Source organism: Promicromonospora iranensis (assembly GCF_028994805.1).
In the GTDB taxonomy this organism is placed as follows: Bacteria; Actinomycetota; Actinomycetes; order Actinomycetales; family Cellulomonadaceae; genus Promicromonospora; species Promicromonospora iranensis.
This window is the reverse complement of record NZ_JAJQQP010000022.1, coordinates 1-55,235: the sequence shown is the minus strand read 5'-3', so window position 1 is coordinate 55,235 and position 55,235 is coordinate 1. Positions and strand designations below refer to the sequence as shown.

Here is a 55,235-nt window from a genome sequence, read left to right as displayed (position 1 = left end):
GTAGACAACCTGGATCCAACCGAACGCAAGGGCCGTTGCGCTACCTGCCGAAATTTGCCCCTGACCAGCAACGACGCAGGTCAGGACGTGAAGCAGTCATGAGACCCTCGGCGCCGCTGAATAGGGCTCTAAGAGAACGAGTAGACAAAGGCACCGCGACGCGCACCATCACGGCCCGTATTTCTTGCCACTCCGAGCCAGCCGTAGACACGGTAGCCAGAGCGGCACAACGGCACGAAACCGCCATACTCCGCTGCGACGGGAGGGGCTATCCTCGCCGCCGTACGAAATTTGCACAGGTGCACGCGCGAGTGCTCTACCCTCCGGCGCCTTGGCTATGTCCTCAGCCTGCTGATTACCAAATCTCTACCGGAGGCAAGTCAGGACGGACACCCGCACTGACAAGATTTCCAGTGCCTGCCGCCGGTCCCGGGCAAGCCGACTTAGCGCGTCCATTCCTCGGTGAATGGGCTCTGAACGGCTCATCATGGTGGCGGTCTTCGGCGGATTCATCTTCTGGGAGGCCGCCCTGGTCCGTTCCATCGGCTTCGGTCCCGCCTTCGGCGTGCTCCTTGACGCCTTCGTCGTCAGGCTGCTGCTCATGCCCGCGCTCATGCATCTGCTCGGCAAGAGCGTCTGGCGGCTCCCGCGATGGCTCGATCGCATCCTTCCCCACGTCGACATCGAGGGGAGCCGGCTGAACAACCGTCCGCGCGGACGGAGCGCCGTTGACGATACGGCGATGACGGCGCGGGAATCCACCCGGATCCCACCTCGGAGATGAGGTTGCCCCTCGGCCGTGCTCCTTCGAGATTGTCGGCATGCTGATCGGACAGCAGCGCCCCTCCGAGGTCCAGGCGGGGCATGAGGCCGCTGCCGAGCACTTGTTCAGCGTGGCCTCGGCCACGGTGCGGAGCGCCACCGTGGAGTACACGATGATCGGCGCTATCTAGGACTCGTGCGGTCCGCTCGATCCCACCGTCGTCGCGGCCGCGGTTCAGTCACTCGGTCGGTTCTCGGTGCGGTCAGCGCCGCGGCCCAGACCCCTGACCAGGCCGGAGATCGCGCCGGCGGACTTGGACGAGCTGGGTGAGGGGGTCGGAGCGTCCAGGGCCGGACGCGGTGCGCTCTGTGACGGTGACGGTGACGGTGACGGTGACGGTGACGGTGACGGGGTGGCCGAGGGCTGCTGGCTCGGCTGGGAAGGGGGCGGGCTGGGTGCCGGTGGAACCGACGGCTCCGGGCTCGGCTGCGTCGGTGACGGCTTCGGGGTGGGTGTCGGCTTGGGTGCCGGAACGCTGGGTGACGGCTTCGGGCTGGGCTTCGGGGTCGGTTTGGTGGAGGGCTTGTCCGCAGGCTTGGACGGTTTGGTCGGCTTGCTGGTCTCGCCGCCCGACGGCCGACCCTTCGACGGGGCTTCCACCTCGCGTCCGGGACCTGCGGCCTTGTTGCCGCCCTTCTTGCCCTCGCCCTTCGCGCCGTCCTTCGTGCGGTACTGCTTGCCGTCGCTCCTGGTGTCCTTGTTGTTGTCGCTCCTCTCGCTGTCGACCTGCTCGATCGTGCCGGTCGAGGTGGGGTACCAGGTGTCGACGTCAGACGGGTCGATCGCCCGGTCGGGTACCGGGCCGGCGGCGAAGAACTCGAAGTGCCACGGCTCAGGCTTGCTCCCACCCGGACGCGCCCAGGACGGGTTGTCCCACCCGTAACCGGGCCCGTGCACCCGCAACCACACGTACTCGCGTGAGGCGCCACCGGAGATCGGGTCGCTCAGGTCCACCGCCAGGCCCCACCCATGGTTTGATGTGCCCGGCATGGCCGCCAGGTGCGGCTTCGCCGCCGCGACCGCCACCTGCCCCCCGTAGGACCGATAGGAGTCGGTGATCGGGATCGGGTACCCGAACTCGTTCTCGAACGCGGCACTGAGCGCGGTCAGCTGCCGAGCGGCATCACAGCGCAGCAGGTGCCCGGGTGCGAAGTCCAGCGGGCAGAGCACCCCGGTCGGGATCCGCCCGTTGGCATACCCCGCCGTCGAAGCGCCGAACGTGGTCACGACGTCCCGCAGGCTCTGCCGCAACGACGACCCCTGCCCCTGTTCCACGCCGGGCAGTGTCAGGATCTGGCGCGTGGAGGGGTCCTCATGCTGATCGGCGCGCAGCACCTCGACCTCGGTCACCAGTGCGGCGTCGTCGAGCAGCTTCACCAGCCGCACCGCCGCGACCACCACTTCCTCGTACGTAACCCAACCGGTGTGCTCATGCGCCCTGTCATGCTCGGATGCGTCGTGCTCAGACGCGCTGGGCTCCGCGGTGTTCGCTGCCTCGGATCCAGCCGTCGAGGTGGGCTCGTACGAGGCCGACACGACGGACGCGACCCCCTCGGACGGCTCCCCGGACGGCTCCTGATCCGACGGTGCGGGCCGCTCGCCGTCGTCCTGCTCGGTGTGGCGCGCGACCGGAGCGTGCTGGATCCGCAGACCCTGGTCCCGCTCCCGCGCCGCCTGCTGCTGCGCGGTGTAGGTCGTGTACAACATGCCCAGCTCCGCAGCGGCCTGCGCCACCACCGGACTGAAGCCCGCACCCTGTACCCGCGCCTCGCGCTGCGCACGCTCCAGCACCGCAACGATCTGCGCCCGGCTCACCTGCTCCGGGACCGTCTCGACCCGCTCGGTCCGCTCGACCGGCCCATCGGTCTCGACCTGGACCTCGGCCCGGGCCAGGACCGGAAGCTCACGGCCACCCCCCGGAGCACCCGGGACAGGGACGCCCGGCATCGCGGCGAACAACAGGCCTCCCGCCGTCACTGTGGCCAGCACGCCCGGCCACGCCGTACGCAACACTCTGCGCAGGTCCAGGCCGGAGATGGACGTTGCGGGGTTCTGTGCCTGGTCCTTCACGCGTCGCTCCCTCTATCGGTGCGTTGCTTCGGTGGTGCGTAGTACAGGTGGTGCGGGGGTGGAAGCCCTGCCCACGGGCAGGGTGCCCGTGGGCAGGGCTTCCGGTGTCATGGCGTCAGCCGATGGTGCGGCGGTGACGCGAGATGACCATCGCGGCAGCACCGAGCAGGATCAGCAGTGCTGCTCCCCCGGCGATCCACCCGACGTTGGCACCCGTCGTCGCGAGGGGCGGCGGGTCGCTCGGCGTGCCCGGGTTCACCGGGTCGGCCGGGTTCACCGGGTTACCGGGCTCGTCCGGCGTGCCGGGGTCACCGGGCTTGCCGGGCTCCTTCGGGGTGGCGCACACGTCCGCGCTGTCGGTCAGGTCGTTGTGACCGATGCCGGCAGTGTTCGCGAACCCGCCCGGCTTACCAGAACCGGACTCGGGGCACGTGAACGTGGACTCGTTGGCGGCGTCACCGTCAACGGTGGCCTGAACCTTGACCCGGTACGTGTGGGTGGCTCCCGCACGCAGGTTCACGCCGGTGGCGATCACGTTCGCGTCGTCATCCTCGATCCCCTGACCGGTCCACGACTCCGCAGCCGTCACGCCCTTGGGCGTCGCCGTCACGTCCGCGGACGTGACCTCGATGCCCGCACCGAACCGCAGGCGGTCGGTGAGCGTGTACTTACCGTCGGCGGCACCGCTGTTGGTGGCCTTGATCTCGTAGGTGATCGTCCACTCGCCGTCCTTGCCGGCGACGGGGTCGCCGACGACGGACTTGGTGATGTCGATCGACGGGATCGGTGCGCACGCCTGATCGTCCTCGACCTGGCCGGCCGGGTCGGTCATGGCGGACGTGTTGTTGAACGCCGTGTCGGAGTCGTCACCGTCGGGGCCGCACATGGTCGGGTCGTCCGCCGTGCCGGCGCCTGGCACCTGCAGCGGGACGTCGGCGATCACGGTCAGCTCGTACCGGTGCGGCTCGTAGTCGCCGTGGTCGTTACCGAGGAGCGGCACCGCGGAGGCGACGGTGAGGTTCTTCTGGCCGTCCCAGGCCGGTTCGGCCAGCGTCACGCCGTCCGGCGAGGACGTCACCTCGGCCGAGACGATGGTTGCCGCCTCGGCGAAGTGCAGCTCGTCGTCCAGCGTGTACGACGTCGGCGCCGCGGCCGTCGTGTTGGTCACCTCGATGCCGTACACGACCTCCCACTGACCGTCGCCGATCGGCTTGGCCGAGATCAACGTCTTCTCGTGCGCCGGGTCGCCGACGCGAATCAAGATTGACGGGTCGCAGTTGATCGTCGGCGCCACCTCGGAGTCCTCCGGCTGGGCGGCCTCCGCACACGCGGTGTTGACGACGCCCTCGCCGACCGAGGCGCCAGCGGTGATCTCGAACTCGTGGCTCTCGGTAGCACCGGGCTCCAGCGAGTCGATGGTGAAGGAGCCGAGCTCGGGTTGCTTGTCGTCGGAGACGACGACGTCGGTCAGCGTGCCCTGGCCGGTGTTCTCCACCACGATCCGGTATCGGATCGTGTCACCGTCCCGGAAGACCGGGGCGTCCGCGACGTCGTTCGCGTCACGCCACTGCCCGTCGAGGTCCTGCACGTACTTCTTGAGCGACGCGGAGTACATCGTGCCCATGGTCAGCGGCTCCGACGTCCGCATGACCAGCCGGGTGTGCTCCGCACGCGCCTGCGAACGGTTCACCCAGGTGTCACCCGGGTCCGCACCCTCGGTCTCGATGTCGATGCGGAACGCGAGGGTGGCCCCCGGCAGGAGCTCCCCACCGATCACGCGGATGGCCGTCGGGTTCTCCGGCTGGGTGGTGGTCCACCCCACCGTGTTGCCGTCAGGGTCGCCCGCGGCGCCGTTCGACTCGTCCGCCGGGTCGTCCGAGAGCGTCGCCGGGTCAGCTTCGGTGTAGTACACCGTCGCGCCCTCCGGTACCTCCACGTCCGTCACCCGGTAGGTGCCCTCGAAGTCCGTCCCGCGGCCGTCGCCGTTGTACGGGAGGATGTCGATGGTGTCCGTGTAGGCCTGTGGAAGCGGGTCCTGCGACTTGAGCGTCACTGTCCAGGATCCCTCGCCGTCGCCCGAGCCGTCCGGGTTGGCGATGAACCACTGGTCGGTGGTCTTGGCGATCAGCGTGCTACCACTGGTGCTGACCGTGACCTGAGCGGTAGCGGGCCGCGACGACTCACCTGCCAGGGAACTGGTGGCCGTGTTGGTGAGCACCTGCCCCGGCACCACCGAGTTGCCGGCCACCGCCTGGTAGGTGAGCTCCTGCGGCTCGTTCGTCGGCACGCCGTCGATGGACCAGGTCAGGACCTGCTGCCCCTCGCCGTTCGTGGTCACCGTCGGCTCCGGGTCGGCGGACCCGCCGACGTAGGACATGCCCACCGGCAAGGTGTCCACGACCGAGTAGTCGTCGACCGTGTCGGGCAGCGCGCCCGAACCGTTCGCCGAGTACGTCAGCGTGAACGTCGCCGGCTCACCGGGCCGTACCGTCGACCGGTCCGCGCTCTTCTGGATGGCAGGGGTCGCGTAGATGATCCGCAGGATGTCGCGGCGCCCGTTCGTGCCGGGATAGCGCGCGTCAGGAGTAGGCGTGGTCAGCCCTGGCACCTGGCTGGGGCTCTCCCAGACACCGGTGACCGGGTTGTAGACCTGGCCGAACATCCAGACGTCCTGGCCGGTCGCCACGTCGTCCTCGATCGTGGGATACGCCTTGAGCTGCATCGAGTTCCAGCCCTCGTCCGCGGGCAGCGAGCCCGGGTAGAGGATCCGCACGGCACCGACCGTGGTCAGGTCCGCCGGCTCCGTGGTCGTCCAGCTTCCCGGGTCGCTACCACAGCTGAACGTGTTCGGGTCACCGACGTCGCCCACGTAGTACTCGACTGGGGGCGGGTTCTCAAACTCACCGGATCCGCCGGCGTGGTTGAAGCCGATGACCATCGCGGTCTGCCCCTCCGGCACCGGGGCGTAGTCGACATAGGCGGTGTCGAACACCAGGCACTGACCGTGCTGCGCCGAAGGCTCCGTGTTCTGGCGGCTGTAGATGTTGTTGACGTACTGCATGACCGTCGCCCCGGCGAACGTCCGGTAGGTGTCGTCCCACGGGGTACCACCCGCACCCGTGTAGGGCCTGCTCCATGCCGCGTGCCAGCGACCGGGCAGCACGTACGACTTGCCCGTGGAGTTGTTGGCGGCGAGGTCCGTGGTCGTCAGTCCGGTCGTCGACGTGTACGTCGGCGCGTTCGACTGCAGCGCGAGCGATCCGGCCTGGTTCGTCTCGATGTGGAACCACAGGCTGCCGCTGGCGATGTAGTTCCAGTCCGCCGGCAAGGGGTCGCGGCCGATCGTCGAGTCAAACTCCGGCACGTTGGCCAGGTCGTAGTTGATACCGCTCAGCGTCAGGTCGAAGACGCCGGGCTGACCGGCGACCGGCGTCAGCGCGCAGCTGTCCACGAACGACGTCTGCTGGTCGGCGGGATAGCCCGGCAGCTCCGACCACGGAACCCCGCTGGCACGGTTGTTGTTGAACGGCGAGCAGCCAGGAAGATCGCCCGGCGTGCTGGATCCGACGGTAACGGGGGCACCGTTGCTGTCGGTGAGCTGCAGCCGGTAGGTCACGCTGTCGGGACCGGGATCCGAACCCTTGCCCAGCCGCAGTGCCCACTGCAGGTCCAGGTCGAGCGCGGTGTAGTCGTCGTTCCAGTAGTAGTTGCCGGTGTTGCCGCCGAACTGCATGTCCAGCTCGAAGTCGTTCACGATCTCGATCGGGTCCAGGGGCAGCTCCTGGCCGTTGATCTCACCGACCGCGGTGAGCTGCTCACCGGTCGCGCCATCAACCACCACGGGCGTCTGCACCACGACGGCCGTGCCCTGCACGACCGTGCCCAGGTTGCAGGTCAGCGTCCTGCCGTCCTCGGAGATCGCCGAGACCGGGTCGACGTCCGCGGTGAGACAGACGTCGGGGATCTCGTTGAACCGTCCCTTGTCCAGAGTGGCGGTGAAGGTCACGTTCTCCACCGGCTCGTTCGCCGGCGCCTCCTCGTCGTCATTGACGTTGACCCGCCACACGGCGTTGACCACGTCACCGCGGCCCACCGTGGCCGGCGTGCCCTCCTCCCACTCACCCGCGATCTCGTACACGGTCTCGGCGAACGCCGGCGGTGCCGCCGCGACGACGAGCCCGCTGCACGCTGTCGCGGCGGCCATCGCCCCGCCGAGCAAGCGCTTGAACAGACTGCGCCTGGCATGACGAGCCCCCGGCGACCCTTCAGAAGACCGGCCGCTTGCGCGACCGGTGCGACGATCTTGTGACGCACTGCGCATGGCTTTCCTTTCCTGTTCGCACGCGCCGCTCGCGTGCTCATTGCCATCCCATTAGGGCGCCGAGATGCAAGTCGGAAGCAGCCGATCCAGTGAAAATCATCAGTCGCATCATCAGTTCCAGGCCGGAAATCACCCGCTGCCGCGCGAGGTGATCGATGTAAAGGCAAGATCCGAAGCGTGGCCACATCACCTGAACCGGACTCCCTGAGCGACAGCGAAGTCCGCGCCTGCCTGGCGTCCGGGGATCTGGATCGGATCGAGGAGCTGTTCGACACGCTCTGGTACGACCTGGCGGCGAGATTTGCCCCCGAGGTGCTGCGAGCGGTCGAGAAAATCCCGACCGGGGCGTTCGACGCCCGCCCTCGGCTGCTGCACGCGGTGCTGCTGTCTTACCGTTGCTTGACCTACCGGGGTCTGAGCCATCACCGGCTACGCCGGACGCTCCAGTTCTACGTGGCCATGGGGCAGCGCTACGGGAGACGGATGAGCTCGTTCACCCGGTCGGGTGACCTGGTCTCGGCCGGCGCGGCCGCCGTCATCTCCGAGCGGATGCGCGGGGAGTTCGGCGAGGCCGAGCGCATCGGTGCCTGGACCGATGCGCAGGTCACCTTGAAGCGGGAGCCCCCGGCGCCACCGTGGACAGCGGTCCGCCCGGCGGTCCTACCCGGGTGGCTGTCGGCCGAACGCGGGTTCACGGCGATGCTCGCAGGCTCCCCGGACCAGGCGACCCGGCTGTTCAGCCGTGCGTTCGCCGAATCAGGCGAGCCGCCGCACGCACACTACGCAGGGGCGAACGCCGCGGCGAACCTGGCGCTCCTCGCAGCGTATCGAGGCCACCTCGACCTTGCCCGCACCTGGCTCGAGGCACTCGAACATCTGGGACCGCTCCCTGACTGGATCGAGCACCAGACCGCTCTCGGCGCGGAGATCGCCCGGATACTCATCGCCATCGACGAGAGCGACCCCTCGACTGCGGCACTACTCCTGGACAGGATCGGGCCGGCGACGCAATTGACGGAGCTGTGGCCCTTCGTGGCACTTGCCGGTGCCTACTACGAGGCGCACTTCGGCGACCCACACAAAGGGCTCCGCGTGCTCGACACCGCACGCCAGCAGCATGGCGCACTCAGCCCGGACACGACAACCACGACGGGAGAGCTCGTACTGCGCGCCGAGGCGAAGCTCCTCTTGCGCACCGGCGCAGGGACGCGCGTGCTGCACCTCGCCGAACGGCACGCCGAGGTCGAGTCGCTCACGCTGTTCGCCGCCTGGGCACACCTCATGGCCGGCGAGGACAACGACGCGGTGCGGCTGTCCACGGAGATGCTCCAGTACGGGGACCTGCCGGTCAACGACCGAATGGGCCACCACCTTGTCCAAGCCGCCGCGCACCTGCGGGCGCAGCACCGAAATCGCGCACGCGCGTCGTTCCTGGCGGCGACGCGGCTGCGCTCCACCCCGAGACACGTCTCGCCGTTCCTGTCGTTGCGCGACGGCGAGCTCGACGAGCTCGCGAGCTTGGCTCAGGTGCCGAATCCGCTGCACAGCGCCGCAGCCGCGACGCGGCGCAACACTCCGCCGTCGGCCCCCATCGTGCACCTCACCCCGCGCGAGCGCGAGGTGCTCCACGCGCTCAGCGCCAGGCAGACCGCCGAGCAGGCGGCGATGCAGTTCGGTGTCTCGGTGACGACCGTGCGCACCCAGATCCGCAAGATCTACGCCAAGCTGAACGTCTCGCACCGCACCGAGGCGATCGCCAGAGCCCAGGAGCTGGGACTGATCCGCGTGTCACAGGCATCCCCGCACAACCGCGCGGGATGATCGTGCGCTGGCAGGGGAGGCCGCTCTTGAACGGGATCGCCTGGGCCCAGGGCACCGTGACGAACTCTGCGTAGCCGCCGTCGAACTCGCGGCCCATTCCACCCATCATCGTCGCGACCTGGGTGCCGACGGCGAGCCGCCCGCTCGGGTCCTGGTCGACCACGCCTACCGCCTCGATACCGGGGATCCGGGGGAACGAGCCACTGTACGCCAGGCCCTGTCGGAAGTGCAGCTCTGAACGGTTCAGGCCGAACGCCGCGACCTTGATGCGCACCCAGTCCGGCGCGGACAGCGGGACGGGAACACGTCGCACCCGCAGCACCTCGGAGCCTCCCGCGTGGTCGACGACGACCGCTCGCATGGTCGCGCTCATACCGTCACCTCCGGATCCTTCTGCGCGGCGAGCCGCGCACGCAGGATCGCGAGACCGTGCGTCAGTGCCGTGACGTCGACGCCGGAGCCCTCCAGGTGGTCGGCGAGTGCACGGCCGGCGACCTCCTCCGCGAGTCCGAGCGCGGCGGCACCGGCCGGAGTCAGGACCACCAGTGCGGAGCGGCGATCCAGCGGGTTCGGTTCCCGCCTCACGAGGCCTGCGCGCTCTGTGCGGTCCACGAGCTTGCTCGCTGCGCCCACCGTGATCGACAGATCGGCCGATACCTCGTGGACCCGACAGGCACCAGCGTGCCGGTCCACCACCCGGAGCGCTTCGAGCGTCGCCAAGGACACCGCTCCCCCGGCTGCGAGGCGATCATCGACCATCGCCCAGAGGTCGGTCTCGTAGCGAACCAGCACGTCGAAGAAGTTCTGCATACCGGCCACGACAACCTTCCCAGGAACAATATTCCCGGGAATGCACGTGGCTGCGGGTGGCAACCGCGCGACGATCACCAGGGGAGGTCCACACCTTCCCAGGTCGTGAAGGTGCCGGAAGGCTCGTCGGGGCCGAGGCGGGCGACGCGCACTACCTCGCGGGAGGCGGCCTCGATCGATTCCGTTCCCTCGAAGTTGACGAGAGCGGTGTTCGCAAATCCTGGCGAGACGAGGTTGACCTTGACGCTGCTGCCCTCCAGCTCGATCATCATCGACAGCGTCACGGCGTTGAGCGCCGTCTTCGACGCGGCGTAGACCGGTTCGAAGGCGGACCGGTAGGCGAAGGCGGGATCGGCCGTGGTCGTCAGGGAGCCGAGTGCACTCGTGACATTGACGATGCGCGCACCCGATGACCTGCGCAGCAGCGGCAACATGGCCTGATACATCGCCAGGGCACCGAAGACGTTCACCTCCCACACGCCCCGTACCTCATCGAGAGAAACGGTGCTGGCCTTCGACGCCGCACGGAGCTCGGCCAGATCATGGACGTCCGAGCGGGCGGTGGAGATGCCGGCGTTGTTGACGAGGAGATCGAGGCGGCCGAACTCTTCACGGACTCGTTCGGTGGCCGAGGCAATCGAATCCGCGTCGGTCACGTCGAGCTGGAGCGGGATGGCACCCGCGCCGATCTCCGCGGCTGCCGTCCGCCCACGGGCGAGATCGCGCGACCCGACGAACACGGTGACACCATCGGCGACCAGCTCTTTCGCGACCTGGTTGCCCATGCCCTGGTTGGCTCCGGTGACGAGAGCGATGCGATTCGTGGGCACGAGGCCCTCCCTTGTCTGTCGTGACGTGTTGTCTGTCGTGACGCCGTGGACGAGCCACGTGCCGGTCGGCAACGCGCTCTCTCGCAACTGTGCGGGACCTCCAGCCAGCGAAGAAGACCTCCTCGACCCTAGGAGTGGCAGGACCAGCCAATGCATCCCAGGGGGACCTACCATGGACGACGATGGCGGACGAGACCGGCGAAGCCCGCGAGAACAGGCTCGGCGACTACCTGCGCGCTCGGCGGAAGCTGGTGTCCCCGAGGGCTGTGGGAATGCCCGAGGACCGGCGCCGTCGCGTACCAGGGCTACGCCGCGAAGAGCTGGCCACGCTCGCGGGCATCAGCTCGGACTACTACCTGCGCCTGGAGCAGGGGCGCAACCGAAACCCGTCAGTGCAGGTGCTCGAAGCCATCGCACGGGTGCTGCAGCTCGACGAGTCGTCCACCGAGTACGTCCTCGAGCTGAGCTCCGCAAAGCCACGGGGCTCCCGGCGGCGTGAGACGGTCGCGCCCCGGGTCACGGAGCTCGTCCACTCGATCAACCTGCCTGCGTTCGTCACCGGGCGATACCTGGAGGTGCTCGCGAGCAACCCGCTCGCCCGCGCCCTCTCCCCCGCGCTCCGGCCGGGGCAGAATCTGCTCCGATCGCTGTTTCTCGACGCGGACCAGCGCATGCACCTCGACCACCACGAGATGGTCGCGATGTTCCGCAAGCACGTAGGGACCGATCTCGATGACCCACGGGTCGTGCAGCTGGTCGGTGAGCTGTCACTGGCCAGCGAAGCGTTCCGGGAGGTATGGGCCCGGCACGAAGTGCGTCCGGCCCGTGGCGGCCCCGTCCTCATCGATCACCCGCAGGTCGGCCCGATGGAGCTGAACCTCTCCAAGCTCGCCGTGGACGACTCCGGCGACCAGCTGCTCGTCGTCTACCACCCCACCGACAGCCATCCGGAGGGCAGGGACCGACTCATCCGGCTCACGTCCTTGGGCGAGGACTGAGTCCCCGGTACGAGCACCCATCCGCCGTCGGGCACCTGCGGGCCAGCCACGGATCGACGTCATCGCGGCTTGGCGAGTTGACGAGCGACTGCTGGCCCGCGTGCTGCGTCGACGACTATCGGTTCCGGGCTCGACCGGCAATCCTCGCGGGCACCATGGTCGCCGCCGACGTGATGAGTACGACCGCCCCGGACAGCGCCCCGTACACCGGCCATTCGATGGCCGGAGAGAAGCCGCCGAGCATGCCGTACGCAACGCCCACGAGCGCCGGAATCACCGACAGCGTGCCGATCGCCCAGGCCATGACCATGACGAACACCGATTCGACCGAGATCATCGACGCGAGCTGACGGCGGGTGGTACCGATGCGGCGCAGGAGGACGAACTCCGGCCTACGCGCGCTGGTGAGCATGACCAGGGTGTTCGCGGCGGCAACCGCGAGAAAGAAGATGAGTACGAACAGCAGGATCGCCCCTAGTTCCTGCTGGGATGCCGCACCGGCCACCGTCTCGTCGACGTAGTCGTCCACGGAAACCGTCTGCAGCCCGATGGGGGCCAGATCTGCCGACCCCTGCGCGAACAAGACGTCGGCAGCCGCCTCCCGATCGGAGCTGGGCAGCGACGACTCGCCGATGATGTAGCCGCCGAAGCCGAGGCCCCGGTCGTAGACGGCCACGATGGTCGACGATACCTCGGCGCCGCCGTCGAACCGCAGTTCCACGGTGTCACCGACACCCTTGCCGGTGGCGAAAAGGCTCTCGCTGCTGACGGCGATCGTGGAGGGGCCGGTGAGGTCGTCCATGGAGCCGGCGGTCACACCCACGTCGACGAGACCGGACATGCCGCCGGATACGACACGCAGGCCGGTCTGCTCCCAGGAGAGGCCGCCAAGGTCCTCGTCGGAGTCGACCTTGACCTCTGCGGGAACGGTCGAGCTGGCCACGACCGCGTCGATACCTGGAGTGGATGCGACGGCGGCTGCCTGCTCGGTCGTCACACCGTCCGCGGAGGTGATGACGACAGCTGAGCCCAGGCCTGCGCGCAGCTGCATGCCTGCCGCGTCCACCATGCTGCCGTTGACGCCTGTCTGTACGGTCCCGAGGGCAAGGAAGAGGGCGAGCGGGATGATCGCCGTCGTCAGCCGGCGCGAGAAGCCACGGCTGTTGACGAGTGCGAGCATGACGGCCGCGTTGCTCGAGGAGCGTGTGGCGTGCGCTGCCCGCCGGGCGATCATGCCGACGACTGCCGGCCCGGCCAGCGCCGCGGCGCTGATGAGGAGGAAAGCGGAGGTTGCGCCGGCAGCGCTGCCCAGCGTGCCGGGCACGATGAACGGTGTACCGGCCACGAGGAGGCCAGATACGAGCAGTGCGACGGCGGTGGTACGCCGCGCTCCGGACAGGCTGGACGGCTCGACGGAGGCACCCCGAACGGCCGCGGTCGGGCTGGCTTTCGTCACCTCGCGGGCCGCGAGCCGGGCGGCGAGCAGCGCGGTCGGGAACAGCAGGAACAGCGACCCGACCACCGGAAGCGGTGAGATGGCCAGTTCGAACCCGCCGGGCACGATGCCACCGGACTCGAGCACCGGCGTGAGCAGCCTCGCGGCGAACAGCCCGGGGACGGCGCCGAGCGGCGCCGCGAGCGCGAAGACGATGGCGACCTCGGCCGTCACCATCGCGCGCACCTGCGTGGGGGTGGCTCCGACGGCGCGCAGCAGGGCGAACTGCGCGTTCCGCTGTCGCAGCGCCGAGGCGAAGGTGGAGGCGACGACGAGCACGACGACGAGGATCGCCGTACCGGCGAACGAGGCAGCCACGGTAGTGAGCAACGGCGCGTCACCGCGCAGGCCGCTCTCCATGAGTACACCGTTGGCTGAGAGGAGGGCGGCGGCTGACATGACGATGAGAAAGCTGCCGATGAAGCTGGAGCGGTAGGCCCGTACCGCTGAGCGGGCGAACGACCACATGGCGCTACCGTCCCAGCTCGACGAGGCGGGCGGCGATCTGGCTCGTGGTCGGCGCTACGAGCTCGCCGGCCAGTCGTCCGTCCGCCAGGAACTGCACGTCGTCCGCGGTGGCGGCGACCTGCGGGTCGTGGGTGACGAGCACCAGCGTCTGCGTGAAGCGCTTGGCGGTACCGCGCAGCACGTCGAGCACCTGTTCGCCCGTGCGGCGGTCAAGGGCACCGGTGGGCTCGTCGGCGAACACGACGGTGGGCCTCGTGATGAGTGCGCGGGCGATGGCGACGCGCTGCGCCTGACCCCCCGACAGCTCACTCGGCAGACGCTCGGTCATGCCCGTCAGCCCGACCGAGTCGATCAGCGCCTGCTGCCACTGCTCGTCGGGGCGCCGACCGTCGAGCAGCATCGGCAGCTGGATGTTCTCGCTGACGGTCAGGTGGCCGATGAGGTTGTACGACTGGAACACGAAGCCGATCTGACGCCGGCGAAGGCGGGTGACGGCATCCGAGGAGAGCTCGGTGATGTCGGTGTCACCGATGATCACCTGACCGCTGGTGGGCGTGTCAAGGCCTGCGGCGAGGTTCAGGAAGGTCGACTTGCCCGCGCCCGAGGGGCCCATGATCGCGGTGAACGCGCCGGGCTGGATGGCGAGCGATACGCCCTGAAGCGCAGCGACCTGCTCCGGGCCGTTCGGGTAGGTCTTGGTGAGGTGGACGAGGCGCACGGCGGAGTCGAGTCGCGCCGGGCCCGCCATCGTGGACGAGATCATGAGGCGACCTTTCTGTGAGGGAGGGAAGTCCTTCCTCTGTCGAAGGTAGGCACCGGCCTCGATCCGCTCTACGGGCCTTCGGGCCAACTCCTGGCCTTGCGTCTTTCGATGCAGATCTGCGCCTTGCGATGACAGTCACAAAGCTCGATCCTTCGGCTCTCGTTGCGCGCCACGCCAGCTTCTAGCGTCGAGGAGTGGCGGATCCGCGCCACGACCGACTGACGAGAGAAGACATCGTGACCACGACAGACGCTGTGCCGGCCATCGAACGGAGGGGCATCGCGGGGGTCATCAGCCGACACCCGCTCGTCAGCTTCTTCGTGCTCGCGAACGCACTGAGCTGGCTCGCCTGGATCCCGTACGTGCTCTCCGACAACGGACTGGGCGTATGGGACTTCACGTTCCCGAGCGTGCTGGGAACGAGCCAGATCTCCGGGATGCTGCCCGGCGCCTACCTCGGGCCCATCACGTCCGCGCTCCTCGTCACCGCGATCACGGGCGGACTCGCCGGGCTGCGCCAGTGGGGCGCACGTCTGTGGCGCTGGCGCGTGCCCGGGCGCTGGTACGCCATCGCGCTGCTCGGCGTGCCGCTGGCGCTCGTGCTCACCGGGGCCGTGGTCTCCGGTGGTGAGGTGCACGCACCGTCACTGACGGCCCTCATGCTCTACGTGCCCCTGCTGTTTCTCCAGATGATCACGACCGGCCTCGCCGAGGAGCCGGGATGGCGTGACTTCGCTCTGCCCCGACTGCAGGCCAGGCTCGGACCGATGCGCTCGGCCTTCGTCCTCGGACCGCTCTGGGCTCTGTGGCACTTTCCGCTGTTCCTCACCGAGTGGGGCGGCTACCCCGATGCCGACTGGACTCGGCCGGTCTTCTTCACCATCTTCTGCGTCGGCTTCAACGTCGTCATGGCATGGGTCTTCAACAGCACCGGACAGAGCCTGCCCCTGGCGATGCTGGCGCACGTGAGCGTCAACAACTTCGTCTCGGTCATCTGGGGCGAGATGTTCCCGTCCGTCAGCGAGAGCGCCGTGTCGCAGGCACTCGCCGTGAGCGGCGTCATCGCGGCCGTGCTCGTCATCGTGCTCACGCGCGGTCGGCTCGGGTACCGCGGACGAGAGCTAGGTAGCGGCGGGAAGCTCGACGAACCGGTTCTGGTAGGCCCAGACCACCGCTTGCAGCCGTGACTGCACGCCGAGCTTCGGCAGCATGCGGGCGAGGTGTGACTTCACCGTCGACGTCTCGACCACGAGCTCCCGGGCGATCGCCTCGTTGGACATTCCCTGGGCGAGCAGCAACAAGATCTCCTGCTCGCGGCCGGTGAGCACGTCGCTGTCGCGCGATCTGCTCACCGGTTGCAGGGTGCGCCGCCGCACGAACTCACTCATGATGCGGCGGGTCAGCGTCTGGTCGATCGTGCCGTTCCCGGCCGCCACCTGCCGGATCGCCGCCGTGATCGCATCAGGCTCCGCGTCCTTGAGCAGAAAGCCCGAGACGCCTGCCTCCAGCGCACCGAAGACGTAGTCGTCGAGGTCGAACGTGGTGAGCACGAGCACGGGGATCGGGTCTTCGACGTCGGGACCGCAGAGCGCACGCGCGACGGTGATGCCGTCCTGCCCGGGCATGCGGATGTCGAGGCAGGCCACATCCGGACGCAGCTCCCGTGCCATCGCGAGGGCTTGGATACCGTCTGTGGCCTCGCCGACCACCTCGAGGTCGTCCTCCAGGCTCACCAGTGCCGTCAGGCCGGCACGCACCAGAGGCTGGTCGTCGGCAATGAGTACGCGGATCATGTGGGCTCCTCGGCCAGGTCTTCGATCGTCGTGTCCCTCGCGAGCATGAGGTGCACTTCCCAGCCACCGTCCTGGGTGGGTCCATGGTGCAGCTCGGCGGCGACGAGCTCGGCACGCTCGCGCATGCCGATCAGCCCGAAGCCTCCACCAGGCCCCAGGTCGGGCGCATGTGCTCCGTCGTTCTGCACGAGCACGCTCAGGTGTGCCGGGTCACGGTCGTCGATCTCGACGACGCAGTTCGCACCCGGTGCGTGCGCGGCGGCATTCGCCAGGGACTCCTGCACCATGCGGTACGCCACCAGCTGCCCGAGCGGCCCGACACCCGCTCCGAGCTCGTGCTCCGCGGTGAACAACACCAGCTCCACCTCGGTGCCGGCGCTGCGGCGCAGCTCGACGAGCTCGTGTACCGCGGCCAGCGTCTCGACAGACCGACTGCTCTCCGACTCGTCGCGCAGGAGCCCGATCACACGGCGCAGGTCGTCCAGCACTGTCGTGCTCTGCGCACGAACCTGCTGAGCTGCGAGCTTGGCGGCCTCCGGATCGGCATCGACCTGACGGTAGATGGCAGAAGCCAGGAGCGCGATCCCCGACATGTGGTGCGCGGCGATGTCATGCAGCTCCCGCGACATGGCCATGCGCTCCCTGGAGACCGCAGCCTGGATCAGCGCGTCGCCCTCGCGTTTCAGGGCCAGGAGCTCTTTGCCGCGGGCGACCCGCGCGTCCTTCCGAGCGGCGAGGACGAGGCCGATGGCCAGTGGGATGCCCACGACCGCGAGCGCCTGCAGCGACGCGGCAGTGATGGTCGCGATGTCGAGCGCGGCCCCGCTGCGAACGTCGTTGATGGTTTGGGAGCCGGCGACGAGCAGGACGACCACGGGCAGCACAACCCTGAGCCTTCTCAGTGGTTCACGCAGGACGGCCCAGCAGACGCCGAACGAGACAGCGATCGTCGTCAGACTGAAGGTGGCCCCTGGCACTGCGATGGCGTGCACCAGCGGGACCAGCGCGACCGCCACCAGCACCTTCCCGGAGGCGCGCCTGGCCCACAACAGCGCGACCGCCTCGACGAGGATGAGCGCGGCCACGATCCACCAGGCGGCATCGGCGGGCGAGACCGCGACGATGCCCTCGTCGGGTTCGGCTGCGGCGAGGAGCGGCAGAGCGAGCAGTGAGCCGATCGCCAGTGCCCCGCACACGCCCGCGGCGACTATCTCGGCGGTACTCGCAGTCCTGGTGGGCGAAAGCGGCCATGCGCTCATTCGACGAATTGTATGTCGTGCAGGAAGGACGCTCTCGGCGTTGGTCCCCAGGCTCCCCGCCCACTTCCATGAAGTCCAGGAAGCGCTGCCGGGTGTCCGGGGCGCGGTAGGTCACGCCCTTCCGCATCGGCCACGGCGGGACACCGCCGTACGGCAATCTCCGTATCCGGGGCCTGCATCTGCACGACGACCCGGACGCAGGACATCGAGAGGCTGGGGCATCATCCGAATCGAGAAGGTGGAGTGGTCTCCCATGGCAGGCATGCTGAGTCGTCTTGGACGTTTTTCTTATCGCCGCAGGTGGCTGGTCGTGGTGGCGTGGCTGCTGGCGCTCGGCGGGGCGGTGACGTTCGCCGTCACCTCGGAGGGCCCGGTCAACACCCGGGCGACGATCCCCGGGATCGAGTCGCAGCAGGCGTTCGACCTCATCGAGGAGCGCTTCCCCGACGCCGCGACCGACGGCGCGTCGGCGACGATCGTGTTCGTCGCACCCGCCGGTGAGGACCTCGCGTCCGCGGAGAACGCGCAGGTCGTGGACGAGACGCTGGCTTCGTTGGCCGACAACCCGCAGGTCGTGCGGGTGACCCCTCCCTCCGCAGGCGGAAGCATCAGCGCCGACGGCACGACAGGATTCGCATCGGTGTCGTACGAGGTTCCGTCGTCCGAGGTGACGGAGGCATCGCGCACGGCACTGGCCGACGCGGTCGAGGAGGCACGCGACGCCGGGTTCACGGCGGAGATGTCAGGATCGGCGCTCAAGACGGGCACCCAGATGAGCGTCATGGAGCTCGCCGGCGTCGGGATCGCCGCCGTCGTGCTCGTGATGACCTTCGGCTCACTGCTGGCAGCGGGCCTTCCCCTGCTCACGGCGCTCATCGGCGTCGCCATCTCCTTCCTCGGCGTCTGGGCCGTGGCCGGCCCCCTGGGGATGACCATCACGACCGGCATGCTCGCACTCATGCTCGGGCTGGCGGTCGGAATCGACTACGCGATGTTCGTCGTGTCGCGATTCCGGGAGGAACGCCATGGACCTGACGACGGCTTCGAGGCGGCGGGCCGCGCGGTGGGAACGGCGGGCTCGGCCGTGGCCTTCGCCGGGGCGACCGTGGTGATCGCACTGGCCGGACTCACGGTGGTGGGCATCCCGTCGCTGATGAAGATGGGCCTGGCCGCCGCGGGTGCGGTGGTGATCGCGGTCCTGGTGGCGCTGACACTTGTTCCCGCGCTGCTGGCGTTCGCGCCGAACCGGGTACTGTCACGTGCCCAGCGTCGCGGCGACTTCAACCTGCCGTCTCGCCGTCCGGTGGCGCGGTCGTGGATGCGGACCGTGCTGCGTCGCCCGCTGCTGATCACCCTGGCGGGTGTGAGCCTCCTCGCCGCGGTCGCCGTCCCGGCGCTGTCGCTCCAGCTCGGCACCCCCGGAGACGCGTCGTTGCCGGTCACGGAAACCCAGCGCCGCGCGTACGACCTCCGGGCCGAGGCGTTCGGTCCCGGGTTCAACGGACCGCTGACCGTCGTCGTCGACGCGCGGGACGCAGCCGATCCGGAGGCCGCGGTGGCCCAGGTCGCCAGCAGCATCAGCTCGACGGGCGGCATCGTGTCGGTCTCGCAGGCCAGCTTCAACGAACAGGGCGACACGGCGATCCTCAGCGCGGTGCCCTCGACGAGCCCGACCGACGAGCGCACCGAGGATCTCGTCGATGAGCTGCGCGCCGCCCGGCCGGATCTCGAGGCCGCCGAACACGTGACCTATGAGATCACCGGTACCACCGCGCTGGACATCGACATGGCTCAGAAGACGCAGTCCGCGCTCGTGCCCTATGTGGGGATCGTGATCGGCCTCGCCGTGCTGCTCCTGATGATCGTGTTCCGTTCCGTCTGGATTCCCGTCACGGCGGCGCTCGGCTTCCTGCTCTCCCTCTTCGCCTCGCTGGGCGTGATCGTCGCGGTGTTCCAGTGGGGCTGGGCGGCCGACCTCCTCGGCATCGAGCAGACCGGGCCGGTCATGAGCCTGATGCCGATCCTTCTCGTGGGCATCGTGTTCGGGCTGGCGATGGACTACCAGGTGTTCCTGGTCTCGCGGATGCGCGAGGCGCACGTGCACGGCCGGCCCGCGCGGGAGGCGATCGAGACCGGGTTCGAGCGGAGCTCGAAGGTGGTCGTCGCCGCAGCGGTGATCATGATCGCGGTGTTCGGCGGATTCGCCACCGCCCACGAGCCGTTGATCAAGATGGTGGGACTCGGGCTGGCGTGCGCGGTGTTCTTCGACGCCTTCGTCGTACGCCTCACGCTGGTGCCCGCCATCCTGCAGCTGCTCGGCGAGCGGGCCTGGTGGCTGCCCCGATGGCTCGATCGCGTGCTGCCGCGGGTCGACGTCGAGGGCGAGTCGCTGCAGGAGGAGCCGCACGAGCAGCGGGAACTCACCGATGCGGCAGCCACACGGTGACCATCCGGGTAGTGTCCGCGGCATGAACGTGTTGGCGGCGCTGGTGGCGTTCGTCTTCGCTGCCCTCGGTGCGAGCGTGAGCACCGAGGGCATCTTCCGGCCGGACGCCCTGCTCCCTGGGGCGTTGCTGAGCCTGGTGGCGAGCGCGGCTCTGCTCGTGTCCGAACGCTGTCCGAGGGCGGCGGCCGTCGTTGCGATCCTCAGCGGGGCCGCCGCCTGCGCGCTCGGGTACCTCCCGACGCCGTTGCTGCTGGCGCCGCTGATCGGATGCCTGTATCGCCTCACGGTCCATCGCGGCGCCACTGCCGCCGGCTGGTGGACGGGAGTCGCGGTGGTGGCCGTGTCCCTGGCCGCGGTCGTGGCCGACGTGCAGCCGACGGCAGCGGAGATCCTCCTGCGCACGGTCGGCGTAGCCCTGTGGCTGCTGCCGGCGGTCTTCGCCGGCCGGCTCGCCCACGCGCAGCGGGCGTACCTGCAGGTCGTCCAGGCGCGTGCCGAGGACGCCGAACGCAGCCGGGACCAGGAGGTGGGACGCCGGTTGGACGAGGAGCGCCTGCGCATCGCTCGTGACCTCCATGATGTCGTCGCACATCATCTCGCCGTGGCCAACGCACAGGCCGGGACGGCCGCCCACCTGCTGGGGAAGAAGCAGCCCGAGCAGGTGTCCGAGCTCCTGGCAGGGCTCGGCGAGTCCACGTCGGCCGCTCTCCGGGAGCTCAAGGCGACCGTCGGGCTGCTGCGCCGTCCTGGTGACGACTCCTCCGAGGCGGCGCTGCCGGCACCCGGGCTCGACCAGCTGCCCGATCTCATCGAGGCGTGCCGGGTGGCAGGGATGGAGGTCCGCGTCGTCGGGGTCGGGACGCCGCGGCCTCTGCCGGCGCTGGTGGAGCTCACCGCATTCCGTGTCATCCAGGAAGCCCTGACCAACGCGACGAAGCACGGCGACCGTCCCGCGGTCACGGTCACCCTGACCTATGACGACGACACTTTCTCGGCGCACGTGGTCAACCCGTCCACCGGTTCGGCTCGAGCCGAACCGGGCGGGTACGGCCTGATCGGCATGCGTGAACGCGCGCTCGCCGTAGGCGGCTCCGTCGCTGCCGGTCCCCATGACGAGGACCAGTACGCGGTCACGCTCTCGATCCCGCTGACCCGCTGGCAGGAAGGCCCGGTGCCCTGATGATCCGCATTCTCCTCGCCGACGACCAGGCTCTGCTGCGTTCGACCTTCCGCATGCTCATCGACTCCTGCGACGACATGACCGTCGTGGCTGAGGCCGCCAACGGCGAGGAAGCAGCCGAGCTCACCCAGGCGCACCGACCCGACCTGGTCCTGATGGACATCCGGATGCCGGTGGTGGACGGGCTGGTGGCGACGCGGCGCATCTGCGCGACGCCCGAGCTCCCCCACACGCGGGTCCTGATCCTCACGACGTTCGAGACGGACGAGTACGTGGCCCACGCCCTGGAAGCGGGGGCGAGCGGGTTCCTCGGCAAGGACGTCACGGCGGATGCGCTCCTCGCCGGAATCCGCACCGTGGTCGGCGGCGAGGCCCTCCTGTCGCCGGCGGCCACACGCGCGCTGATCGGCCGGTACCTTTCCGGTACCGGCACCACGGGCGCCTCCCCCACCGGATCGCTCGCGAGCCTGACCGACCGGGAACGCGAGCTGACCGCGCTCGCCGCTCACGGGCTGTCGAACCAGGAGATCGCCGAGCGGCTGTTCGTGAGTCCTCTGACGGTTCGAACGCACATCCACCGGGCCATGATGAAGATCGGCGCGCGCGACCGTGCCCAGCTGATCGTCGCCGCCTATCAGCAAGGGCTGGTCCGTGTGCGGTGAGCGGTCCGGTGATCACCGCCCCGTCGCGACGAGCTTCGTGATCGCCAGCAGCTCTCGCACGTGGTCCACGGGGACCTCGAACCACGGTGTGTCCGCGTGCGTGTGGGTGCTGCGGATCCCTGCCTTCTCGGCGATCCTCGCCGCCCGGAGCACGTGGTAGTCGCTCGTGACGAAGGCCGTCGTGTGGTCCGTGCCGAAGCGCGCCTCCAGCAGTCCCTTGGCGTAGGCGAAGTTCTCGGAGGTGCTGGTCGACCTGTCTTCCCGGAGGATCCGGTCCTCCGCGACCCCGTGCGCGACGAGGTACCTCTGCATCACGCGGGCCTCGGTGACGGTCTCCCCGGGCGCCAGACCGCCGGCGACCACGATGACGGCGTCCGGGTTCGCCACGGAGTAGTCGACCGCCACGTCGAGCCGGGAGCGGAGCGCCGGCGTCGCCTCTCCGTCCTTGACAGCGGCCCCGAGGACGACGACGGCGTCCTCTCGCTGCGTGGCGGTGTCCGTCCGGCCGAAGGCCACGAGGGCGGCGGAGAAGAGGAGCATCAGTGCCGTGAGGATCGGGACGAGGAGCCGCGCCCACCGAGGCGGCCGCGGGTAGAGGCCGTGGAGCAGGTAGAGGACACCGAGCACGAACGTCGCGATGACGCCGGTATGGATCCTGACCACGCTCAGCACGAGCAGGGCGTCGAGGACCAGCACCGCTCCGACGACGGTCCAGAGGTGTGCGGCCGTACGGGTGCCGCCGTCCAGGCGGCGAGGATCCGGGACGCGCGCCATGCGCGCCACCGTACTGCCCCGGGTACCGGATGACATGACGCCACTCGCGATCCTGCTGATCAGCGGGGCTGCGGCTGTATCAGCAGCTACCTGGGGCGGCCGTCGCTCTGGGAGATCGCTCGGATCCCCAGCTGGGCCACCCAGTGCGACACGTCGTAGCCGAGGTCCGAGTCCTCCAGCGACCAGAACTCCGGGTGCTCAACCTGGTAGGTCACAAGGTCGGCGTAGTTGTCTCTGTAGCGGGTGTTCCGGGTCGCCTCCCACAGGTGCGCCGGCGACCGGCCCGGCCGTCTCACCGGCGTCGCCATCCTTTGTGACGGCGGGACCAAGGCCGGGTTCGACCTGAAGGGCGCCTCCGCCTCGCTGCCCGCGGGTGGGTCGTGGCCGGGCGACGGCGGCGGATGAAAGCGGCGATGACCAGGGCGAGCAGCGCCGCCGACGCGCCGATCAGCAGGATGATGGTGAACGCGGTCCGGTCTGGGACGACATGCCCGCTGACCGTCGTGGTCATGGTGGCGAGGAGCAGCCCGGTGACCGCGCTGGCGGTGGTGGTGCCCAACGACCGGCAGAGGTTGTTCAGGCTGTTGGCCGCTGCGGTCTGGCTGACGGGGACCGCGCTCATGATGAGCGACGGCATCGCGCCGTAGGCGAGCCCGATGCCGCATCCGACGAGGGCGGAGCAGACGAGCAGCTGCCAGAGTTCGCTGTGCCACAGAGCCGCGAAGACGTAGCTGCACACGACGACCGAGGCACCGACCATGAGCGCCGTCCGCGGTCCGGAGCGCACGGAGATCATGGCCGACACCGGCGACATGGCGATCATGCACGCTCCGCCTGGGGCCTGCAGGAGGCCGGCAACCAGCATCGACTCGCCGAACCCGTACCCCGTCGCCGTGGGCATCTGCAGGAGCTGGGTGAACACCAGCGAGCTGGTCAGCATGGAGAAGCCGAAGACCAGTGAGGCGGTGTTGGTGAGCAGCACCTGCGGCCGACGGCTCACCCGTAGGTCGATCAGCGGCTGCACGGTGCGCAGCTCCCACACGCAGAACAGCACCAGCAGCGTGGCCGCGCCCGCGAACGATCCGAGGGTGGCGACGCCGGTCCACCCCCAGGTTCCGCCCTGGGAGATGGCGAGGAACAGACCGACCAGCGCACCGGATAGCAGTAGCGCCCCCAGCGGGTCGAACCGCCCGCCCGGAGGGCGCGACGTGCGGGGCACGACGAGAAGGACAAGAAGACCTGCGACGGCGGCCAGCCCGCCTGCGGTCCAGAACAGGACCCGCCAGTCGGCGTACTGCGCGAGCAACGCCGACAACGGGATTCCCAGCGAGGCCCCGATGCCGAGCGACGTACTCATCACCGATGTGGCGGAGGCCAGCCGGTGCGAGGGCAGGTGGTCGCGAAGCAGGCTGACGCCCAGCGTCACCACGCCGGCGGCAGTTCCCTGCAGCGCGCGACCGGCGACGAACCAGCCGAGCGAGGCGCTGAGCGCCGTGACCGCGGAACCCACGACCAGCAACGCGAGACAGGACAGCAGGATGCGTCGCTTGCCCCACATGTCGGCGAGCCGACCCGCGATCGGGATCGACACCGCCCCCGCGACCAACGTGGCCGTCAAGGCCCACGAGGCGTTGCCGGGGGTCGTGTGCAGCAGCGTCGGCAGATGGGGCAGCAACGGGATGACGAAGGTCTGTTGCAACGACACCGTGATCCCTGCGAGGGCGAGCACAGCGATGAGTGTCCTCGGCCGCGATGTCACGGGTTCCGGCTGGTTCACGGATTACTCCGCCGGCCTGTGACTGGTGTTCCCGATGGCTTCACCGGTGTCCGCCTTTTTCGGGCCGAGCTGCTTGCTGCTGCGCCGGAAGGCCCACACGATGACCAGCGCCACGAGTGCCGACAGCGGCGTTCCCATCGCGATACGGGCGACACCGAGTGCGCTGGTGTTGTCGGCGACGTACAGCGACAGCTGGACGGCGAACCGGGCGCCGAGCACGCCGGCGGCGGCGAGGGTGGCGATGGCATGGGCACGAAGGACCCTGCGATCGGTCCACCACCTGTACTTGCGGCCATGCACGAAGTTCCAGATGATCCCGGTGGCTGGCCGGCGGACCAGCACTGAGCCAAGGGTGATCACGAAGCCCGCCAGGTAGGCACCGATCCCCACCGCGAAGTAGTTCTTCGCCGACCCGGTCAGTGCCACGATCCCTGCGGCGATCACGACGCCGACCAGGCTGCCGACAGCCGAGGTCCACCGCTCACCGCGCACGAGTCGGAACACCGTCAGCACTGCCCCCGCCAGCAGTGCGACGGTGATCGTCATCGCCAACGAGAGGAAGAGGTTCGCGGTGACGAACACGACGACGGGGACGGCGGAGTAGACGAAGCCCTTTCGCCCGCCCATGTGGCCGACCATCGCATCGGCCCGGGCCGGACCCGTGTCAGCGGGTGACGCCGGGACAGTCATGTGGTCGTCGCCCGTCGGGTCCTGTTGCTGCAGGTTGGTCATGTTCGATCCGTCCTTTCCGGCGGTGTGCCGGCGTTGACAGGGCAGGAGGTCAGCGGGTGGCGGAGCGCGTGGGCGCCACCGTCCGGGCGAACGCGATGGCTTCGTCGAAGCGGGCGTGCTGGGCGATGAGCCGGCGGTACTTCATGACGTGGCGCTGCCCGTTCAGAGTGAGTACCCCGGTCAGCCGGTCACCCTCGCGATACAGGGCGACGAACTCGTCTCCGGCCGGGTCGCCCGAGACGATCTCGTAGCCGTCGTTGGTCGCGATACCGGCGAACTGGATGCGTGAGCCGTACCAGTCCGACCAGAAGTACGGCACCGTCACGTAGGACCGGGCCTCTGCCGGAGATACCGCGTTGCGGGCGGCCCGCGCTCCCTGCTCGGCGGCGGCGGACCAGTGCTCCGCCCGCATCGAGCGGTCGAACAGGAGGTTGTGCCAGCGGGCGACGTCCCCCGCGGCATAGACACCGGGGGCGCCGGCACGGAGGAACTCGTCGCAGACCACGCCGTCGTCGACAGGCAGTTCGCTGCCGGCGAGCCAGTCGGTACGGGGCACCGCCCCCACCCCGACCACGACCAGGTCGGCGTCGATCACGGTGCCGTCGGTGAGGCGGATGCCCTCGACCCGGCCAGTACCCTCGACCGCGACCACGGCCTGTCCGCAGCGCAGTGCGGTGCCGTTACGGGTGTGCAGCAACGCCAGCGCGGTACCGAGGTCGGGCCCGACGGATCGGGCCAGAGGGGTCGGTAGCGCCTCCACGACCGTGGCCGGCAAGCCACGCTCGCGCGCGGCGGAGGCGACCTCGGACCCGATGAACCCGGCGCCCACAACGACGGTGCGAGCGCCTTCGTCCAGGGCGCGGCGAACCGCGCGCGCATCGTCGAGCGTGCGCAGGACGTGCACACCCGCCAAGCCCTCGGTGCCCGGCAGGCCGCGGGCCGCGGCGCCGGTGGCGACGACCAGCGCGTCGTAGGCCACATCTTCACCGCCGACGTGCACGACCCGGGCATCCGGATCGAGTCCGGTGGCCGGGGTGCCGAGCAGGAGCTGCACTCCTAGGTTGTCAACGAGCTCGGCGTGGCTGCGGAAGGTCACCGGGTCGGTCGGCGCTCCAGGGGCCAGCAGATCCTTGGACAGCGGCGGCCGGTCGTAGGGTAGGTGGGGCTCGTCGCCGATCAGGGTGATACGGCCTGAGAATCCGGCCTTGCGGGCGGCTTCGACCGCCCGCAGGCCGGCGAGCGAGGCGCCGACGACGACGAGCGACCTGGGTTCGGTGCGGACCGTCGCTGCGCTCACGACTGCAGCCTCAGGGCCATGGTGGGGCAGCCCTCGACAGCCTCGGTCACTTCGTTCTGGGCTTCTTCGGGTACCTCGGTGGACAGCACGACCAGCTCACCGTTGTCGTCCACCTCGAACACGGTGGGCGCGAGGGCCTCGCAGATTCCGATACCCGTGCACTTGGCCCGGTCCAGGACGATCCTCATCGGACGGCGGCCCCCTCGTTCGCGGAACCCAGGCGGACGTGCATGGTCCGGACGCCCGGCACCATGGTCGAGCGCATCCGCAGCACCTCGCCGGTGAGCTCGATGCGGTCGAAGCGGGCGAGGAGTTCCTCGAAGAACACCCGGGCCTCGAGCCGCGCCAGCGACAGACCCAGGCAGGCGTGCTCGCCGGTACCGAAGGCCAGGTGCGGGTTGGGCCGGCGGGTGATGTCGAACCGCTCGGCGGTGTCGCCGAAGACGTCCTCGTCACGGTTGGCGGCGCCGTAGAGCAGCACGACCGCTTGCCCCTTCTTGATGGTCTCGCCGCGCAGCTCGACGTCCTCGGTGGCCCAGCGGGTCATGTGTGTGACCGGGGAGACGTAGCGCAGCATCTCCTCGACCGCGGCGGGGATCAGGCTCGGGTCGTGAACGAGCATCCGCAGCTGCTCGGGGTGGTTGATCAAGGCAATGGTGCCCAGCGCGATCAGGTTGCGTGTGGTCTCGTTACCGGCGACGAGCAGCAGGTGCAGGAACGACATGAGTTCGTCGTGGGACAGGCTCTCGCCGTCGACCTCGGCGTCCATCAGGATCGAGATGAGGTCGTTGGTGCGGTCCTGCTCGCGCAGGTCGATCAGCTGACGGAAGTAGGTCGTCAGGGCCCCGAACGCCTCCTGCGAGGACAGCTTGACGTCGGGGTCGGCCGAGCCGACGGAGGCGTCGGACCAGGCGCGGAACTGTTCCCAGTCCTCGGCCGGCGCCCCGAGCAGGTCGGCGATGATTCGGACCGGGACCTTGGCGACGTACCCCTCGGCGTACTCCAGCTCGATGCCCGCGGGTGCGGCGTCCAGCACGTCACGCACGATCGCGCGGACGTCGGGCTCCATCGCGTTGATGTGCTTCGGAGTGAAGCCCTTCGAGATCAGCTGGCGCATTGCCTTGTGCCGCGGTGGATCGGTCGTGATCAGCATCGGGCGTGAGTCGACCGTCCGAGGCTTGCCGTCGGGCATCAGCACCCCGTTTGCCGAAGAGAACAGATGCGGCCGAGCGCCGATGAACTTGATGTCCTCGTAGCGCGTGATGCCCCAGAATCCGCCGTTGGCGCTGGTCCAGTGCACCGGGGAGCTATGGCGTAGGTCCCGGTAGGCCGGTGCGGGGTCGCCGATGTAGAAGTCCGGCAGGTGTAACGGGTAGTTCGGCTCCATGTGTGCGCTCCCTGTCGTGGTGGTGTGGGTGGCGATGTGCCCTGGCGCGGCCGTCAAGGGTGCTGCCCACTGACGCAATATGAGGCACGCTACACATAACTTATGATGCCGTCTACACGTATATTCGCTGTGGCGCCGTGCTCGGCTCGAGTCGGAGGAGCGGCGGCACACAGGGCTCCCGTACGCTGCTTAGGAGGCGGTGCACACGTAAATTCGCATCAGAACGGCGGAGCGTGGACCGCATGGCCCTCACTCATCAGCTCGACGATTGGACGTGGTGACGCCACATGGCGCGACAGACATTCGAGAACCGGGTCTTCGACGCGATGTCGTCGCTCACGCGGACGACGGAAGACTTCTTCGAGCGAGTCGCCAGCGACATCTCCCCCGGACTACGCCGCGGCACGGCCGCGGCGCTGTTCGTGCTGCACCGGACCGGACCACTGCGGGTGTCACAGCTCGCCGGTGAGCTCGGCCTGGACCGGACGACGGTGACGCGTCATCTCGACGACCTGGAGTCCCGCGGCCTGGTGGCCCGGCAGCCCGACGAGCAAGACCGGCGCGCCATGGTGGCGACCCTGACCCCCGTCGCCCAGGAATTCCTCGACGACATGCGAGTGCGCAACCGCGCGTTGATCCGACGCGTCTGCGCCGACTGGACACGCGAAGAGCGGGCGATGTTCGGGCTGCTGCTGCCGCGCTTCGCCACCGAGGGAGAGAAGGTGTTCGGCAGCGCGCCGGCGCCGAGAACCCGAGGGGCCTCGTGACCGTTCGCGTGGGACCGGCCGAGCCCGGTTGAATGGAGTGCGACCGGCGGCACCGACCCGGGGAGAGCGAAGCACGCGAAGGTCGTCCTCAACCTCACGTTGGGACCGGCGCACCGGTACGAGGCGATCGAGAAGTTGAGCAAGGCCTTCGGTTCGAGGGCGGTATCTGGACGACCCTGCCCCGAGCTGGAGGCCCCTCGTCATCTCGTGGCAGCCCTCGCCCATGTCCTTGTAGGGCTGGGTTCCTTATAGGGCTGGGGCGCCTGTACGGGGGGTGGCGAGGTCGAAGCGATCAAGCTGCGGATCATGCGGTCCGACGAGCTTGAGGCGGCCGGCGAGCTCGCGGACCTCGGACTCCGGGAGGTTGGCCATGACCTGAACCCGGGCGCCCGTATCCGTGGTCCAGGTGGCGTACCGGAACCCGCCGTTGTCGCCGCTACGCATCGCAGTCCTCGACGGCGTGGGAACCGTCAAGCCGTCAGCAGGGATCGGGTTGATGCTCGCCTGAGCAGCCCAGGGTGCCCCCCTCAGCTCGACATGGATCTGGACCCAGGGCTCGCCATCCTTCTCCGTCGGGTCGTTGTTGCCGTACTTCGCAGACCACGTCGCGTCGCGATCGGACGACGGCAGCGGTGAGAGTGCCTGAAGACCAGGAGGAGCAAGGACTGTCGCTCGTGCAGACGTCTCACCTTCGTACGAGCCCGCGACCGACGTGACCGTGTCACGATCCAGGCCGGCAGAGGTGACCAGGTAGCTGCCAGCATCGGTACGCCACTCGACCCAGACGCCCCAGCCCAGATCGACGAGCCAGGCGTCCTCTGCCCCTGATCCGAGCGCGACGCGCTCCGCGCCCTCGAAGTTCTCAAGAGGGCCCAGCGGGGTCTGCGCATCACCACTCCATATGGTCAGCACCGCATCCTCAGGAGATCCATCTGCCCGGAAGAAGGCGGCGACCGGTGTGGCACGAGGACACTCGTCAACGGTCATCCACACGTCACTCAGCGCAGCAGGCGTCGGCGGCTGAAGGAGATAGGTTGCGCCCTCCAGAGCACCCGGATCCGTCGTTTCAGCGGGCGAGCACTCCGCGGCAGACACCGGCATGCTCCCTGCCGCCGCAGCGAGCGGGACCAGGCTCTGCTGATTGCGCAGGACGTTCGTACCGATCGCCACGCCGACTCCCAGCACCGTCACGGCTGCCATCGCTCCGGCGATCTGCGTCGTGCGGCGGCGTGATGAACGCTCCGTCCCGGTGCTGATCCCCTCGAGGACCGCGGTTCTGATCCGTTGGCGGCGGTCTGCGGACAGAGGCTCGACGACAGGGGCAGAATCAAACCGATCATTCATCATGGCTCCTTCGCGATTCCCTCGTCGAACGAGTTCTGCAGTCGGGCGCGAGCACGCGAGAGGCGACTCTTCACCGTGCCCACGGGCACTCCGAGAGACAGCGCCGCAGACGCGTGATCAAGACCTTGCCAGAGGCACAGCTCGATCACGTCCTGATCGATCTTGCGCAGTCGCCGGAACGCCGCCAGCACACGTCGCGCGTCCACTTCACGGTCAAGGGCCTCGGCGACACTGTTGGCGTGATCCGCCTGGGGAGGCTCGGCTGTGAGTCTCGCGAGGGCGCGACGTGCACGCACAGCGGTCCGCGCATTGCGCCGCAGAGTCATTCTCGCTATGCCGAACAACCAGGGCAGCGGAGAGCCGTTCTCGAGACTCGCTCGAGCGCGGCATCGCCACGCCTCCAGGAAGACGGTCGACATGAGGTCTTCGGTCAGTTCACGGCTGTCAAGACGTCGCGCCAGGTAACGGTAGATGGAGTCGCAGTGGCGGTCGTAGATTGCGCCGAACGCCGCAGCGTCGTCCTGCGTTACTACAGCTCGCCACAGGGCTCCATCCGCGGGCTCCACGTGCAGAACCTCATGGGTGCCGGCGGCAGCATCGGGCGGTCGAGATCGCACGCCGATTGAGTCTACGGAGTGGATCGGCTGCGAAGACGCAGCCGCGGCAGCCGGAGCACTGGTCACACTGAGTAGGTGCCCGCAGCGGGCCTCGGGTTCCATCTGACACTGAGCTGCTGAGTTCGGGCACATCGTCGAGGGCGCAGTCCAGGCACTCGACGGCAGTAGTTCATCAGGGCGTGTCCGGGTTCGCGGTGTACCTCAGGTGGACGGTGGCCCGTTGGCATGCGTCTTGGTTGACGGGCTTGTCGGCGAAGCCGATCGAGGCTCCGCTGAACGCCGCCGACCCGCCGTCCGGGCCGAGCGTCCTGCCGACGGCCATCGTGTCGCCCAGGAGGCGGTAGTCCGAGGCGTCACAGGCCGAGGCCGGCGTACCCGGTGCGGTGGCGACAGAGATGATCTCGACGGTGACCACGTCGATGTAGGTACTGTCCGTCCCGTTGTTCACGACGCGTCCGGTGATGGGCACCGGTGGGACACCGGGCGCCAGGTCGTCCATGGTGGAGGTCTGGGTGACGGTCAGCGAGTTGTCGGCGGCCACGCAGTCCACGGCCGCGGCAGGCCGGGCAGTTCCGGGACCGAGCAGGGCCACGGCGCCGACGAGGAGCACCGCCGCCAGCGTGACCGGCGCTCGTCGGCGCCGGCGTGCCGCGACGGCGAGCACTGACCCGACGACGAGGCAGGCGAGCGCGATGATCAGGAGCAGGCCGAGGTCGTCGGGGCCGGTCCTCGGCAGGGGGTCGCAGTTCATGGTGTCACCGTCGCGTCGTCGTGGATCGCTTCGTCTACCGGGTCGCGTGCTACCGGGTCCTGCTCGGCCGGCTCGTCCTGCTCTGGCGGCGGCGTGGCTTCTTCCGTCGTCGTGGCTTCGTCCGAGGGCACCGTCTCGTCAGGAGCCTCCGAGACCTCGGGTGACGCCGACGGCTCGGTCTGCTCCAGGACGTCGGGCTCCTCGGTGGGCACGAGCGAGGCTTCCGGGTCGGCCGACTCCACCTGGGGCTCCTCGGACTGCGCGACGCCGGCCGACGGCGCCGGCGTGACACCGGTGAGCGTGCCGCCGGCCACGGTCACCGTGCCGCGGGACAGCGCCCGTCCGGTCAGTGCCGTGCCCTCGCCGAGGGTGATAGCACCCCGGGCGAGAAGCGAACCGGACATCGACGAGTTCGCGCCGGTTCCTATGGCGCCGGCGACCACCCAGAACACGTTCGCGGGTTGTGCCCCGTTGACGAGCGACACGTTGCTGGCCGCCGCGGTGTCCAGTGCTGCATCGCCCAGGAAGATGAACACGGCGCCAGGATCGCCCTCACCGTCCAGGGTCACGGTCCCGGTGACGGCCAGCGCGGCAGTCTGGTGGTGAACACCCGCGTGGAAGACCTGTCCGCCCAGGTCACCGACGATCTCGGTGTGCGGCGCACGCGAGGACGCCTCGTCCAGCGCCGCGAGCAGGTCCGCCTGAGCGGTCGCCGCGGTGGGGTCTCCGGCATGCAGCTGCCCGGCATAGGTACCCGGCGGAAAACCGGTCACCACGGCCGAGGGGCTGACGCCGAGGTCACCGCTCATCGTCGTGGCTCCGGTGCTGACCACACCGGTTCCCGCGAGGACAGAGAACGAGACGGCGGACCCGAGGTCCACCGGCGGAGGGTTCACCTCGACGGTCAGGTCCTGGACGGCAGCGGCGCCGTCGCCGTTGGCGGCGCGCACCCGGGCGACCACCTCGTACCGGCCCGCGGAGAGCTCCGCCGCACTGACGCTCCAGGTGCCAGCGGCGGTGACGGTGGTGGAGAGGCTCTGGCCGTCGACGGTGACACTGACCGCGCTGCCCGGCGCGGCGCTGCTCACGCCGGTGATGTCCGGCGTGGTGTCCTTGGTGATCGCAGCGAGCCCGCCGTCGACAGCGACGGTGGGCGGCTGAGCGTCGGTGAACCTGATGGTGTTGAACGCGAGCGTCACCGCGTCCAGCGAGAGCGCCCTGCCGATGAGCTCGGTGCCCGCGCCGAGCGTGATGGCCCCCTGCGCGACGATCGAGCCGGACAGGAAGGAGTTCGCCCCGGTCCCTGCCGCGCCGGCGACCACCCAGTACACGTTCGACGCCTGCGCGCCGCCGACCAGGGTGACGACGCTGGCGGCGGCGGTGTTGAACGCCGCGGACGTCTGGAGGACGAAGACCGCGTCGGGGTCACCCTGCGCGTCGAGCACGAGGGTCCCGGTCAGGGCCATCGCGGCAGTGCTGTGGTAAGTGCCCGGTGTCAGGGTGCGGCCGGCGAGGTCGCCGACCAGCTCGGTGTCCGGCGGTCTCGTGGACAGGTCCGCGTAGGCACCGGCCAGATCGGCCTGCGCGGCGGCGGCGTGCTCGTCGCCCGCATGGATGTCACCCCCGACGTCCGTCGAGTCGATCCCGCTCACGGTGGTGCCCGGGCTCACGCCGAGGTCACCACTGACCGTGGTGGTACCGGTGCTGACCACCGCGGTGGCGGCGAGCACGGAGTAGCTCCGCGCGTCACCCAGCAGGGCGGGGGCCGTGACGCTGACCGTCGCGCTGGGCGCGCTCCGGGCCGTCCACGTGGCGAAGACAGCGGTCACGACATACGTATATCCGCCGACCGGGACGGCCTCGTCGATGCAGTCGTTCCCGCCGAGCAACGATGTGGGGCTGCTCCCGCAGGCCGGGGCGGTCGTGTCACCGTCGTGCCGCACCACGTAGTAGCCGTCGGGCCGCACGCCGCTCTCACCCGGGGTCCAACTGACAGGGACATCCGCGGTGACGGACTCCGGCACGGTGACACCGACGGGTGCGGAGAGGGTCGCCGTCGCCGCTGTCGCGGCCGCCGAACCAGCGGAGCTCCAATAGGCAGCCGCCGGTGCGGTCCCGACCACCAGGGCCCCGACCACCAGGGCCCCGACGAGGGCGACCAGGGCGACCATCCCACCGCGCGTGCGCGTGACGCCGCTGTCACGGTGGGTTCGGAGCCGGCTCGCGGATGTGCTCATGATCGACGGCAACGTTCTGTTCATCATGCACGGCAGCAGCGGACGGCGTCCGTCGCCACATCAGGACGATGACGCCCGACGTGTGCGCAAGGGGATGACACGCGCACCCGCCGGACCTCGGTCATGGGTCAGGAAGCGGTGAAGTACAACGGGACATCCTGGCCTTGGCAGTCGTCCTGGTTCTCGGTGGTGTTGGCGAGCGTCACCGTGACGGTGCCGCTCACCGAACCACCGGGGGCGATCTCCCCTGCGGTCGGTGCGGTGGTGACCTCGGCCGTGTAGTCAGCGGCCAGGCAGCTGCCCGTCGGCACCCAGGCCGTCCCGTCGGCGGTCGCCAGAGCGACGGTGACCGCGGTCAGGTACTGGGTTCCTTCACCGGTGTTGGCGACGGTGAAGTCGACGGTCTGCCCGGCGCTACCCGGAGCGAGCGTGCCGACAGCGGGATCGCTGGTGATCGTGAACGCGACGCTCTCACCGGTCGTCGCGGTACCGGAGCCGGTGCCGGTCGCGGTCCAGTAGGCGAAGGCTATGCCGGCCCCCGTGAGAGTGAGCGCCACCGCAAGAATGATGGCAGTGCGTTTCTTTCCACGGTTCAGGGTCTTTTCCATGACGGGCTCCTTCAAGCTCGGCGGCCCGTTGCAATGGGGCCTTGACGCGATGGGATGCGAACCCCGCCCTCAGAGCAGGAGCCACGTTCGCAACGTATCAGCCGCAATTTCACCCGCTTCCATGGTGATGGACCAAATAGCCCGCAATGTCGGACACCCGCCGCAGGGCGGGCTCTCCCCCGAGCCGCCCGATTTCGAATGGTGAATACGGATAAACGTGTGTACATGCAGGTCAGCGAAGGTAGCGAAATCTCCGTCCCGCCTGAACAGGTAGTACATCCAGGTGCGACACAGCCCCTCCGGACCCTGGATACCCCATCGGGAGGAATAGGAGTACACCGCCCAAAACGTGCAAGACGAACTGAGCCGGAGGAATATTCCGAGAGCGGAATCACCCACCAATGCGTAGTGTCCACCAACACATCCACAATGCGCGATTGAGCCTCCGGGACTCGGAGGATTAGAAGGGGTTTTCATGAGTATTCATGAAGTCGAGTATGCAGAGACGGCCCCACGGCCGCGTTCGCTCCGACGTGCAGCCATGGGCACGGCCCTTGCACTGGGCGGCTCGCTCGCACTCGTTCTCGCGACGCAGCAGGCCTGGGCGATCGGCACCCCGGTCGACCTCGGCACCGCCGGCACATACTCGGTGCTCGGCGGCCAGACCGTCACCAACACCGGGCCTTCGGTCCTCTCCCACAACGTCGGCGTGAGCCCGGGTACGGCGATCACGGGGTTCCCGCCGGGCCTCGCCCTGGGCGACACGCACGCCGCGGACGCCCACGCGCTGCAGGCGCAGAGCGACCTCGTCACCGCGTACAACGACGCCGCGGGCCAGGCGCCCGACGAGAGCATCTCCGGCGACCTGGGCGGGCTCACCCTCGAGCCGGGGGTCTACAACGCCTCCAGCTCGATCGGGCTCACCGGGACGCTGACCCTCGACGCCCAGGGCGACCCGGACGCGGTGTTCATCTTCCAGGTCGGATCCGCCCTGACGACCGCGAGCGCCAGCAGCGTCGAGCTGCTGAACGACGCGCAGGCCTGCAACGTGTTCTGGCAGATCGGCAGCTCAGCCACACTGGGCACGGACACCACGTTCGTGGGCACGATCATGGCGCTGACCTCGATCAGTGTCACGACCGGCACCACCGTGGACGGACGTGCCCTCGCTCGCAACGGGTCGGTCACCCTGGACTCCAACGTCTTCACCCGGAGCGCCTGCGAGAGCGCTCCGCCGACCTCACCGCCGCCGACGGGCAGCCCTTCGCCCAGCGACAACCCGACGGGGCCTCCGACAGACGGTCCCACCACGCCGCCGACCGGCGGTCCCACCCCGCCACCGACCCCGCCCGGTGACGGTGGTCCAGGCGATGGCAACGGGGCTCCCGGCGGTCCGGACGACGGGAACGGCAGCGGGAGCGGCGACGGCAGCGGCAGCGGCAGCGGCAGCGGCGACGGCAGCGGAGCTGGCGGACCTGGCGGAGCCGGCGGAGCTGCCGGAGCTGGCGGAGGCGACCGGGGCTCGGACACGCTCGCCGCGACCGGGCCGTCCGTCAACGCGCCCCTGCTCACCGCGTCGATCGCTGCGATCCTCGCCGGCGTCGGCCTCATCGCAACCAGCCTTCGGATGCACCGCCGCAGGCCCTGACACGCGCGCGGCCGTGGTGGCCCTGACCGGGCCACCACGACCGTTCGACCGACGGAACCCCGCGCGTTGCAGAGTCATCCGGCCGAGACCTGCGACAAGCGGTCTTGTATCAGCCGGTCCCGGGAGCCCGCACCCTCATGCTCCGCACCCTTGCCGTCTTCTCCTGACCGGCAGCCACGGGCACCATGGGTCGTCGGTGGCGGGCACTACGCTCGCCGGTGTGACGGCTGAGGAGCTCCGAGAGATGCTGGCTGCCTTTCGTACGCGGGCAGTGGACGAGGGATACCCGTGGGAGGACATCGACCCGTTGCCGGCCGAGGAGGTGGACCGGTGGATCGGGCACGTCCGGCCTTGCGCGGTCCTCACCGGTGGCGGAGACGGGCCGGTCGCCGGCCGGTTCGGCGGACCACTGCTGCTGCCTGTCGAGGCCCCGGACCCTGAGTACCCGTACCTCGCGTCCGTCGACCTCGCCGCGCTGCCGAAGGACGCGACGGACCTGCCGCTGCCGTCCGACGGACGCCTGCTGCTCTTCGCGTCGCTCGACGAGACGGACGGCGACGGCAACTGCGGCCAGGCCGTCTATGTCCCGGCCGGCACACCGGTGGAGGAACGTGACAAGAACACCTGGAGCGGCTACCCCGGCGACGACTACGACCAGAAGGTCGTCGAGTCCTACCCGCAGGGCGAGCTGAGAGTCAGCACCGAACCGGACCTGCCGTACCACCCCCTTCCCGGGTTTCCACACGCTGACGAGCTGATCACCGTCTGGTGCGACGCAGCTGACAGGAGCGGGCATCTGCAGGTCGGCGGGTACGCGGACCAGGAGGACTCCGACCCGGACCCGCTGGAACGCGTCGCGACCCGCGCGGTCCGCGCAGCGGAGCGCGGGCGTTGGGGTGGTGATGAACCAGTGTCGGGCGCCGTCGAGGACTGGGTCCTGCTGGCCCACTGGAACCCGGCCATCACTTATCGGGAAGGCGCAGACGTCCAGTGGGGAATCCAGCGCGCGGACCTGGAGGCCCGTCGCTTCGACCGCACCTTCAGCACCGTCTACCGGAATCCCTGACCGCGCCGGGAGCGGTCAACCGTCTGCAAGACATGACGTGGCGGCCTCAGCACTGGGGACTACGCGCCCCCGGGTCGCTTGCTGTCGATGCGGCCGAGTGCCGCACCGGTCTCGCCCAGTGCTGCGATGGCCTTCGCCCATCCGGCATCGGCCGGGTCCAGCGCGCTGCGGAGGTAGGCGGTGGCCAGTCGCTGCAGGACCGCGACGCGCTCCGGGTTCTCGTCGGTGGTCTCGGCGGCTTCCCAGCTCGGGATGCCGCCCAGGGAGTGCTCGGCGCCGTACAGGGTCAGCAGGTCGGTGGCGCCCGGGCTGTGGGTGTAGACGTCCGTGAACCAGTCCGGGCCGCGGCTGGACATCTTCGACTGGTCGCGGTCGCCGGCCACCACGAGCGTGGGCGTGGTCAGCTCGGTGAACGACGGGTTCATGAACGGGAAGTGTTCCTGGGCGAAGGGGTGCAGCTCTTCGCCCCCGATCCCGGTGGCGGCCAGCAGCATGCCGGCCTGCACACGCCGGTCCGCATAGTCCTCGCCGGCCCAGCCCGTGCTGTCGAGAACGCGGGCACCGAGCAGCATCTGCACGGTCTGGGCGCCCCAGGAGTGTCCGGCCGCGACGACCTGCTCCCGATCGACCCGCCCGGCAAGGCCTGGCACCGCACGTTCGATCGACTCGAGCTGGTCCATGATCCGCACGAGGTCGGCGTGCCGCTCGGTCCAGACCTGGCCGAACCCGGGGTCGTCGAACCCGATGCCATCACGACGGGAGTCAAGGTGCGTCGGCTGGACGACGACGAACCCGCGAGACGCCCAGAAGGCCGTCAGGGGTGCATACCCGTCGAGCGACCACCCGTTGCCGTGCGAGAACAGCAGCACCGGCAGGTGCTGCCCGGTCGCGGGGGCAGAGACGCGCACGTCGAGCGGGAGCGCTCGGCCTGGCGCGTCAAGACGCACCGGAGCGACCGATACGACTGGATCGCCGGTGCCGACGACGGCGTCGAGGGCATGGACGATTGGGGTGTCGGTCGTTGCAGGAGTACCGCTCATGGGAGATCACTCGTCCTTTGTGTTCGAGGCCTCCGTCGGTGACAATAGAAGCGGAGCGCCGCTCCGGAACAATACGGAGCATTGCTCCGCTTGGCAAGCATCGACGAAGGTTTCCATGACGACACCCGGTCCCGCCGGCTCGACACCACGCGCGAAGCGCGTCGATGCCAGGCGCAACGAACAGACCCTGCTGGAGGCCGCCGCCGCCGTCTTCGTGACGGATGGCGTGGATGCCCCCGTACGACTGATCGCCGAACGCGCGGGGGTGGGCATGGGCACGATCTACCGGCACTTCCCCACACGTCCCGCCTTGGTGGCCGCGGTGTATCAGCACCAGGTGGAAGCGCTGGCCGAAGCCGGCCCTGCACTCCTGCGCGAGGCCGGCGACCCCGCAGTCGCCCTGCAGCGATGGGCGGCCGGCTTCGTCGACTTTCTCGTCACCAAGCACGGTCTCGCAGGGGCGCTCGGGTCCGACACGGAGGGCGTGAACACCTTGCATCAGTACTTCGTCGACCGACTCGTCCCGGTCTGCGACGCCCTGCTCGACGCCGCGCTCGGACCGAAGACCTCCGGTCGGGTGTCCGGATACATGCTCATGCGCGGCATCGGCAACCTCTGCATCGGCGGCGCCAACGACCCCCACTACGACGCCGCCCGCCTGGCCAACCTTCTGGTGACGGGGGCGCTCACCGGGGAACAGCACGACCTCGACTCGGACGCCGTCGTGGCTCCGCTGAGATGACCGGACGACGCGCCGTCACGGAAGCTGACCGCACGGACCGCACTACCGGTTCACGATCCGCAGGAACCTCTCGACGGCGCGCCGGCTCACTCGCCCGGCCGTGTAGCCCTCGATCTTCGCAAAGGGCATGTTGACCAGGAACATCACGTTGTTGGCCGCCAGCGGTCGGCCGGCAGCCAGGAACGCCCAGCGCGCCAGCGTGAGCAGGCGCAGCACCGCGCGTCCGAGCAGGTTCGCGTGCCGCAGCCGAGCGACGACGTCGTCGAGGCCGAGCGGCGCCGCTCGGTCCCATGACGAGGGCGGTACCGGCCGGCCGAGGAGCTCGGCGAAAGCGCCGTCGTCGACCCGGTGCGCGTCGCCGGTCGCGTACGCGCCGAGGGCCGCCAGCCGGCGGGCCGCGGTTCCCGCGTCGGGCAGGAGCTCGGCGACTCCGAGCCCGGGCTCGACGTCCACCGTCGCTGACAGGCGCGTGTCCTCGACCGATGCGCCCACCTCCACCAGGTAGACACCACCGGGGCACAGCCAGCGCGCGGCCTCCGGGTCGTAGTACTCGACCGCACGAGCGTCCAGCGGGAGCTGTACGCGCCGCCGTTCACCGGGCTCGAGCGTGACCGAGGCGAACCCGGCGAGCTGGGTGCGCGGATGAACGACCGCCGCGTCCTGCGGACCGACGTACACCTGCACCACCTCACGACCGGCCCGGTGGCCGGTGTTGCGCAGCGTGACGGAGACGGTGCCGCAGTCGTGCCCGAGGTCGGCCTGCAGGTCCGTGTACGCGAACGTCGTGTAGCCGAGACCGTGCCCGAACGGGTACCGCACGGGCACGTCCCGCGTCGCGTAGTAGCGGTAGCCGACGAACAGCCCGTCGCGGTGCTCGGACGTCACCTCCCGTCCGGGGAAGACGGCCGCCGGGCTCACCGAGCGCGCCGAGGGAACGTCCGCGTAGCGCACCGGAAAGGTCACCGCAAGGCGGCCGGACGGCTCTGCCACGCCGGTGAGCACGTCGGCGACGGCGGTACCGCCGCCCTGTCCCGCGAGCGAGGTGTGCAGGATCGCCGGGACGTCGTCGGCGAACGGCAGCTCGACGGGCGCCCCGCCGGCGAGCACCACGACGACGTGCTCGTGCTCGCGCGTCAGCCGCTCCACGAGGGCGAGCTGGTTGGAAGGTAGGCGAAGATGCTCGCGGTCGACCCCCTCCGCCTCGCTGGACTCGTCCAGGCCGAGGAAGACGAGGACCGTCTCGGCGCGAGCCGCGAGCTCGAGCGCCTCGTCCGCGAGCCTGTGGTCCCGCTCGCCGAACCGACGGAACCCGCGTGCATACCCGACCACCTCGACGTCCGACACCCGGAGCGCATTCAGCGCGTCGTCGACGCGGGTGGGGTTCACCAGGGACGATCCTGCGCCCTGGTAGCGCGGCGCGGCGGCGAAGTCCCCCACGACGGCCACCCGGGTCCCCGGTCCGAGCGGCAGCAGCCGCACGGCGCCGCCCGCCGGGTCGACCCGCACGGGGTCGTTCTTGAGCAGGACCAGGCAGCGCCGGGCAGCCTCGACGGCCGCCCGGTGCTGGACGTCGAGATCGACCGCCGGTGAGCCGGCGAGCGCAGCTGTGGCCTGGTGCGCGAGGGCGACAAGATCGTCGACGGCGCGGTCCAGGATCGCCTCGTCGAGGTCCCCGGACCGGACCGCGGCCACGATCTCGGAATCCGTGACGCCGCCGGAGGACGGCATCTCGAGCTGGTTGCCGGCCCGGAGCCCGGCCACCCGGTCGTGGTTTCCGCCCCAGTCGGTGACCACGACGCCGTCGAATCCCCACTCGGTCCGCAGGATGTCGCGCAGCAGGTGGGTGTTCTCGTTGGCGTAGACACCGTTGACCTTGTTGTACGCGGTCATCAGGACCTGAGGGCTCGACTGCTCGACGACCCGGCGGAATCCCTCGAGGTAGATCTCGCGCAGGCTCCGCTCGTCGACCACCTCGTCGACCGACATCCGCAGGTGCTCCTGACTGTTGACGGCGAAGTGCTTGGGGCAGGCCGCGACGCCGGTGGACTGGACTCCGCGGACCATCGCGGCGGCCAGCTCCCCGGACAGGCGGGGGTCCTCCGAGAAGTACTCGAAGGACCGCCCGCCCAGCGGGTTGCGCACGATGTTGAGCCCTGGCCCGAGCAGCACCGCGACGCCCGCCGCGGCAGCCTCCGCGCCGAGCTGCCCGCCGACGCGCTCGAGCAGCTCCGGATCCCACGACTGGGCGAGCGCGGCCGCGGTCGGGAAGCACGTCGCCGGCAAGGATGCGTTGAGACCGAGGTGGTCAGCCTTGCCACCTTGCTTGCGCACACCGTGCGGGCCGTCGGTCAGCATGATCGCCGGCACGCCGGGCAGCGCCTCGGTGTTCCAGAAGTTGGCCCCGGAGGTCAGGGACGCCTTCTGCTCGAGCGTCAGGCTGCGCACGGTCTCCGGGTGCCGGAGCGGATGGGTCAGGGGCTGGGTCACGTCAGATCCGGTTCGTCAGGGTCACGTAGTACAAGATGTGGTGGGCGGCGTCCCGCAGGGCCGTGAGCGTCCCCGCGCGGTCCTCCTCGAGGTACGCCTCGAGCTCCTGCTCGTAGGTGTTGCCGCCCGGCATGTCGAGGAGCTCCCCGAGAATCAGGTCGTTGCCCGACCCGGCAGCCTGGAGCGCATCGAAGTGGTCGCCCTGCCCGACGATGCCGGCGTCGGTGATGACGAAGCCCTCGAAAGCCCACTCACCGCGCAGGATGTCGGTCAGCAGTGCGCTCGACCCGCCGGCCCAGGTGGTGCCGATGCGGTTGAAGGCCGTCATCGCGCCGTGCGCGCCGCCGTCCTTGACCGCGGCCTCGAACGGCCTGAGGTGGAGCTCGCGCCAGGTCTGCTCCGTGGTCCACACGTAGAGGCCCATCGCGGCGCGGTTGGTCTCCTGCACGTTCCCGGCGAAGTGCTTCATCACCGCGACGGTGCCCTGCGACTGCATGCCCGCGACGTACTCGGCGCCGATGTGCGCCGTGAGGAGCGGGTCCTCCGAGAAGTACTCGAAGTTGCGCCCGCCGAGCGGCGAACGGTGCAGGTCGAGGGAGGGCGCGTACACGGCGTCGACCTGGTGGGCCTGTGCCTCGGCGCCCATCGCGCTGCCGACCTCGCGAGCCAGCGCGTCGTTCCACGTCGAGGCCAGAACCACCGGTGTCGGGAAGGCGACGGTCGCCCAGTGCCCCACGAAGTTGCGGATGCTGGCCGGGCCGTCGTACATCGCGGTGCGCGGCACGCCCAGCCGGTCGATGGCCACCGACCAGTAGCCCCCGTTGGCGGAGAGCCGGACCAGCTCGTCCTCGGTGAGCTGGTCGAGGAAGTCGTCCCAGAGCGGGTCGTCGATCGGCCTGCCCTCCAGGTCCGCCAGGGCCAGGCCGTTGTCAGCGCCTGTGGTGGGCACGGTCGTGGACGGGTCCGGCACGTGCTCGTAGTCCGCCTCGAGCAGGCCGTCGGGCAGCTCGAGGGCGTCGCCGTCGGGCGCCGTGGGCATGGTCCCGGCCGGGTCCTGCCGGGACAGGTAGGTGAGGTCGCCGCGGGCGTCGTCGAACCGGTTGGTGACCTCGGCCCCGGTCTTCGGGTCGGTCTTCCGGACGACTGTCTCGGGCTGGGCGTAGGTGACGGAGCGCACCGTGTCGTGGACGTGGCGCGCCACACGGATCTCGTAGCTTCCGCTGTCGAGGACCCAGGCGCGGTGCTCCCGGTCGTCGTAGGAGGCCATCGACGCGGTGTCGAAGGTGACGGTGACCGTCTGCGACTCGCCCGGCGCGAGCTCGCCCGTCTTGGCATACCCGCCGAGGACGGTGCCGGACTTCTCGATGCCGCCCGGGGTGTACGGCGGGTCGTAGTAGACCTGGACGACATCCTTGCCGGGGGTCTCCCCCGTGTTGGTCACGGTCACCTGCGCCGACACGGTGCGCGGGCCGGCGTCGATCGTGCCGACCTTCCACTCGAAGCCGGTGTACGACAGGCCGTACCCGAACGGGTACTGCACGACGTCGTCGTACTCGTCGTCGTCGACGAACGTCTCGAAGTACCGGTAGCCGACGTAGATGCCCTCGAGGTGGTTGGTGAAGTAACGGCCCGCCGGCACGCCCGCGGCGTCCTCGTACTGGAAGTCGCCGGTGTTCACGACGGCGGGATGTGACGTCACGTCGTACGCGTAGGTATCCGTCAGACGGCCCGACGGGTTGACCTCACCCGCGAGCGCCCCGGCGACCGCGTCCATCCCGGTCTCGCCCGGCCCGCCGATCCACAGGACCGCGTCGACGTTCCTCAGCTCCTCCACGATGCCCAGCTCCATCGCGTTCGTGCTGTTGACCAGCACCACCACGTGGTCGAAGGTCGAGTCGAGCAGCTCGAGGGTCGCCCTCTCGTCCCGGGAGGGACGCAGCTCCTCGGGGAGGAAGTCGCTGCCTTCCATCCCGGCGCGCGACAGCACGTAGACCGCGACCGCCGAACGCTCCCGTGCTCGTTCCAGGGCGTCTGGTGGCAGGTCGGCGGGCGGCATCTCCTCCGGCGACGCCACCAGGAACCCTTTCGCCGACGGGAGCAGGGTGTCGACCACACCGGGCTCCGGGTCTTGGTAGGGCTCGGTCGAGACCTCACCGGACGCGGCGAAGTTTCCGTAGATGTCGCGCACCCCGTCGTCGTAGTCGATGCCGGCGTCGTCCAGCGCGGTGTACAGGGACCGAGCGCCCACCGAGGAGATGCCGCCGGCGCCCCCACCGCCGTAGACCGGTGTGACGGCGCCGACCCCGAAGACGCTGACGACGGGCTCCTGGAGCGGGAGGGTGCCCTCGTCGTTCTCCAACAGCACCATCCCCTCGTCCATGACCTGGTCAGCGACCTGGAGCGAGTGTGCGCGCGTCTCGGCCTGGGACGCGGTGGCTGGTCGCGTCGCCGCGACGTACCAGATGCCGAACGGACCCACCACGAGCGCGACCGCCGTACCCGCGGCGGTCAGTCTCAACCACCGGTACTGACGCCTGCGGAAGGCCTTGTACCCCTTCTTCCGGGCGCGGCGCTCACGGCGTGGCGCGGCCTCGCGGACCTCTGCCCTCCAGGCCTTGATCTCCCGCGCGTCGGCCCGGCGCGCGGCGGCCCGTCCAGGCCGTCCGAGGGTCGCCCGGCGTTCCCTCCGGGTCGCCTTCAGGTCGGCGTGACGCTGCCTCGCGTCCGCCCTGTACTGCTTCACGAGCCGTCGGTACTCGCTGCGTTCCATGTCAAGCCGTCCTTGCCTTGGCGTGCGGCCACGGGGCCGGGTGGTGCCACCGGCGGTCCGTCATCGACACCGCCGGACGCCGCGGAGGAGCGGCGCAACGAATACCGTACGCCATTCGGTTTCTAATCCCCAAGACCGCTCGGTCTACGATCGGCCCATGGCTGGACGAGGCGGGTACGCCAAGGGGATCGCGAAGCGCGAGGAGATTCTGCTCACAGCTCTGGACGTCATCGCGCGGCACGGCTACCGGGGCGCCTCCGTCAAGGAGATCGCGGATGCCGTCGGCCTGAGCCAGGCCGGGCTGCTGCACCACTTCGACTCCAAGGAGCACCTGTTCGTCGAGGTCCTGCGCCGGCGCGACGAGCTCGACACCGCCACCGCCCTGGCGGCGTTCGCCGAACGCGGGGTGGGTGGCGCTCTCGACGCGTTCGTCGACGTCATGCGGTCGAACGCCGAGGTCCCCGGACTGGTGCTGCTCTACTCGGCGCTCGCCGTGGAGGCCGCCGACCCGGCACACGCGGCCCATGCCTACTTCCGCGAGCGCCGCGGCATGTTCCGCGCCGCCCTCAGCGGCGGGATCCGGCAGATGCAGGCCGACGGCGACGTCGACGCGGCTCTGGACCCCGACACCCTCGCCACCGCGATCCACGCCCTCGCCGACGGCCTCCAGGTCCACTCGCTCATCGAGCGCGACCTCGACATGGCCCGCGTCATCGAGCACGTGGTGGGAGCGATGTCCCCGCGCGACGCGTCGGAGGAACCGTCCACGCCCTGACGGATCAGGCCCGTCGGGCGCCCGTTCCTCGACCGCAGCACGAACGTCGGCGGCTTCAGTCGTGGCTACGGCGGGTGAGGGCGATGCCCCCGCAGCCGAGGGCCACTGCGGCCGCGAAGGCGAACGGCAGGCCGACGACGTCAGCGGCGAAGCCGATCACGGGCGGCCCGCCGAGGTAGGCGATGTACCCGACGGCACTGACCTGTGCCGTCCTCGCCGCGGCTCGTCCGGGTGCGGATCGACTGGCACGGGAGACCGCCACCGGGAAGACCGGGCCCAGGACCAGCCCAACCAGGCCCACGGCCGCGGCCATGGCCAGGGGATCGGCGGCGACCGAGCCGAGCAGCACGACGCAGGCCACGGCCGCGGCAACGGCCGTGAGGACCGTGCGCTCCGTGCAGCGGTCCAGCACGGCGTCACCGGCTGAGCGGGAGATGAACATCGCCAGGCTGAACACGGCCAGCGTGCTGGCCCCCAGGGAGGCAGGGGCTCCCAGGTCGCGGGTGATCAGCAGAGCCGACCAGTCGGTGACCAGGCCCTCGATCAGCAGTCCGGAGACGGCGAGCACGGCGATCGTCGCCGGCAGGCCGGAGCGCCTGTTCCATACCGTGACCGGCGCATCTGCGCTCTCCCGGGAGCCGGTGCTCCGGGGTGGGGACCACATCAGCGGGGCACACGCCAGGGTCAGAGCGACCAGGAGCACGGCTGCTGCGAGGAAGTGCTCGCTCACCGTGGCACCACCGTGCGTGGCGGCTACGCCGCCGAGGGCGCCGGCGAGCACGCCCAGGCTGTACCCGCCGTGCAGCCGGGACAGGACCCGGTGACCGGTGTGCTGCTGGTAGGCGATGCCGGCGGTGTTCATCGCGATGTCCAGGACGCCGCTGGCGGCCCCGAGCACCATGAGCACGCCGGTCAGCTGCCACACACCATCGACGACGCCGATCAGGGGCAGCGACGCGCTGAAGAGCAGCGCCGCGACCACACAGACCGGTTCCGAGCGCACACGGTCGAGGGCCCGAGCGGTCAGCAGCAGCGCCGGGACCGATCCGGCGGCGACGCCGAACAAGGCGATACCGAGTTCGCTGTCGCTGAGACCGAGGAGGTGCTTGACCTCTGGAATACGGGGGGCCCAGCTGGAAAGAACGGCCCCGTTGACGAAGAACACGACCCAGAGGCGGGCGGCGAAAGAACGGTTGCGTGTGAAAGACAAGGCGACCCTCGGGCCGCCCTGACGACTGTGTCTCGCCTTTCCCCCGGACGGTCAGGAGAGGCGATCCATGACCTTGAAACGCTCTCACGGGACCGGCGCAGCATCAACCCCGCCACGTCCCGGGTCAGTACGACGAGCCGGGGGTGCCGCCGCGTCGGCTCCGCTCGGAGAGCCGCTGGACCTGCTCGGCGGAGATGTCGCTGGTCCACTCCCAGCCGGGCTTGGCCGTTTCCCCGACCCGCAGGTCACCGGGGACGCGGCCCTCGCGCAGGGCGAGCACGTACGCCCGGTCCGCCTCGATCCGTGCCCGCAGCTCATCGGCGTCGCCGACGGACCCGTGGCCCGGGACGACGACATCGACCTCGTCGGCCAGGTCCTCGAGCCGCCGCAGTCCGACGAGGTACTCCTCGATCGGGTCGTTGGTGTCGTCCAGGACGTCGAGGTTCGGGACCAGGACGTCGGAGAGCATGTCGCCGGCCACCAGCACCCGACGCTCCTCGATGAACAGCGCCGCATGGCCCGGAGCATGCGCGGGAAGCTCGACGACCTGGACCCGCGGCCCCTCCCAGGGAATCTCCGCGGTTCCGGCCGGCAGCGCGGTGATCAGGCCGAACAGGTCCAGGGGCGTCTCCTCGGCGATCTCCGGAGGCAGCCCCTCGACAGCCCGTGCCTTCCAGTCCGGGTCCGACCGGAACGCTTGCATGACCGCCGCGCAGCGCGCCGTCCCGTACCGGGGCGCATCACCGAGCCCGGGGTGCCACAGCACGTGGTCCCAGTCCGGATGCGTCGCGAAGCCCACGACGGCGTCCTGGCCCAGCTCGCGAAGATCGTCTGCGAGGCAGGTCATCTCCGACTCGGTCAGGCCTGGGTCGACGAGCAGTACGCCACGCCGGCCCTGCACGACGACGGCGTTGTTCTCCAGCAGCTCGCTCCGGTGCGTCAGCACGCCCTCTGCTACCTGGCTCAGCATGGAACCGCTCCTCCGTATGGATGACAACGCCGTGGGATTCCGCACCACCTACCGCCAGGTCCGACCGTACCCGTGCCTCGGCGTCAGCGGTCATGGTTTCGACCTGCAGTACGTCGTGCTCGCTGACAGCAAGGGGTCGCATCCTCACCGACCTAGTCGTGCAGCAGCTCACGGAGAGCGGCGTCCGAGGCTTCCTGGGCATCACGGTCGAAGGTGGAGGTGAACGCCAGGATCTCCGCCGCCCCCGTGGCTTCCACCAGCCGGCCGAGACAGCTCCGCACCGTGGCAGGAGAACCGACGGCGCCCTGTGCGACGTGCGCCTCGACGCGGTCTCGTAGCTGATTGCTCCAGCGCTGGGCACGGATCGTCGCGACCGGCTCCAGCGGGCCGAACTCACCCGTCTGCCGGGAGCGGGCCATCGCCCACGCCTCCGGCAGGGCCAGGTCGCGCGCCTCGGCGTCCGTGTCCGCCACAAGGACGTCGAGCGAGACGGTCACCGTCGGTTCCGGTGCGCGGAGCGAGGGTCGAAAGTCCTTTCGGTACGCCGCGAGCGCGTCCGACAGCGACGGGCTGCCGAGCACGGGCCCGCCGATGACCACTGGCAGCCCCAGCCTGGCCGCGACCACGAGGCCCCGCCCGGTGGCCAGCACGAAGATCGGGATCGTGCGTGCGGCGACAGGCCTGGCGGTGACCGCCGCGGCGCCGTCGAGATGTTCGCGCAGCTCCTCGATGTCCTCCGGGAAGGTGTCCGGGGCGTCGAGGCCATGCCTGAGCGCCCGGCGTACGGGTGCCGTGAAGCCGAGGGTGCGTCCCACGCCGAGGTCCACCCGGTCCGGATAGAGGGCATCCAGCATCAGGAACTGCTCGGCGACGACCAGCGGTTGGTGATGAGGCAGCATCACGCCACCCGACCCGATCCTGAGGGTGGTGGTGTGGGCACCGAGAGCGCCGAGGAGGACCGGTGGTGACGCCGAGGCGATCCCCGGCACGGCGTGGTGCTCGGCCACCCAGAAGCGGTGGTAGCCGAGTCGCTCCGCCGATACCGCACGCTCGATCGTGTCGGTCAGCGCGGCGCCCTCGGGGTACCCCACCCGGGTGCGAGAACGGTCTAGCAGGGAGAGCCTCACACGAAGCCTCAACCGCCAGAACGCCCGGGCGCTTCCCGACGTTCGCCGGCGCGACGGGCTCCGACCAGCAGCATGCCGGCCGCGATCAGAAGAATCGGCAAGGGTGATGGGCCGGAGGCCACGAACGTCACGATGGTCCACGCCGTGATGGCCCATGCGATGAACGACGGCGGGGTCAGGCCCCGACGATCCATCCACAGCACCATCACGCCGACCAGCAGAAGGGGCGGCCCGAAGCTGAACACCGAGTACCAGAACGCGACGGCCGCGTCGCTCAGACCCGCGTACCCCGTCTCGCTCCACAAGGACCCGTTGAACCATGTGACGACGTGCTCCGGGACCGTCTCCACCAGGCTGCCAAGAGTGTGCCCGAGACCAGCCAGCACAATGATCCAACCGGCCCACTTGATCATCTGATCTCTCCGTCCGAGTCGAGGACCCGGCGGCAGAGCTGTCGCGGATCCACCTCACGCTCACGGAAGAAACATACATACATGCATGATTGTAGGCAGGTACGCAGGACGAAGCCGGCACTCCGCGAATCGCGCCCGACCGCCCGCACGGCGCCACGTACATGCACAGACGTACATATGCTGTCCCGGACTGCCCGCGAACGCTGAGAGGACCCGCATGAGTGGGACGGACACTCGCCGCACACAAGCCGACCGGCGCGCCACGACCCGAGCAGCGCTGCTGGCCGCAGCAGCACGCGGCTTGTCGACCTACGGGTACGCCAGCCTCGTCCTGGAGCAGGTAGCAAGGGACGCGGGCTACACCCGCGGCGCTCTGTACCACCTGTTCGCCAACAAGGAGGACCTCGCACTCGCCGTGGTGGAGTGGGTGGGCGAGACCTGGGACGCCGAGGTGCGCCAGGCGGCCCTCGCCCAGAAGGACCCCCTGACCTCGCTGCTCACGATGGCCAAGGGGCATGCCCTCTACTGCCGACGCCACGACGGCGCCAAGGTGATGATGACCCTGCGGGTCGAGTTCACGGGGCAGGACCACCCGGTCGGGCGCGCGATGGGCGAGACCTACGACCGTCTCGAGAACGACTGCGCGGAGCTGGTCACCGCCGGCCGTCGTGACGGTTCCATCCCCGCGGGGCCGCCCCCGCGCCTCACCGCGGCCGCATTCCTCGCCATCCTGGAATCGGTCGGGATCGAGCTCGCCGGCAACGCGCCCCACGACGTCGAGCTCACGGAACGAGCAGCGCGGGGCATCCTCGGCGTCGCAGCACGAGACTGAGCCCTGCCCGTCCCGGGCCTGGTCGGACACAGCGGACAGGTGAAATTCACCCGCACGTCGGGCCGTCGTCGGGTCCGCGTCGACCAGGCGGACGAGGATTCTCCCGGTATTCCCAACCGAGAGGGAGATCAGCGTGTCCGAAAAGGTGTCCGAGAAGAACAGCGTCGTGTCCGGCCTCGTCCGAATGCTCGTCGTCCTGTCCACCATGGCGGGCCTCGTCGCCGGTGGCGTGTCCGTCGCGCCTGCGGCCGAGGCGAACGTCTACAGCTCCTGCACGCACAGCGGCTGTGCGGAGGCGTACTCCTCGAACTCGATCTGGAGGTCCAAGGGCTACCCGAGCACCCGTGGCTGGGTCAGCTGGCCCAACGGCCAGTGCAACTTCGCGGGCGGCGTGCACCGCAATGCCGAGGGCCAGCTGCCCGCCGGCCACTCCTACCTCGAGTTCGACGTCACGCCGCGGGCCTGCGGTGCCGCACGGCAGTCCTACCGCCTCGTCCTGGACCGCACCACCGGCGTGGTCTACTTCTCGCCCAACCACTACGGCGACTTCTACCGGATGTGACCCGGTCCCGTGCGCTGCGCCCGGCCTCGTCGGCGGCCGGACGCAGCGCACGGCCCCGGTCCTGAGCAGGACGGACAGACTCGGACCATGACGCGCGACCTCCCTGTGCTCGTCGTCGACGGAACGCGGTTCAGCGACCTCGACGGCTTCGCCCGCGAGTTCTCCCGACTGCTGAACGGTTACACCTGGCGAGGGAACCTCGACGCCCTCGACGACATCCTCCGCGGCGGCTACGGGACCCCCGAGGGCGGCTGGGTACTGAGGTGGCTCGGCTCGGAGCAGTCCCGGGCGGCACTCGGCCACCCGGAGACAGCGCGACGGCTGGAGCGACTCCTGACCTCCGTCGACCCGTCCAACCGCGCGTCCTTCGAGACGAGGCTCGCCGCGGCGCGCCGCGGTGAGGGCCCGACACTGTTCGACGAGATCGTCGCCATCATCCGTGAGCACGGACCGGGCGGCCGGGATGCGGTGGACGGGATCCTGCTCGAGCTGGTCTGAGATGTTCTGAGCTGGTCCGAGATGTTCTGAGCTTCACCGGGCAGATGCCCGACCGCATGCCTACGTCGCCCGGCCGCCCGCTCCCCCGGCCGCGCCGCGAAGGAACTGGCCCACCGCGATGTCGGTGAGCTCGTCGAGCCGCCCGGCGGGCACCATGTTCGTGTTGACCAGCGTGGTGATGCCGTTGATGGTCGCGTACAGGATGAGCCCGAGCTCCTCCGGTTCGCCGGCTTCAAGGATGTTCCGGGCCTGACCCTCGCGGATCAGCTCGAAGATCGGCTCGAACGCCACCTCTGCGGTACGCGTGACACTCGGCGCGCCCTGATGCTTGGTCGAGTTCATCAGCTCCAGCAGCGCTGGGTTCTCGGTCGCGAAATGGGCGAACGCGGACGCCGCACCGCGTGTTCGCGCCGCGAAGTCGTCGTCGGCGGCGGCCAGGGCGCGACGGATGCTCTCCCCCAGCCGGGTGAACCCTTCCTCGGCCAACGCGTCGAGCAGCTGCTGCCGATCCGCGAAGTGCCTGCGCGGCGCCGCGTGACTGACTCCGACCGCCCGGGCCAGGTCTCGCAACGACAGCTGCGCCGCGCCCTGGGCGCGCACACTTCGCTCCGCCGCATCGAGCAGAGCGGTCCGAAGATCTCCGTGGTGATATCGGCGCTGCTCAGGCTGGTCGTTCATAGCCGACATGGTACGCGGGCTGATGTAGTCATTGACAACACTGTTGCCAGTGCCTACATTCCTGACATGGCTTCCTTCACCCTCGCCGACGTTCCACCGATGAACGGGCGCACCGTCGTCATCACCGGCGCGAACAGCGGTATCGGCCGCGTCACCGCCTCCGTACTGGCGAAGCGGGGCGCGCGAGTCGTCCTGGCCGTGCGCAACCAGGACAAGGGACACGCTGCGGCCGCCGAGATGCGGGGGCACACCGAGGTGCAGAGGCTCGACCTGGCGGACCTGTCGTCGGTCCGGGATTTCGCGCGGCGGTTCACCGAGCCCTTCGACCTGCTCATCAACAATGCGGGCCTCTCGCTGCCACCGCTGCAGCGCACCGCCGATGGCTTCGAGCTGCAGTTCGGAACCAACCACCTCGGACACTTCGCCCTGACCAACCTGCTCCTGCCGCAGGTGCGCGACCGGGTCGTGACCGTCAGCTCGCTCGCGCACCTCCTGGGCTCGATCGACTTGACGGACCTGAACTGGCGGCGGCGCCGCTATCGCGCGCACCCGGCCTACGGACAGTCCAAGCTCGCGAACCTGCTGTTCGCCCACGAGCTGCAGCGGCGGCTGACCGCTGCCGGCTCCTCGGTGATCTCGACCGCAGCCCATCCGGGCATCGCCACCACGAACCTGGTGCACGTCGACGCGGGGCAGCTGTTCCGCCTGGAGAAGGCCCTGATCGGCAAGGTCTCCCACAGCGCAGAGGCCGGAGCCCTGCCGACGCTCCAGGCCGCGACCGCTGACCTCCCCGGGGACGCCTACCTCGGCCCGCGCGGGCCGCTGGGCCTCCGCGGCGCGCCCGGCCCCGCCAGGCGCGCGGCGAAGGCGCGCGACGCCGATACGGCGCGCCGCTTGTGGGACGCCTCGGAGCAGCTGACCGGCACCGCATTTCCCACCGCGATCCACCAGGGGACACCCGCCTCATGACGCTGGAATCCGACCGCACCGAGATCATCGAGCTCTTCGGCCGCTACGCCGACATCGCGGACACGAAGGACTTCGACACGCTACCCGGCCTCGTCCACGCCGACCCGTTCACCGTCGACTTCGAGACTGTCGCAGGTATCCCGCCGACGGAGACCCGCCTCGACGACTACGTCCAGATTCTCCGCGGGTTCTTCGGTCCGTTCGTCGCGACCCACCATGCCATCACCGGCCATGTCATCGACATCGACGGTGACCGCGCAAGAGCCCACGCACACGTGCGCGCGGAGCACTGGGTGCCGGACGAGGTCGCCGACGGCGGGTCCAACCGCTGGCTCGTCGTCGGCTTCTACGACAACGACGTGGTGCGTACCGACCACGGCTGGCGATTCAGCAGGGTCAAGCTCACTGCTGCCTACCAGGAGAACCAGCACCTGCTCGCACAGGCCTCCTGAGGTGCACCACGAGACGTGGGGCGGCCATGAACCGCCATGGCCGCCCCACGTCTCGTGCCGTCACTCCACGCCGAGCGCCGCCACGGGTGAGGTGCGGGCCGCGGCCCGCGCCGGCAGGACCGACGCCAGAAGGCCCGCGACGAGGGCGATCGCCAGGACCATCCCGAGCTCCGCCCACGGGACGGCGTACCGCACGTCGCCCATGGCGGACAGGACGGTGGCCGCCCCCGCCCAGCCGAACACGAGCCCGAGCACGATGCCGAGGATCGCGCCGACACCGGCGATCAGCACACCCTCCACGGCGAGCATGCCCCGGAGCTGCTCTTTGCTCAGGCCGATGGCCCGCAGGGTCGCGGACTCCCGGGTCCGCTCGATGACCGAGAGGGACAGCGTGTTGGTGACCCCGATCAGGGCGATCACCACGGCGACGGCGAGCAGGCCCACCACGATGCCGAGGATGACGTCGACCACCTGGCGGAACTGCGCCGCCTGGGCGGCCGGCCCCATGACGTACGCGGAGCCGTCGACCTGTGCGACGGCGTCCTGGACGTCCGCGAGCACGGTGGTCGCCTCGGCACCCGAGATGTGTGCCCAGATGTCGGCGAACGTGTCGTCGGTGGGGACACCGGCGCGGGCGAGGTCAGCAGTGGTGATCATGCGGTTGAGCGCGTCGGTGGTGGTGATGACGACGGCCAGGTCGACGGAGCCGTCAGCGCCCGACACCGTGACCGGGTCGCCCGCACCCAGGGACATCTCGTCGGCGGTGGCCTGGGTGAGCAGGATCGAGCCCTCGGTGAGCCGACCCGCTTGCTCGGGCACGTTCACCACGTTTACGAGCTCGGCGGGCTCGGCGGCGATGACGCTCGAGTCCTCCACGTCGCCGAGCGTGACCGTCGCGTTGGTCACGAGGGTCGTGGACGCGATGCCGGAGGTGTCGGCCACGGCGGAACGCAGGTCCTCGACGTACTCGGGGGACGACGCCGACACGGCCACGTCGTACGGGTACTGCTCGTCGAGCAGGCTGTCCGCGGACATCCGGGCGCTGGCCGCACCCGTGGACATCATGGTGACGAGCGTGACGCCGATGAAGAGCGCCGTGGAGGTCGCCGCCGTCCGGCGCGGGTTGCGCAGCGTGTTGGCGACCGCCAGGCGAGCCGCGGGACCGGTCCGGGCCACGAGACCGCCCAGAACCGCCGCGACGCGCGGCAGCCACAGGACCGCGCTCAGCACGACGCCGAAGAACGCGAGCGAGCCACCGCCGACCGCGGCGGTGAGGCCGACCTCGGTGCTGCCGTTCATCCCGAGGTACACGCCGCCACCGAGCGCCGCGAAGCCGCCGATCAGGCAGATGAGCGAGATCACGAGGCGGGTGCGGCCGGAACGGGCGCGCAGCGACGGGGCGTCGGACGGCCGCAGCGCGGCGAGCGGCGCCACCCGGGTGGCCGAGCGGGCGGGGGCCAGCGCGGCCAGGACCGTCACGCCCGTGCCGACGGCGAGCGGGAGAACCACCGACTGCCAGGTCGGCGTGATCGTCGTCGGCAGCGGCACACCCAGGTCGAAGCTGGGTGCCACGGTCAGCGCCACCTGGGCGAGCACGCCGCCCACCAGGATGCCTGCCACCGAGGCGAGCACACCGAGGACGGCCGCCTCGAGCAGCACGCTGCGGTACAGCTGGCCGGTCCCGGCGCCGATGCAGCGCAGGAGCGCGAGCGTCCGGGTCCGCTGGGCGATGAGCACCTGGAACGTGTTGGTGATGACCATGGCCGCGATCAGCAGCGCGATGGCAGCGAACGTCATGACGAACACCAGGAACATGAGGTCCTGGCCGCCGGTCTGCTCGGCGGTCTTCGCCGCCGCCACGTTCTCGGTGGTGTCGACGGTCACGCCGCCGTCGGCCCCGCCTGCGGCGGAGCTGAGGGACTCGGCGAGCGGAGCGGGGATGCTGCCGCCGTCGAGGGGCGAATCGAGCGCGAGCAGCAGATCGCTCACCGTGTTCGGGTAGGGATCCGCCGCGTTCCAGGCGCTGAGCGTGTCGGCCGGGACCACGGCGGCCCCGCCGTAGACGGCGTACGCGCCGTAGGGGTCGGCGGCGAGGCCGGCCACGGTCAGGGTCTCGGTGATCTCCTCCGGGTCACCGAGCTCGGCCGCCGGGTCCTCCGCCTGGCTGTCGGCCCAGCCCTCGGGGTACAGGGTGCGCTTGACCGTCACCGTGTCCCCCAGGCCCACCTCGAGCCGCTCGGCCAGGTCCGCCGTCAGCGCCACCTCGTCGTCCGTCGCCGGCCAGGCGCCGTCGGTCAGCTCGAGCGGCGACAGGCGCGGGTCCTCCGGGGCAGGCGCGAACGTCTGGTAGCCGCCCTTGCCACCGTTGCGCAGGTCGCCGAACCAGCCGGTGAGCGGCTGGACGGTCGCGACGCCGTCGACCGCCGCGATGGCGTCGATCTGGTCGGCCGTGAAGGCGTTCTCGTCGGCGATGGACACGACGACGTCGGCCTCTGCGTACTCCGCAGCGACCATGTCGTGCGTGGTGCCCTGGATGACGCCGCCGGCGAGCAGCGTCACGGTGACGAACGCCGTGCTGATCAGGATCGCCACGCCTGCGGCGGTGAGGCGGCCGGCGCTGCGGCGCATCTGCCCGACGGTGAGGCGGGCGGTGGGGAACGAGGTGGCCATCACGCACCCGTCCTGAGCGTGCCGGTCCCGGACGGACGGGTGGCGACGTCGGGCTCGAGGGTGCGCAGGGCGTCCAGCCCAGCCATCGCGGACTCCGGCGTCGGGTCACTGATGTCACCCGCGATCCGGCCATCAGCGATCAGCACCACACGATCCGCATACGCCGCAGCAGACGGGTCGTGCGTGACCATGATGATCGTGCGACCCAGCTCCCGCACCGAACGACGCAGGAACGACAACACCTCCGCACCCGAACGCGAGTCCAGGTTCCCCGTCGGCTCGTCCGCAAACACCAC

General features: G+C 69.8%; 46 protein-coding genes and 3 pseudogenes. 18 read left to right on the top strand and 31 right to left on the bottom strand.

The features are described 5' to 3' along the window. Positions 1–481: 481 nt before the first annotated feature. Together LUM46_RS26305 and LUM46_RS26300 are read left to right on the top strand one after the other, a co-directional pair. Positions 482–784, top strand: a pseudogene (locus LUM46_RS26305) (MMPL family transporter); the annotation flags it as partial. Positions 785–821: 37 nt separating this feature from the next. After that, positions 822–953, top strand: coding sequence for a hypothetical protein (locus tag LUM46_RS26300; RefSeq protein WP_274998239.1), 132 nt, complete (start codon positions 822–824; stop codon positions 951–953). A 44-nt stretch (positions 954–997) separates the two neighbouring features. Here LUM46_RS26300 and LUM46_RS26295 read toward each other — a convergent pair whose 3' ends face one another. Then, positions 998–2,893 carry a M15 family metallopeptidase gene (locus LUM46_RS26295; RefSeq protein WP_274998238.1) on the bottom strand — a complete coding sequence of 632 codons (1,896 nt, stop codon included), beginning with the start codon at positions 2,891–2,893 and terminating at the stop codon, positions 998–1,000. Between the two features lie 115 nt (positions 2,894–3,008). Next, positions 3,009–7,097, bottom strand: a complete 4,089-nt coding sequence (locus tag LUM46_RS26290) for a DUF7507 domain-containing protein (protein ID WP_274998237.1) — start codon at positions 7,095–7,097, stop codon at positions 3,009–3,011. 294 nt (positions 7,098–7,391) lie between these two features. Here LUM46_RS26290 and LUM46_RS26285 point away from each other — a divergent pair, with 294 nt between their 5' ends. After that, entirely contained in the window at positions 7,392–9,035 is a 1,644-nt protein-coding gene (locus tag LUM46_RS26285) for a helix-turn-helix transcriptional regulator (RefSeq protein ID WP_274998236.1), read from the top strand. A gap of 40 nt (positions 9,036–9,075) precedes the next feature. Here LUM46_RS26285 and LUM46_RS26280 read toward each other — a convergent pair. The 3 genes and pseudogenes from LUM46_RS26280 to LUM46_RS26270 all read right to left on the bottom strand — a co-directional run. Continuing rightward, positions 9,076–9,396, bottom strand: a pseudogene (locus tag LUM46_RS26280) (alcohol dehydrogenase catalytic domain-containing protein); the annotation flags it as partial. 8 nt (positions 9,397–9,404) lie between these two features. Then, complete coding sequence (locus LUM46_RS26275; protein WP_274998242.1) at positions 9,405–9,845, bottom strand: MarR family winged helix-turn-helix transcriptional regulator; 441 nt, start codon at positions 9,843–9,845, stop codon at positions 9,405–9,407. Positions 9,846–9,919: 74 nt separating this feature from the next. After that, positions 9,920–10,675 carry an SDR family NAD(P)-dependent oxidoreductase gene (locus LUM46_RS26270; RefSeq protein ID WP_274998241.1) on the bottom strand — a complete coding sequence of 252 codons (756 nt, stop codon included), beginning with the start codon at positions 10,673–10,675 and terminating at the stop codon, positions 9,920–9,922. 182 nt (positions 10,676–10,857) lie between these two features. Here LUM46_RS26270 and LUM46_RS26265 point away from each other — a divergent pair, with 182 nt between their 5' ends. After that, a complete protein-coding gene (locus LUM46_RS26265; protein WP_274998234.1) occupies positions 10,858–11,673 on the top strand; it encodes an MmyB family transcriptional regulator in 816 nt (271 codons plus the stop codon). A 115-nt stretch (positions 11,674–11,788) separates the two neighbouring features. Here LUM46_RS26265 and LUM46_RS26260 read toward each other — a convergent pair whose 3' ends face one another. Further along, complete coding sequence (locus LUM46_RS26260) at positions 11,789–13,636, bottom strand: FtsX-like permease family protein (protein ID WP_274998233.1); 1,848 nt, start codon at positions 13,634–13,636, stop codon at positions 11,789–11,791. Positions 13,637–13,640: 4 nt separating this feature from the next. After that, on the bottom strand, positions 13,641–14,399 hold the full coding sequence (locus LUM46_RS26255; protein WP_274998232.1) for an ABC transporter ATP-binding protein: 759 nt from the start codon (positions 14,397–14,399) through the stop codon (positions 13,641–13,643). A gap of 236 nt (positions 14,400–14,635) precedes the next feature. Between LUM46_RS26255 and LUM46_RS26250 the strand changes: the two genes are divergently transcribed. After that, positions 14,636–15,586 (top strand): CPBP family intramembrane glutamic endopeptidase, encoded by a 951-nt coding sequence (locus LUM46_RS26250; protein WP_274998230.1) that lies wholly within the window; start codon positions 14,636–14,638, stop codon positions 15,584–15,586. On the opposite strand, the gene LUM46_RS26245 is transcribed toward LUM46_RS26250, so the two are convergent. Together LUM46_RS26245 and LUM46_RS26240 are read right to left on the bottom strand one after the other, a co-directional pair. Beyond that, positions 15,521–16,192, bottom strand: a complete 672-nt coding sequence (locus LUM46_RS26245) for a response regulator (RefSeq protein ID WP_274998229.1) — start codon at positions 16,190–16,192, stop codon at positions 15,521–15,523. The genes LUM46_RS26250 and LUM46_RS26245 overlap by 66 nt on opposite strands. After that, a complete protein-coding gene (locus LUM46_RS26240; protein WP_274998228.1) occupies positions 16,189–17,451 on the bottom strand; it encodes a sensor histidine kinase in 1,263 nt (420 codons plus the stop codon). Before LUM46_RS26240 ends, LUM46_RS26245 begins: the two co-directional genes overlap by 4 nt. Positions 17,452–17,713: 262 nt before the next feature. Between LUM46_RS26240 and LUM46_RS26235 the strand changes: the two genes are divergently transcribed. The 3 genes from LUM46_RS26235 to LUM46_RS26225 are packed head-to-tail and all read left to right on the top strand — an operon-like array spanning position 17,714 to position 21,739. Further along, positions 17,714–19,897, top strand: coding sequence for an MMPL family transporter (locus LUM46_RS26235; RefSeq protein ID WP_274998227.1), 2,184 nt, complete (start codon positions 17,714–17,716; stop codon positions 19,895–19,897). Between the two features lie 22 nt (positions 19,898–19,919). Further along, positions 19,920–21,077, top strand: coding sequence for a sensor histidine kinase (locus LUM46_RS26230; RefSeq protein WP_274998225.1), 1,158 nt, complete (start codon positions 19,920–19,922; stop codon positions 21,075–21,077). Then, positions 21,077–21,739 (top strand): response regulator transcription factor, encoded by a 663-nt coding sequence (locus tag LUM46_RS26225; RefSeq protein ID WP_274998223.1) that lies wholly within the window; start codon positions 21,077–21,079, stop codon positions 21,737–21,739. Before LUM46_RS26230 ends, LUM46_RS26225 begins: the two co-directional genes overlap by 1 nt. Before the next feature lie 12 nt (positions 21,740–21,751). Here the strand turns inward: LUM46_RS26225 and LUM46_RS26220 are convergent, their stop codons facing one another. The 7 genes from LUM46_RS26220 to LUM46_RS26190 form a co-directional block, all read right to left on the bottom strand. Beyond that, positions 21,752–22,513 carry a YdcF family protein gene (locus LUM46_RS26220; RefSeq protein ID WP_274998222.1) on the bottom strand — a complete coding sequence of 254 codons (762 nt, stop codon included), beginning with the start codon at positions 22,511–22,513 and terminating at the stop codon, positions 21,752–21,754. A gap of 86 nt (positions 22,514–22,599) precedes the next feature. Further along, positions 22,600–22,809: a hypothetical protein gene (locus tag LUM46_RS26215; RefSeq protein ID WP_274998221.1), complete on the bottom strand. Its 210-nt coding sequence runs from the start codon at positions 22,807–22,809 to the stop codon at positions 22,600–22,602. After that, the gene (locus tag LUM46_RS26210; protein ID WP_274998219.1) at positions 22,806–24,242 is read right to left on the bottom strand and encodes an MFS transporter; all 1,437 of its coding nucleotides are present in this window, start codon (positions 24,240–24,242) and stop codon (positions 22,806–22,808) included. Before LUM46_RS26210 ends, LUM46_RS26215 begins: the two co-directional genes overlap by 4 nt. Before the next feature lie 51 nt (positions 24,243–24,293). After that, the gene (locus LUM46_RS26205; protein ID WP_274998216.1) at positions 24,294–25,022 is read right to left on the bottom strand and encodes a DUF3159 domain-containing protein; all 729 of its coding nucleotides are present in this window, start codon (positions 25,020–25,022) and stop codon (positions 24,294–24,296) included. 49 nt (positions 25,023–25,071) lie between these two features. Beyond that, on the bottom strand, positions 25,072–26,319 hold the full coding sequence (locus tag LUM46_RS26200; protein WP_274998213.1) for an NAD(P)/FAD-dependent oxidoreductase: 1,248 nt from the start codon (positions 26,317–26,319) through the stop codon (positions 25,072–25,074). Beyond that, complete coding sequence (locus LUM46_RS26195) at positions 26,316–26,507, bottom strand: ferredoxin (protein ID WP_274998212.1); 192 nt, start codon at positions 26,505–26,507, stop codon at positions 26,316–26,318. The genes LUM46_RS26200 and LUM46_RS26195 overlap by 4 nt, the downstream gene beginning before the upstream one ends. After that, positions 26,504–27,706: a cytochrome P450 gene (locus tag LUM46_RS26190; protein WP_274998210.1), complete on the bottom strand. Its 1,203-nt coding sequence runs from the start codon at positions 27,704–27,706 to the stop codon at positions 26,504–26,506. Before LUM46_RS26190 ends, LUM46_RS26195 begins: the two co-directional genes overlap by 4 nt. A 287-nt stretch (positions 27,707–27,993) precedes the next feature. Here LUM46_RS26190 and LUM46_RS26185 point away from each other — a divergent pair, with 287 nt between their 5' ends. Next, the gene (locus LUM46_RS26185) at positions 27,994–28,473 is read left to right on the top strand and encodes a MarR family winged helix-turn-helix transcriptional regulator (RefSeq protein ID WP_274998208.1); all 480 of its coding nucleotides are present in this window, start codon (positions 27,994–27,996) and stop codon (positions 28,471–28,473) included. Between the two features lie 246 nt (positions 28,474–28,719). Here the strand turns inward: LUM46_RS26185 and LUM46_RS26180 are convergent, their stop codons facing one another. From LUM46_RS26180 to LUM46_RS26160, 5 genes are all read right to left on the bottom strand, one after another. Further along, positions 28,720–29,820 carry a hypothetical protein gene (locus LUM46_RS26180; RefSeq protein ID WP_274998207.1) on the bottom strand — a complete coding sequence of 367 codons (1,101 nt, stop codon included), beginning with the start codon at positions 29,818–29,820 and terminating at the stop codon, positions 28,720–28,722. Then, a complete protein-coding gene (locus LUM46_RS26175) occupies positions 29,817–30,383 on the bottom strand; it encodes an RNA polymerase sigma factor (RefSeq protein ID WP_274998206.1) in 567 nt (188 codons plus the stop codon). Before LUM46_RS26175 ends, LUM46_RS26180 begins: the two co-directional genes overlap by 4 nt. 223 nt (positions 30,384–30,606) lie before the next feature. After that, positions 30,607–31,185 carry an LPXTG cell wall anchor domain-containing protein gene (locus LUM46_RS26170; RefSeq protein ID WP_274998204.1) on the bottom strand — a complete coding sequence of 193 codons (579 nt, stop codon included), beginning with the start codon at positions 31,183–31,185 and terminating at the stop codon, positions 30,607–30,609. Beyond that, entirely contained in the window at positions 31,182–33,422 is a 2,241-nt protein-coding gene (locus tag LUM46_RS26165; protein WP_274998203.1) for an ice-binding family protein, read from the bottom strand. Before LUM46_RS26165 ends, LUM46_RS26170 begins: the two co-directional genes overlap by 4 nt. Positions 33,423–33,550: 128 nt before the next feature. Next, positions 33,551–34,030 carry a hypothetical protein gene (locus LUM46_RS26160; RefSeq protein WP_274998200.1) on the bottom strand — a complete coding sequence of 160 codons (480 nt, stop codon included), beginning with the start codon at positions 34,028–34,030 and terminating at the stop codon, positions 33,551–33,553. Positions 34,031–34,571: 541 nt separating this feature from the next. Between LUM46_RS26160 and LUM46_RS26155 the strand changes: the two genes are divergently transcribed. Next, positions 34,572–35,678 (top strand): ice-binding family protein, encoded by a 1,107-nt coding sequence (locus LUM46_RS26155; protein WP_274998199.1) that lies wholly within the window; start codon positions 34,572–34,574, stop codon positions 35,676–35,678. Positions 35,679–35,898: 220 nt separating this feature from the next. Next, positions 35,899–36,744 carry a DUF1963 domain-containing protein gene (locus tag LUM46_RS26150; protein ID WP_274998198.1) on the top strand — a complete coding sequence of 282 codons (846 nt, stop codon included), beginning with the start codon at positions 35,899–35,901 and terminating at the stop codon, positions 36,742–36,744. A 59-nt stretch (positions 36,745–36,803) separates the two neighbouring features. Here the strand turns inward: LUM46_RS26150 and LUM46_RS26145 are convergent, their stop codons facing one another. Then, a complete protein-coding gene (locus LUM46_RS26145; protein WP_274998197.1) occupies positions 36,804–37,784 on the bottom strand; it encodes an alpha/beta hydrolase family protein in 981 nt (326 codons plus the stop codon). 115 nt (positions 37,785–37,899) lie between these two features. On the opposite strand from LUM46_RS26145, the gene LUM46_RS26140 reads away from it, so the two are divergent. Beyond that, positions 37,900–38,526, top strand: a complete 627-nt coding sequence (locus tag LUM46_RS26140) for a TetR/AcrR family transcriptional regulator (RefSeq protein WP_274998196.1) — start codon at positions 37,900–37,902, stop codon at positions 38,524–38,526. Between the two features lie 42 nt (positions 38,527–38,568). On the opposite strand, the gene LUM46_RS26135 is transcribed toward LUM46_RS26140, so the two are convergent. Together LUM46_RS26135 and LUM46_RS26130 are read right to left on the bottom strand one after the other, a co-directional pair. Continuing rightward, positions 38,569–41,013, bottom strand: coding sequence for a glycoside hydrolase family 3 C-terminal domain-containing protein (locus LUM46_RS26135; RefSeq protein ID WP_274998195.1), 2,445 nt, complete (start codon positions 41,011–41,013; stop codon positions 38,569–38,571). 1 nt (position 41,014) lies between these two features. Next, on the bottom strand, positions 41,015–43,783 hold the full coding sequence (locus LUM46_RS26130; RefSeq protein ID WP_274998194.1) for a beta-glucosidase: 2,769 nt from the start codon (positions 43,781–43,783) through the stop codon (positions 41,015–41,017). 157 nt (positions 43,784–43,940) lie between these two features. On the opposite strand from LUM46_RS26130, the gene LUM46_RS26125 reads away from it, so the two are divergent. After that, the gene (locus LUM46_RS26125) at positions 43,941–44,558 is read left to right on the top strand and encodes a TetR/AcrR family transcriptional regulator (RefSeq protein ID WP_274998193.1); all 618 of its coding nucleotides are present in this window, start codon (positions 43,941–43,943) and stop codon (positions 44,556–44,558) included. A gap of 55 nt (positions 44,559–44,613) precedes the next feature. On the opposite strand, the gene LUM46_RS26120 is transcribed toward LUM46_RS26125, so the two are convergent. The 4 genes from LUM46_RS26120 to LUM46_RS26105 all read right to left on the bottom strand — a co-directional run bounded on the left by LUM46_RS26120 (position 44,614) and on the right by LUM46_RS26105 (position 48,278). After that, entirely contained in the window at positions 44,614–45,768 is a 1,155-nt protein-coding gene (locus LUM46_RS26120; protein ID WP_274998190.1) for an MFS transporter, read from the bottom strand. Positions 45,769–45,892: 124 nt separating this feature from the next. Beyond that, complete coding sequence (locus tag LUM46_RS26115) at positions 45,893–46,738, bottom strand: MBL fold metallo-hydrolase (protein WP_274998189.1); 846 nt, start codon at positions 46,736–46,738, stop codon at positions 45,893–45,895. Between the two features lie 152 nt (positions 46,739–46,890). Continuing rightward, entirely contained in the window at positions 46,891–47,865 is a 975-nt protein-coding gene (locus LUM46_RS26110) for an MsnO8 family LLM class oxidoreductase (RefSeq protein WP_274998187.1), read from the bottom strand. Between the two features lie 8 nt (positions 47,866–47,873). Further along, entirely contained in the window at positions 47,874–48,278 is a 405-nt protein-coding gene (locus LUM46_RS26105; protein ID WP_274998185.1) for a DUF6463 family protein, read from the bottom strand. A 217-nt stretch (positions 48,279–48,495) separates the two neighbouring features. Between LUM46_RS26105 and LUM46_RS26100 the strand changes: the two genes are divergently transcribed. The 3 genes from LUM46_RS26100 to LUM46_RS26090 all read left to right on the top strand — a co-directional run bounded on the left by LUM46_RS26100 (position 48,496) and on the right by LUM46_RS26090 (position 50,170). Continuing rightward, positions 48,496–49,110, top strand: coding sequence for a TetR/AcrR family transcriptional regulator (locus LUM46_RS26100; RefSeq protein ID WP_274998184.1), 615 nt, complete (start codon positions 48,496–48,498; stop codon positions 49,108–49,110). 133 nt (positions 49,111–49,243) lie between these two features. Continuing rightward, positions 49,244–49,672 carry a ribonuclease domain-containing protein gene (locus LUM46_RS26095; protein WP_274998182.1) on the top strand — a complete coding sequence of 143 codons (429 nt, stop codon included), beginning with the start codon at positions 49,244–49,246 and terminating at the stop codon, positions 49,670–49,672. 87 nt (positions 49,673–49,759) lie between these two features. Then, positions 49,760–50,170, top strand: a complete 411-nt coding sequence (locus tag LUM46_RS26090) for a barstar family protein (RefSeq protein WP_274998180.1) — start codon at positions 49,760–49,762, stop codon at positions 50,168–50,170. Between the two features lie 60 nt (positions 50,171–50,230). On the opposite strand, the gene LUM46_RS26085 is transcribed toward LUM46_RS26090, so the two are convergent. After that, positions 50,231–50,848 carry a TetR/AcrR family transcriptional regulator gene (locus LUM46_RS26085; protein WP_274998178.1) on the bottom strand — a complete coding sequence of 206 codons (618 nt, stop codon included), beginning with the start codon at positions 50,846–50,848 and terminating at the stop codon, positions 50,231–50,233. 66 nt (positions 50,849–50,914) lie between these two features. On the opposite strand from LUM46_RS26085, the gene LUM46_RS26080 reads away from it, so the two are divergent. Together LUM46_RS26080 and LUM46_RS26075 are read left to right on the top strand one after the other, a co-directional pair. Next, positions 50,915–51,817: an oxidoreductase gene (locus LUM46_RS26080; RefSeq protein ID WP_274998176.1), complete on the top strand. Its 903-nt coding sequence runs from the start codon at positions 50,915–50,917 to the stop codon at positions 51,815–51,817. Beyond that, positions 51,814–52,269 carry a nuclear transport factor 2 family protein gene (locus LUM46_RS26075; RefSeq protein ID WP_274998174.1) on the top strand — a complete coding sequence of 152 codons (456 nt, stop codon included), beginning with the start codon at positions 51,814–51,816 and terminating at the stop codon, positions 52,267–52,269. The genes LUM46_RS26080 and LUM46_RS26075 overlap by 4 nt, the downstream gene beginning before the upstream one ends. Before the next feature lie 60 nt (positions 52,270–52,329). Here LUM46_RS26075 and LUM46_RS26070 read toward each other — a convergent pair whose 3' ends face one another. Together LUM46_RS26070 and LUM46_RS26065 are read right to left on the bottom strand one after the other, a co-directional pair. Beyond that, entirely contained in the window at positions 52,330–54,939 is a 2,610-nt protein-coding gene (locus LUM46_RS26070; RefSeq protein ID WP_274998240.1) for an ABC transporter permease, read from the bottom strand. After that, a pseudogene (locus LUM46_RS26065) lies at positions 54,939–55,235 on the bottom strand (ABC transporter ATP-binding protein); the annotation flags it as partial. The pseudogene LUM46_RS26065 and the gene LUM46_RS26070, both read right to left, overlap by 1 nt.

Bases quoted from the DNA above. Each gene is read 5' to 3' on its own strand.
- LUM46_RS26205 (WP_274998216.1), bottom strand. From the start codon at position 25,022: ATGACCAACCTGCAGCAACAGGACCCGACGGGCGACGACCACATGACT.
- LUM46_RS26185 (WP_274998208.1), top strand. From the start codon at position 27,994: ATGGCGCGACAGACATTCGAGAACCGGGTCTTCGACGCGATGTCGTCG.
- LUM46_RS26300 (WP_274998239.1), top strand. From the start codon at position 822: ATGCTGATCGGACAGCAGCGCCCCTCCGAGGTCCAGGCGGGGCATGAG.
- LUM46_RS26155 (WP_274998199.1), top strand. From the start codon at position 34,572: ATGGGCACGGCCCTTGCACTGGGCGGCTCGCTCGCACTCGTTCTCGCG.
- LUM46_RS26265 (WP_274998234.1), top strand. From the start codon at position 10,858: ATGGCGGACGAGACCGGCGAAGCCCGCGAGAACAGGCTCGGCGACTAC.
- LUM46_RS26165 (WP_274998203.1), bottom strand. From the start codon at position 33,422: ATGAGCACATCCGCGAGCCGGCTCCGAACCCACCGTGACAGCGGCGTC.
- LUM46_RS26255 (WP_274998232.1), bottom strand. From the start codon at position 14,399: ATGATCTCGTCCACGATGGCGGGCCCGGCGCGACTCGACTCCGCCGTG.
- LUM46_RS26275 (WP_274998242.1), bottom strand. From the start codon at position 9,845: ATGCAGAACTTCTTCGACGTGCTGGTTCGCTACGAGACCGACCTCTGG.
- LUM46_RS26085 (WP_274998178.1), bottom strand. From the start codon at position 50,848: ATGAACGACCAGCCTGAGCAGCGCCGATATCACCACGGAGATCTTCGG.
- LUM46_RS26180 (WP_274998207.1), bottom strand. From the start codon at position 29,820: ATGATGAATGATCGGTTTGATTCTGCCCCTGTCGTCGAGCCTCTGTCC.
- LUM46_RS26260 (WP_274998233.1), bottom strand. From the start codon at position 13,636: ATGTGGTCGTTCGCCCGCTCAGCGGTACGGGCCTACCGCTCCAGCTTC.
- LUM46_RS26160 (WP_274998200.1), bottom strand. From the start codon at position 34,030: ATGGAAAAGACCCTGAACCGTGGAAAGAAACGCACTGCCATCATTCTT.
- LUM46_RS26090 (WP_274998180.1), top strand. From the start codon at position 49,760: ATGACGCGCGACCTCCCTGTGCTCGTCGTCGACGGAACGCGGTTCAGC.
- LUM46_RS26115 (WP_274998189.1), bottom strand. From the start codon at position 46,738: ATGCTGAGCCAGGTAGCAGAGGGCGTGCTGACGCACCGGAGCGAGCTG.
- LUM46_RS26140 (WP_274998196.1), top strand. From the start codon at position 37,900: ATGACGACACCCGGTCCCGCCGGCTCGACACCACGCGCGAAGCGCGTC.
- LUM46_RS26105 (WP_274998185.1), bottom strand. From the start codon at position 48,278: ATGATCAAGTGGGCCGGTTGGATCATTGTGCTGGCTGGTCTCGGGCAC.
- LUM46_RS26220 (WP_274998222.1), bottom strand. From the start codon at position 22,513: ATGGCGCGCGTCCCGGATCCTCGCCGCCTGGACGGCGGCACCCGTACG.
- LUM46_RS26080 (WP_274998176.1), top strand. From the start codon at position 50,915: ATGGCTTCCTTCACCCTCGCCGACGTTCCACCGATGAACGGGCGCACC.
- LUM46_RS26100 (WP_274998184.1), top strand. From the start codon at position 48,496: ATGAGTGGGACGGACACTCGCCGCACACAAGCCGACCGGCGCGCCACG.
- LUM46_RS26190 (WP_274998210.1), bottom strand. From the start codon at position 27,706: ATGGAGCCGAACTACCCGTTACACCTGCCGGACTTCTACATCGGCGAC.
- LUM46_RS26125 (WP_274998193.1), top strand. From the start codon at position 43,941: ATGGCTGGACGAGGCGGGTACGCCAAGGGGATCGCGAAGCGCGAGGAG.
- LUM46_RS26235 (WP_274998227.1), top strand. From the start codon at position 17,714: ATGCTGAGTCGTCTTGGACGTTTTTCTTATCGCCGCAGGTGGCTGGTC.
- LUM46_RS26145 (WP_274998197.1), bottom strand. From the start codon at position 37,784: ATGAGCGGTACTCCTGCAACGACCGACACCCCAATCGTCCATGCCCTC.
- LUM46_RS26245 (WP_274998229.1), bottom strand. From the start codon at position 16,192: ATGATCCGCGTACTCATTGCCGACGACCAGCCTCTGGTGCGTGCCGGC.
- LUM46_RS26290 (WP_274998237.1), bottom strand. From the start codon at position 7,097: ATGGCCGCCGCGACAGCGTGCAGCGGGCTCGTCGTCGCGGCGGCACCG.
- LUM46_RS26195 (WP_274998212.1), bottom strand. From the start codon at position 26,507: ATGAGGATCGTCCTGGACCGGGCCAAGTGCACGGGTATCGGAATCTGC.
- LUM46_RS26225 (WP_274998223.1), top strand. From the start codon at position 21,077: ATGATCCGCATTCTCCTCGCCGACGACCAGGCTCTGCTGCGTTCGACC.
- LUM46_RS26130 (WP_274998194.1), bottom strand. From the start codon at position 43,783: ATGGAACGCAGCGAGTACCGACGGCTCGTGAAGCAGTACAGGGCGGAC.
- LUM46_RS26075 (WP_274998174.1), top strand. From the start codon at position 51,814: ATGACGCTGGAATCCGACCGCACCGAGATCATCGAGCTCTTCGGCCGC.
- LUM46_RS26170 (WP_274998204.1), bottom strand. From the start codon at position 31,185: ATGAACTGCGACCCCCTGCCGAGGACCGGCCCCGACGACCTCGGCCTG.
- LUM46_RS26070 (WP_274998240.1), bottom strand. From the start codon at position 54,939: ATGGCCACCTCGTTCCCCACCGCCCGCCTCACCGTCGGGCAGATGCGC.
- LUM46_RS26240 (WP_274998228.1), bottom strand. From the start codon at position 17,451: ATGAGCGCATGGCCGCTTTCGCCCACCAGGACTGCGAGTACCGCCGAG.
- LUM46_RS26230 (WP_274998225.1), top strand. From the start codon at position 19,920: ATGAACGTGTTGGCGGCGCTGGTGGCGTTCGTCTTCGCTGCCCTCGGT.